This is a genomic window from Kitasatospora sp. NPDC048722, assembly GCF_040650235.1.
In the GTDB taxonomy this organism is placed as follows: Bacteria; Actinomycetota; Actinomycetes; order Streptomycetales; family Streptomycetaceae; genus Kitasatospora.
The window spans coordinates 1-56797 of the sequence record NZ_JBEZGX010000026.1 but is presented as its reverse complement, the minus strand read 5'-3'; the positions used below and the strand labels follow the sequence as shown (position 1 = coordinate 56797).

Annotated in this window: 47 protein-coding genes and 1 pseudogene (1 of these 48 cut by a window edge); 16 read left to right on the top strand and 32 right to left on the bottom strand. The window is 73.6% G+C overall.

Annotated elements, in window-relative coordinates; all coding sequences use genetic code 11:
* Both AB0C76_RS20395 and AB0C76_RS20390 read right to left on the bottom strand, forming a co-directional pair.
* On the bottom strand, positions 1-382 hold the 5' portion of the coding sequence (locus AB0C76_RS20395; protein ID WP_359967031.1) for a phosphatase PAP2 family protein. The gene continues 182 nt to the left of window position 1, outside the view; the window shows 382 of its 564 coding nt (coding positions 1-382); it begins with the start codon at positions 380-382; its stop codon lies off the left edge, out of view.
* Positions 379-1743 carry a diacylglycerol kinase family protein gene (locus AB0C76_RS20390; protein WP_359967191.1) on the bottom strand — a complete coding sequence of 455 codons (1365 nt, stop codon included), beginning with the start codon at positions 1741-1743 and terminating at the stop codon, positions 379-381. Before AB0C76_RS20390 ends, AB0C76_RS20395 begins: the two co-directional genes overlap by 4 nt.
* Positions 1744-2292: 549 nt before the next feature.
* Between AB0C76_RS20390 and AB0C76_RS20385 the strand changes: the two genes are divergently transcribed.
* Positions 2293-3189, top strand: coding sequence for a hypothetical protein (locus AB0C76_RS20385; RefSeq protein WP_359967028.1), 897 nt, complete (start codon positions 2293-2295; stop codon positions 3187-3189).
* A gap of 35 nt (positions 3190-3224) precedes the next feature.
* On the opposite strand, the gene AB0C76_RS20380 is transcribed toward AB0C76_RS20385, so the two are convergent.
* From AB0C76_RS20380 to AB0C76_RS20360, 5 genes are all read right to left on the bottom strand, one after another.
* A complete protein-coding gene (locus AB0C76_RS20380; RefSeq protein ID WP_359967025.1) occupies positions 3225-3794 on the bottom strand; it encodes a hypothetical protein in 570 nt (189 codons plus the stop codon).
* Positions 3795-3931: 137 nt separating this feature from the next.
* On the bottom strand, positions 3932-4549 hold the full coding sequence (locus AB0C76_RS20375; RefSeq protein WP_359967022.1) for a LysE family translocator: 618 nt from the start codon (positions 4547-4549) through the stop codon (positions 3932-3934).
* A complete protein-coding gene (locus AB0C76_RS20370; RefSeq protein WP_359967188.1) occupies positions 4543-5283 on the bottom strand; it encodes an alpha/beta fold hydrolase in 741 nt (246 codons plus the stop codon). The genes AB0C76_RS20375 and AB0C76_RS20370 overlap by 7 nt, the downstream gene beginning before the upstream one ends.
* A gap of 10 nt (positions 5284-5293) precedes the next feature.
* The gene (locus tag AB0C76_RS20365) at positions 5294-5572 is read right to left on the bottom strand and encodes an acyl carrier protein (RefSeq protein WP_359967019.1); all 279 of its coding nucleotides are present in this window, start codon (positions 5570-5572) and stop codon (positions 5294-5296) included.
* On the bottom strand, positions 5569-10017 hold the full coding sequence (locus tag AB0C76_RS20360; RefSeq protein WP_359967017.1) for an amino acid adenylation domain-containing protein: 4449 nt from the start codon (positions 10015-10017) through the stop codon (positions 5569-5571). Before AB0C76_RS20360 ends, AB0C76_RS20365 begins: the two co-directional genes overlap by 4 nt.
* A 511-nt stretch (positions 10018-10528) precedes the next feature.
* On the opposite strand from AB0C76_RS20360, the gene AB0C76_RS20355 reads away from it, so the two are divergent.
* From AB0C76_RS20355 to AB0C76_RS20345, 3 genes are all read left to right on the top strand, one after another.
* Positions 10529-13384 carry an SdrD B-like domain-containing protein gene (locus AB0C76_RS20355; protein ID WP_359967014.1) on the top strand — a complete coding sequence of 952 codons (2856 nt, stop codon included), beginning with the start codon at positions 10529-10531 and terminating at the stop codon, positions 13382-13384.
* Positions 13385-13488: 104 nt separating this feature from the next.
* Complete coding sequence (locus AB0C76_RS20350; protein WP_359967011.1) at positions 13489-14250, top strand: hypothetical protein; 762 nt, start codon at positions 13489-13491, stop codon at positions 14248-14250.
* A gap of 128 nt (positions 14251-14378) precedes the next feature.
* Complete coding sequence (locus tag AB0C76_RS20345; RefSeq protein WP_359967008.1) at positions 14379-15602, top strand: cytochrome P450; 1224 nt, start codon at positions 14379-14381, stop codon at positions 15600-15602.
* Between the two features lie 20 nt (positions 15603-15622).
* On the opposite strand, the gene AB0C76_RS20340 is transcribed toward AB0C76_RS20345, so the two are convergent.
* The gene (locus tag AB0C76_RS20340) at positions 15623-16951 is read right to left on the bottom strand and encodes a right-handed parallel beta-helix repeat-containing protein (RefSeq protein ID WP_359967005.1); all 1329 of its coding nucleotides are present in this window, start codon (positions 16949-16951) and stop codon (positions 15623-15625) included.
* A gap of 31 nt (positions 16952-16982) precedes the next feature.
* On the opposite strand from AB0C76_RS20340, the gene AB0C76_RS20335 reads away from it, so the two are divergent.
* Together AB0C76_RS20335 and AB0C76_RS20330 are read left to right on the top strand one after the other, a co-directional pair.
* Positions 16983-18185, top strand: coding sequence for a Dyp-type peroxidase (locus AB0C76_RS20335; RefSeq protein ID WP_359967002.1), 1203 nt, complete (start codon positions 16983-16985; stop codon positions 18183-18185).
* Between the two features lie 123 nt (positions 18186-18308).
* Positions 18309-19271 carry a quinone oxidoreductase gene (locus AB0C76_RS20330; RefSeq protein ID WP_359966999.1) on the top strand — a complete coding sequence of 321 codons (963 nt, stop codon included), beginning with the start codon at positions 18309-18311 and terminating at the stop codon, positions 19269-19271.
* Between the two features lie 11 nt (positions 19272-19282).
* On the opposite strand, the gene AB0C76_RS20325 is transcribed toward AB0C76_RS20330, so the two are convergent.
* On the bottom strand, positions 19283-19891 hold the full coding sequence (locus tag AB0C76_RS20325; RefSeq protein WP_359966996.1) for a helix-turn-helix domain-containing protein: 609 nt from the start codon (positions 19889-19891) through the stop codon (positions 19283-19285).
* A gap of 92 nt (positions 19892-19983) precedes the next feature.
* Positions 19984-20478: an SRPBCC family protein gene (locus AB0C76_RS20320; RefSeq protein ID WP_359966993.1), complete on the bottom strand. Its 495-nt coding sequence runs from the start codon at positions 20476-20478 to the stop codon at positions 19984-19986.
* Between AB0C76_RS20320 and AB0C76_RS20315 the strand changes: the two genes are divergently transcribed.
* Both AB0C76_RS20315 and pip read left to right on the top strand, forming a co-directional pair.
* Positions 20477-21127, top strand: a complete 651-nt coding sequence (locus tag AB0C76_RS20315; protein ID WP_359966991.1) for a TetR/AcrR family transcriptional regulator — start codon at positions 20477-20479, stop codon at positions 21125-21127. The genes AB0C76_RS20320 and AB0C76_RS20315 overlap by 2 nt on opposite strands.
* 64 nt (positions 21128-21191) lie before the next feature.
* The gene (pip, locus tag AB0C76_RS20310; RefSeq protein ID WP_359966988.1) at positions 21192-22169 is read left to right on the top strand and encodes a prolyl aminopeptidase; all 978 of its coding nucleotides are present in this window, start codon (positions 21192-21194) and stop codon (positions 22167-22169) included.
* Positions 22170-22364: 195 nt separating this feature from the next.
* On the opposite strand, the gene AB0C76_RS20305 is transcribed toward pip, so the two are convergent.
* Complete coding sequence (locus AB0C76_RS20305; protein WP_359966985.1) at positions 22365-23276, bottom strand: squalene/phytoene synthase family protein; 912 nt, start codon at positions 23274-23276, stop codon at positions 22365-22367.
* A gap of 77 nt (positions 23277-23353) precedes the next feature.
* On the opposite strand from AB0C76_RS20305, the gene AB0C76_RS20300 reads away from it, so the two are divergent.
* Positions 23354-23530, top strand: coding sequence for a hypothetical protein (locus AB0C76_RS20300; protein ID WP_359966983.1), 177 nt, complete (start codon positions 23354-23356; stop codon positions 23528-23530).
* 76 nt (positions 23531-23606) lie between these two features.
* Here the strand turns inward: AB0C76_RS20300 and AB0C76_RS20295 are convergent, their stop codons facing one another.
* Entirely contained in the window at positions 23607-25511 is a 1905-nt protein-coding gene (locus tag AB0C76_RS20295) for an Ig domain-containing protein (RefSeq protein WP_359966981.1), read from the bottom strand.
* Between the two features lie 484 nt (positions 25512-25995).
* On the opposite strand from AB0C76_RS20295, the gene AB0C76_RS20290 reads away from it, so the two are divergent.
* Complete coding sequence (locus AB0C76_RS20290) at positions 25996-28203, top strand: RICIN domain-containing protein (protein ID WP_359966978.1); 2208 nt, start codon at positions 25996-25998, stop codon at positions 28201-28203.
* Positions 28204-28426: 223 nt separating this feature from the next.
* On the opposite strand, the gene AB0C76_RS20285 is transcribed toward AB0C76_RS20290, so the two are convergent.
* Positions 28427-29728 (bottom strand): PQQ-binding-like beta-propeller repeat protein, encoded by a 1302-nt coding sequence (locus tag AB0C76_RS20285; RefSeq protein WP_359966975.1) that lies wholly within the window; start codon positions 29726-29728, stop codon positions 28427-28429.
* A gap of 252 nt (positions 29729-29980) precedes the next feature.
* On the opposite strand from AB0C76_RS20285, the gene AB0C76_RS20280 reads away from it, so the two are divergent.
* Positions 29981-31522 (top strand): alpha/beta fold hydrolase, encoded by a 1542-nt coding sequence (locus AB0C76_RS20280; RefSeq protein WP_359966972.1) that lies wholly within the window; start codon positions 29981-29983, stop codon positions 31520-31522.
* A 15-nt stretch (positions 31523-31537) separates the two neighbouring features.
* Entirely contained in the window at positions 31538-33136 is a 1599-nt protein-coding gene (locus AB0C76_RS20275; RefSeq protein WP_359966970.1) for an alpha/beta fold hydrolase, read from the top strand.
* A 458-nt stretch (positions 33137-33594) separates the two neighbouring features.
* Here the strand turns inward: AB0C76_RS20275 and AB0C76_RS20270 are convergent, their stop codons facing one another.
* Positions 33595-34332 carry a C39 family peptidase gene (locus tag AB0C76_RS20270; protein ID WP_359966968.1) on the bottom strand — a complete coding sequence of 246 codons (738 nt, stop codon included), beginning with the start codon at positions 34330-34332 and terminating at the stop codon, positions 33595-33597.
* Between the two features lie 546 nt (positions 34333-34878).
* Positions 34879-35232, bottom strand: a complete 354-nt coding sequence (locus AB0C76_RS20265; protein WP_359966965.1) for a hypothetical protein — start codon at positions 35230-35232, stop codon at positions 34879-34881.
* A gap of 134 nt (positions 35233-35366) precedes the next feature.
* Here AB0C76_RS20265 and AB0C76_RS20260 point away from each other — a divergent pair, with 134 nt between their 5' ends.
* Entirely contained in the window at positions 35367-35801 is a 435-nt protein-coding gene (locus AB0C76_RS20260) for a hypothetical protein (protein ID WP_359966962.1), read from the top strand.
* 19 nt (positions 35802-35820) lie between these two features.
* On the opposite strand, the gene AB0C76_RS20255 is transcribed toward AB0C76_RS20260, so the two are convergent.
* The 10 genes and pseudogenes from AB0C76_RS20255 to AB0C76_RS20210 form a co-directional block, all read right to left on the bottom strand.
* Entirely contained in the window at positions 35821-36267 is a 447-nt protein-coding gene (locus AB0C76_RS20255; RefSeq protein WP_359966959.1) for an NUDIX domain-containing protein, read from the bottom strand.
* Between the two features lie 410 nt (positions 36268-36677).
* Positions 36678-37628: a sulfotransferase gene (locus tag AB0C76_RS20250; RefSeq protein WP_359966956.1), complete on the bottom strand. Its 951-nt coding sequence runs from the start codon at positions 37626-37628 to the stop codon at positions 36678-36680.
* A 157-nt stretch (positions 37629-37785) separates the two neighbouring features.
* Positions 37786-38292 (bottom strand): SRPBCC family protein, encoded by a 507-nt coding sequence (locus tag AB0C76_RS20245; protein ID WP_359966953.1) that lies wholly within the window; start codon positions 38290-38292, stop codon positions 37786-37788.
* 188 nt (positions 38293-38480) lie between these two features.
* Positions 38481-38762, bottom strand: coding sequence for a hypothetical protein (locus AB0C76_RS20240; RefSeq protein ID WP_359966950.1), 282 nt, complete (start codon positions 38760-38762; stop codon positions 38481-38483).
* Positions 38763-38818: 56 nt separating this feature from the next.
* Positions 38819-39256, bottom strand: a complete 438-nt coding sequence (locus AB0C76_RS20235) for a hypothetical protein (protein WP_359966948.1) — start codon at positions 39254-39256, stop codon at positions 38819-38821.
* A gap of 139 nt (positions 39257-39395) precedes the next feature.
* Positions 39396-40910 (bottom strand): HAMP domain-containing sensor histidine kinase, encoded by a 1515-nt coding sequence (locus AB0C76_RS20230; RefSeq protein WP_359966946.1) that lies wholly within the window; start codon positions 40908-40910, stop codon positions 39396-39398.
* The gene (locus AB0C76_RS20225) at positions 40907-41638 is read right to left on the bottom strand and encodes a response regulator transcription factor (RefSeq protein WP_359967186.1); all 732 of its coding nucleotides are present in this window, start codon (positions 41636-41638) and stop codon (positions 40907-40909) included. Before AB0C76_RS20225 ends, AB0C76_RS20230 begins: the two co-directional genes overlap by 4 nt.
* Before the next feature lie 244 nt (positions 41639-41882).
* A complete protein-coding gene (locus tag AB0C76_RS20220; protein WP_359966943.1) occupies positions 41883-42545 on the bottom strand; it encodes a hypothetical protein in 663 nt (220 codons plus the stop codon).
* Positions 42546-42709: 164 nt separating this feature from the next.
* Positions 42710-43297 (bottom strand): annotated as a pseudogene (locus tag AB0C76_RS20215) (hypothetical protein); the annotation flags it as partial.
* 402 nt (positions 43298-43699) lie between these two features.
* The gene (locus AB0C76_RS20210) at positions 43700-44773 is read right to left on the bottom strand and encodes an alpha/beta hydrolase (RefSeq protein WP_359966940.1); all 1074 of its coding nucleotides are present in this window, start codon (positions 44771-44773) and stop codon (positions 43700-43702) included.
* Positions 44774-45005: 232 nt separating this feature from the next.
* On the opposite strand from AB0C76_RS20210, the gene AB0C76_RS20205 reads away from it, so the two are divergent.
* Complete coding sequence (locus AB0C76_RS20205; protein WP_359966937.1) at positions 45006-45557, top strand: ABATE domain-containing protein; 552 nt, start codon at positions 45006-45008, stop codon at positions 45555-45557.
* A 107-nt stretch (positions 45558-45664) separates the two neighbouring features.
* Here the strand turns inward: AB0C76_RS20205 and AB0C76_RS20200 are convergent, their stop codons facing one another.
* The 7 genes from AB0C76_RS20200 to AB0C76_RS20170 form a co-directional block, all read right to left on the bottom strand.
* Positions 45665-46096 carry an Ohr family peroxiredoxin gene (locus AB0C76_RS20200; protein ID WP_359966934.1) on the bottom strand — a complete coding sequence of 144 codons (432 nt, stop codon included), beginning with the start codon at positions 46094-46096 and terminating at the stop codon, positions 45665-45667.
* Positions 46097-46351: 255 nt separating this feature from the next.
* A complete protein-coding gene (locus AB0C76_RS20195) occupies positions 46352-46486 on the bottom strand; it encodes a hypothetical protein (RefSeq protein ID WP_359966932.1) in 135 nt (44 codons plus the stop codon).
* A gap of 486 nt (positions 46487-46972) precedes the next feature.
* Positions 46973-49726, bottom strand: a complete 2754-nt coding sequence (locus tag AB0C76_RS20190; RefSeq protein ID WP_359966929.1) for a bifunctional YncE family protein/alkaline phosphatase family protein — start codon at positions 49724-49726, stop codon at positions 46973-46975.
* Positions 49727-49796: 70 nt separating this feature from the next.
* Positions 49797-51155 (bottom strand): ABC transporter permease, encoded by a 1359-nt coding sequence (locus AB0C76_RS20185; protein ID WP_359966926.1) that lies wholly within the window; start codon positions 51153-51155, stop codon positions 49797-49799.
* Positions 51152-52096 carry an ABC transporter ATP-binding protein gene (locus AB0C76_RS20180; protein ID WP_359966923.1) on the bottom strand — a complete coding sequence of 315 codons (945 nt, stop codon included), beginning with the start codon at positions 52094-52096 and terminating at the stop codon, positions 51152-51154. Before AB0C76_RS20180 ends, AB0C76_RS20185 begins: the two co-directional genes overlap by 4 nt.
* Positions 52097-52655: 559 nt before the next feature.
* Entirely contained in the window at positions 52656-53129 is a 474-nt protein-coding gene (locus AB0C76_RS20175) for a nucleoside deaminase (protein WP_359966920.1), read from the bottom strand.
* A 33-nt stretch (positions 53130-53162) separates the two neighbouring features.
* Positions 53163-53921 (bottom strand): tetratricopeptide repeat protein, encoded by a 759-nt coding sequence (locus tag AB0C76_RS20170; RefSeq protein ID WP_359966917.1) that lies wholly within the window; start codon positions 53919-53921, stop codon positions 53163-53165.
* A 124-nt stretch (positions 53922-54045) separates the two neighbouring features.
* On the opposite strand from AB0C76_RS20170, the gene AB0C76_RS20165 reads away from it, so the two are divergent.
* Together AB0C76_RS20165 and AB0C76_RS20160 are read left to right on the top strand one after the other, a co-directional pair.
* Positions 54046-55506 carry a class I SAM-dependent methyltransferase gene (locus AB0C76_RS20165; protein ID WP_359966914.1) on the top strand — a complete coding sequence of 487 codons (1461 nt, stop codon included), beginning with the start codon at positions 54046-54048 and terminating at the stop codon, positions 55504-55506.
* A gap of 179 nt (positions 55507-55685) precedes the next feature.
* Positions 55686-56797: condensation domain-containing protein (locus AB0C76_RS20160; RefSeq protein ID WP_359966911.1), on the top strand; the 1112-nt coding region annotated here is incomplete at its 3' end.

The following is a 56797-nucleotide window of genomic DNA, read 5'->3' as shown; positions in this document are numbered from 1 at the left end:
TGGCCAGGGCGAAGGCCGAGGCGGTGTGTCCGGAGGGGAAGGACGCCGAGACCGGCATCCGGACGTGGCGGCCGGCGATCACCTTGGCGGCGTCGCGGTCCGGGCGCGGGCGGCGCACCAGTTCCTTGCCGAGGAGGTTCGCGGTGAAGGAGGCCAGGCCGACGGCCGCCGCGCCCGCGAGTCCCGCGCGGCGGTACCGGCCGGGGGCGAGGAGCAGGGCCGCCACGATCGACAGGTTGATCTTCGAGTGGTCGGCGGCGGCGGAGAGCCGCCGCAGGCCGGCGTCGAGCGCGGGCGTGTCGGTCGCGGCGACGGCGGCGTAGACGGCGCGGTCGACGGCCGTCAGGTCGTGCAGGACGGTGCCGGGGGGACGCGTGGTCATGCGCGGGCCTCCGTCCGGGCGAACGCGAGGCGGGTGACGTCGCGCCAGTCCAGGCGGGGGGCGTGCGGCTGTTGGGCCGGATCGGCGCCGGGGCGGTCGCGCGGGACGCGCACCCGCAGGGCGCCGCCGGCGAGCGAGCAGACGACCGGGGTCGGCAGGGTCAGCGCCTCGCCGTCGACGGCGACGGGGATCTCGGGCGCGTCCGCGTGCACGGTGACCCGCCGCGCCGACAGCACGGTCAGGCCGGTGGCCCGTTCACCGCGCAGGGCGAGCTCGGCGGCCTGGGCGGCGCTGTCGACACGGATGCCGAGGACGCCGAGGACGCCCTGGTCCAGGCGCGGGCGGCGGCCGAGGCCGACGGGGTCGGCCCTGGCGTAGGGGTTGTTGCTGACGAGCAGCGCCTGCGGCGCCTCGAGCCGCCGTCCGCCCGCGTCGGCGGTCAGGTGCGGGCCGTCGGCACCCATCAGGAGGTCCGGCAGGGCGTCCAGGGCGGTGGCGGTCTTGGCGTCGCGGTACTCCGGGCTCTGGACGATGGCCGCGTAGGCGCCGAAGGAGACGGTGTTGACGAAGGGCCGGTCACCGACCCGGCCCAGGTCCACGGTGAGCTCGACGCCGTCGCGCAGCGCGTCCAGGCAGGTGGCGGGGTCGTCGCGGTCGAGGCCGAGGTCCATCGCGAAGTGGTTGCGGGTGCCGGCGGAGACGACGAGGAACGGCAGCCCGTGCTCGACGGCGACCGCCGCGACCAGGGCCTGGGTGCCGTCGCCGCCCGCGACGCCGAGCAGGTCGGCGCCGTCGGCGACGGCCTGGCGGGCGAGGCCGGCGACGTCCTGCTCCGCGGAGGTGTCGAGCAGGATCACCTCGGCGCCCAGTTCCTCGGCCCGCTCCGCGAGCCGGAAGCGCTCGACCTTGCCGCCGCCGGACTTCGGGTTCATGATCAGCACCGGCCGCCGCGGCGGCGGGGTCTCCCGGACGGGCATCGGCTTCGGCGGCCGGGCCGCCCACAGCGCGGCGCGGGCGCAGGCGAGCGCGGCGAGCCACAGCAGCAGGACGATCACCGAGAGCAGCAGCGTGTGCGCGTGGAACGCCAGCACGACGACGGCGACCGGCGCCCCGACGGCCAGGACGACGCCGACGGCGCGCAGGACGCCGCGCCGGGCGATCGCCCACCACACGCCGATCGCCGTCACCGCCAGCCCGGCGAGCTCGGCGACCACCGTGAGCACCCCTTGCAGGCCGGTGAACGCGATCGCGACGACGGCCGCCACCGCGCACAGCAGCGCGGCCCGCGCGAGCAGGCGCGCAATGGGGTCCGGGCCGTCCGCTCCGCCCGCACGCTCCGCGCGTTCGACGACGTCCGTCATCCGCACCCCTTCGTCGGCCTTGTGCTCCTCGGCTCCGGACACGGTAACCGGCGCCGCCGCCGACGGCACGCTGAACGGGCCCAGGTGGTGGTTGTGGCGGCGGCTCGGCGACCGTGTCGCACGGAAGCGGCTCGCCCCCGTCGCCCGGCGGAGCACCGCTGCGCGGTGTTGTCCACAGGCGCGGGAATTGAGTCGCCGTCACGTGGTGCTTCGGCAAACCTGCGGGGCGGTCGACCTGCCGAGTCCGTGGAGCGTGCCGGTGCCGACCCAAGCCGAGACCGGGTCCTTCGTCGCGGACGGTTCCGTTCGCGTCCCGGGTGCCGTACCCCGGGCCACGGTGGGCGGGTGCCGCGCTCAGCTGTGGGCGGCGATCGGCTGTTCGCCCGACGACCCCGGGACGTGGACGGGACCTCGACGGTTGCGCTCCGTCCCCGGTCGGGCGGGCGGTGCCGGCGGGCCCGCGTCGCTCCTGAAGGCCTGACCGGTGCGGTGGCCGATCGCCCGACCGCCTACCATCGGCGGGTTGCCGATGGTGAGGACGGGGAGCTGATGGGTGGTCTGGGGCGGCTGATAGGTGTGGCGGCCGAGCGGGGCGAGGCCGGGTTGCAGGCCGGCTGGCAGGCCGCGCTGCGCGGCGGCCGGTCGGTGGCGGGCGGACGCTGGGCGCTCACGGCGCTCACGTCCGTCGCGCCGCCGCCCGTGCCCGCCACCGAGCCGTGGAAGCTTTCGGTCGGCACGCTGCTCGGGCGGCACCCCCGCACCCCCGCCGCGGTGCACAAGCTGCTCGGACTCCTCGACGGTGTCGGCGCCGTGCACCTGGGCCCGGTGAAGGCCGGGTTCGACGGCGAGGAGATCGAGTGGGACAAGGTCGTGGAGGTGCAGACCCGCAACGCCTTCGAGGTGCTGACCACCACCGCCCTGGAGCAGGAGGTCGACAAGGTCCGCGAGTTCCTGCCGCCGGTGCCCGGCCGCAAGTGGGCCGTCACCAGGATCGGCGAGGCGCTGGCCACGGTCGTCCTCGCGGCGCTGGAGCGCGGGTCGGTCGAGCAGCGCCTGGACGAACTGGCCGTGCCCGCCCGGATCGTGTACCGCGGCCTGCTCGGCCGGCAGCGCACCCTGGACGCGGGCTGCTTCGCCGTCGCCGCGCTCGTCGTGTCCGGCCAGGTCGGGGAGAGCCTGATCGCGTCCGCCCGCTGCCGCGGCATCCCCGTGCGGCCCGCGGAGGAGCCCGTCAAGCCGGCTCGGGCGGCTCACGTCGCGGCCCTGCGGGAGCGCACGGACGCCGTCGCGCGGCTGCTGAGCCGGATCGAGCAGCCGGGCGAGGGGACGGAGCCGGACCCGATCGGGGCTCCGGAGCCGGTGGCCGCGCTGGGGGCTTCGACGGTGTCGCTCGTCAAGGCCCCGGGCGCCCCGGCCGAAGGGCCGGCTCCTGTCCCCGAACGGTGAGGCGGTGGGCGTCCTCGCCGGCCTGAAGCAGCGGCTCAGTCCGTGAAGACGTACGCCACCAGGCTGGTCACGCCCGAGGCGGCCGTCAGAGCGAGCAGAACCACCACGCCCCACCCGGCGAAGCGCTCGGGCAACGCCCTGCGCCGGCCGGCCGTGCGGCGGGGCGCGACGATCCGGACGGCATGGCCGATGCCGAGGCCGCCGCCGATGACGGTGAACAGGCCGAAGCAGGTACCGAGGACGCGGACCGCGGTGTGGGCCACGCCCACGCGGTAGGTGGTGTCCTCGGAGGGGACGTACTGGACGGGGACGCGGGCGTGGGCCGGCAGGGACCCGTCGTAGGACGTCGGCACGGCGGCGGCGCCCGAGTCGGGGGTGAACGTGCCGAAGCAGGTGGTGTGGGCCTGTTTGCCGCTGCCCTCGGTGATGCAGCCCGAGACGGCCAGCAGGCCGGGCTCCCCGGCGAGCCGGAGCGGGTACTCGATGGTGAGCACGCACACGGTGGCCATCGCCGCGCCGGCCAGCATCATGACGAGCCCCGCCAGCGCGACGAGCGGCGCGACGGCCCACCGTCCCGCCCGGGTCCTGGGATCCTTCAGCTGCACCGTTCTCCCGTTCTCCACCCGAAACGATGTCGGAACCCGACATGATGTCGGATGGCCGGGCCGGGCGGAACCGGGCCCCGGCCACGGTCGGAGGACCCTGTGCGGGGGCGTCCGGTCGGGACGCCCCCGCAGCGGTGTCACTGCATCAGTGCCAGCCGCACGCCGAAGCCGATCAGCAGCACGCCCGTGACCTGCTCGATGCGGCTGCGGACCTTCGGGCGGCGCAGGAAGGCGCCGAAGCGGTCGACGGTGACGGTGTAGAGGCCGAACCACAGCAGGTACAGCACCACGAACTCCGCCGAGAGCACGAGCGCCCGGCCCAGCGTGTGACCGGTCGTGGGGAGGAACTGCGGCAGGAAGGTGACGAAGAACAGCGCCACCTTCGGGTTGAGCGCGTTCGACAGGAAGCCCTGCCGCACGTACGTCAGCCACGTGCTCCCGGCCGCGTCCGGTGCCGCCGCGTCGGCCGTCGCCCGTGCCGACTTCCGGGCGGCGCGCAGCGTGCCGATGCCCATCCACACCAGGTACAGCGTCCCGACGGTCTTCAGCACGGTGAACGCCACGGCGGACGCGATCAGGAGCGACGACACCCCCAGCGACGCGGCCGACACGTGCACGCTGAGCCCCAGCATGCCGCCGAGCGTGGTGTACAGGCCGGCGCCCCGGCCGCCGACCAGGGCGTTGCGGGTGATCAGTGCCTGGTCGGGGCCGGGGATCATGATGAGGACGAGCGCGGCGACGGCGAACGTCAGCATGCCGCCGCCCGGACGTTCCGCAGGACGGCCGCGTGCTGCCGTTCGCGGAAGTAGAAGTGGCCCCCGGGGAAGAGCCGGACCGGGACCGGCCCGGCGTCGGTGTGCCGATCCCAGGCGGTGAGCTGCTCCCTGGAGATGAGGTCGCGGTCGCCGCCGAGCACCGTGAACGGTACGGGCAGCGGCGGCCGCTCGTGCCACCGGTAGGTCTCCAGGATCCGGTAGTCCGCCCGCAGCCCGGCCGCCGAGAGCCGCGCCAGCTCGGGGTCGGCCAGGAGCTCTTCGGGGATGCCGCCGTGCCGCTCGTTCACGGCGCTGAGCAGCTCCGTGTCGGGCAGGAGGTGGAACCCCTGCTCGTGCCGGGCGAGTTCGGGTGCCGGGTAGCCGGAGAGGATCAGCCGCTCCGGCAGTGGACGGCCCAACTCGATGAGCCGGTGGGTGAGTTCGTAGCACACGAGGGCGCCGAAGCTGTGCCCGAAGAACACGAAGGGGGTGCTGAGCGGCAGCTCCTTCGCGAGCTGGTCGACGAGGTCGGCCATCGACGCGCACGGTTGCTCGTCGAGCCGGGAGCCCCGGCCGGGCAGCTGGACGGCCAGGACGTTCAGGCCTTCCAGCTGCCGGCCCCACCGGACGTACTCGGCGGCGGAACCGCCTCCGTGCGGGAAGCAGTACAGGGTGCGCGGCCCGGACGGGCCCGGTGCCCTGATGGTCCACTGGGGGGTGTGCGGTTCCGCCATGCCGGTCACGTCACTTCACCTCGGCCGTTCCGGCGGCGACGACGTCCGCCTCGGTGCCGGCCGACGCCAGGTACTCGGCCAGGCCCTCGATCGTCGGGTGCTCCAGGATCTCCTTGGGCCGCACCCGCCGGCGCAGCTTCGTCCCGAGGTCGGCCGCCAGCACCAGGGTGGTGGCCGAGTCGACGCCGAGCGCCGTCAGCGGGAGGTCGGTGCCGACCTCCTCGACCGCGATGTCCAGCAGTTCCGCGATGTAGTCGGCGAGCCACTCGACGAGCCTGTCGCGTGTCACACGTCCTCCTGGGGTGCGTCGGATGCGGTGGAAGCGGTCGCCGGCACGTCGAGCGGGTTCGCCGGGCCGAGCTGCGGTTCGAACCACGCGTCCACGTCGGCCACCGTCGAGTTCTGCAGGACGACGGCGACCGGCACCTCGATGCCGAAGGTGCGCTGCAGGGAGACGGCGATCCGGGCCGCGAGCAGCGAGTCGCCGCCCGCCTCCAGGAAGTCGTCGGCGAGGTCGATCTGGTTCACGCCGAGGATCGAGCGGTAGATCTCGACGAGCTTCGCCTGCCGGTCGGTGACCGGCGGACGCACCGGCCGTCCGCGCTGCACGCCCCGGGCGCCGGCCTTGGCGAGGACCGAGCGGTCGATCTTGCCGGTGGCGCTGAGCGGCATCCGCTCCAGCGGGCTGAGCCGCGCCGGGACCATGTGCTTGGGCAGGTGCGCGGCCGCGTGCGCCAGTAGCGCGTCGCGGTCGAAGCGCCGCTGCTCCGCGGGGCCTTCGGCGGCCAGGACGTCGAAGCCGACCGCGGCCGGTCCGTCGCCGTCGCGGGTGAGCACCGCCGTGTCGCCGTACCCGCACTCGGTGAGCAGCCCGGCCCACTGGGGGCAGTCGAGCAGCGGGTGGCCCCAGGTGCGGAACTCGGTGTCCGTCCAGCCGTCGAAGCCCTGCTGGAGACCCATGGTGAGGTCGAACCACGGGTGCATGGCGGTCTGTTCGACCATCAGCAGCAGGCCGCCGGGGGCGAGGACGGAGCGCAGGGTGCCGAGGCTGGTGGCGATGTCCCGGGTGTCGTGCAGGACGCTGGCGGCGATCACGAGGTCGGCCGACAGGCCGTCGTGGCCCTGGAGTTCGGGCTCCTGGTCGAGGTTGAACAGCCCGTAGCGGACGAACTCGTGCTCCCCGAAGTTCTCCTGGGCGCGGTCGGTGAAGTAGGTCGAGATGTCGGTGAACAGGTAGTCGGTGCGGTCGGCGGGCAGTAGCGGCAGCAGGTGCTGCGTGAGCGTGCCGTAGCCGCCGCCGACCTCGACGACGCGCAGCGGACGGTCCGCCGGCCAGTCGGCGACGAGCCGGGCCACCGCCTCGGTGGCGACGGCGTAGGCGGGGCCGAACAGGCGGGCGTACACCTCGGGCGTGCGGTCCGAGGCGTAGAGCTCGGCCGAGTGCAGGGACTGGGTGAGGATGGCGGCGACGTTGCCGGCCAGCGAGAGCATCCAGTCGATGAGGTCCGCGGGCACGTCCAGGGTGCCGCCGAGCGCGGTGCGGGCGGCCTCGGCGACGGCGCCGGGGACGGACGGCGGGAACTCGACGGCCACTTCGAGGCCGTCCTCGGTCGTGCGCAGGTCGCCGTGGCGCACGAGGGCGTCGGTGGCGCGGGCCAGCCAGCGTTCGTAGCGGGGGGCCACGCCGGCCGCGGTGGCGGCGGACGGGTCGAAGCGCTCGCCGGGCAGGTGGGGCAGGCCGAGGGTGCGGAACGCGACGGCTGCGGCCGCGGCGTGCAGGTCGTCGAGCGCGGACCAGGCGCCGAGCAGGGTGGCGGCGTCGGGGCCGGGGGCGGCGAAGGTCGCGGCCGAGGCGAGGGCCGCTCGGCGGCGGTCGGTCTCGGTGGCGTCCGCCGTCTCGGTGACCAGCAGGGAGCCGTCGGCGCGGTCCGGTACGACGTAGCCGAGCAGGCGCGCGTTGGTCGGGTCGTCGGCGGACTTGACGACGACGGCGTTCTCCACGCCGGGGTGGCGCTGGAGGACGGCCTCGACCTCGCCGCACTCGATGCGGTGGCCGCCGATCTTGACCTGGCCGTCCCGGCGGCCGAGGAACTGGAGCACCCCGTCCGGCAGGTAGCGGCCGAAGTCGCCGGTGCGGTAGAGCCGTTCGCCGGTGCGCGGGTGGTGGACGAAGCCGGCCGCGGTGCGCTCGGGGTCGCGGAAGTAGCCGCGGGCGAGGCCGGCGCCGGCGATGTACAGCTCGCCGGGCACCCACACCGGGCACGGCTCCATGCGCTCGTCGAGCACGTGGAAGGCCTGGTTGCGCAGCGGCCTGCCGTACGGGACGCTCGGGCAGCCCTCGGGGACCTCGTCGGCCGGGTGCCAGTTGGACCAGATGGACGCCTCGGTGGCACCGCCGAGGCTGATCACGCGGGCCTCGGGCCACAGCGCGAGGATGCGCTCGGGCAGGTCCAGCGGGATCCAGTCGCCGCTGAGCAGGACCAGGCGCAGGCCCTCGGGGACCTCGCCGGTGAGCTCGACGTGGTCGACGAGCATCTGCATCTGGGCCGGGACGGAGTTCCACACGGTGACGCCGTGCCGGGCCATCAGCTCGGCCCAGTGGCTCGGCTCGCGGCGCTTGTCCTCGTCGGGCAGCACGAGGGCGCCGCCGGCGAGGAAGGTGCCGAAGAGGTCGTAGACCGAGAGGTCGAAGCCGAGGTCGGCGAGGCCGAACACGCGGTCCCCCGGGCCGACGCCGAAGCGCTCGTTGATGTCGGCGACGGTGTTGAGCGCGGCCCGGTGCTCGATCATGACGCCCTTGGGGCGCCCGGTCGAGCCGGAGGTGTAGAGGACGTAGGCGAGGTCCTCGGGCCGGGCGGCGTCCGCCGGGACGGCCGGGTCGGCGGCGCCCTCGACGTCCAGCCTCGGCAGACCCTCGGGCCAGTCCGGCGCGTCCAGGTGCGCGGAGTCCGTCACGACGGCGAGCGCCTCGCCGTCGGTCAGCAGCGCCGACCGACGGGCGGGTGGCAGCGCGGGGCCGACGGGCAGGTAGGCGGCCGAGGCGAGCAGCACGCCGTGGGCGGCGGCGACCTGGTCCGGGCCCTTGGGCAGGGTGATGCCGACCAGGCGGTCGCGCAGCTCGGTGCCGTCGGCGGTGCGCCGGACCCGTTCGGCGACGGACGCGGCCTGCTCGGCGAGGCGGCCGTAGGTGACCGTCCCGGAGCCGTGGATCACGGCGGGCCGCTCCGGGTGCTCGGCGGCGCCCTTCAGCAGGCCCTGGTGCAGGAGGCCCCCGGGCAGCTCGCCGGCGGTGTCGTTCGCGCCCTCGCGCTCGGCGGCCTGGCCGGGGGGCAGGGCGAGGGCGGGGCCGGCCGTCCAGACCGCGTCGTCCTCGGCGAGCGCGCGGACGGCCGCCGTGTAGGTGGCGAACATGTCGTCCAGGAGGCCCTCGGGGAAGAGCTCCTCGACGGCGTCCCAGGTGAGGTCCAGCGAGCCGGTGAAGTCGACCACCTGGTGGTCCAGCCACACCTGCGGCGTCTGGCTCAGCCGGTAGGTGATGTCGCCGAAGTAGGCCATCGGCCCGGAGACGTCGGCGACGGTGCCGAGGCCGCTGGTGAAGACGACCGGCATGGTCTCGAAGTTGGTCTGCAGGCCGCGCCGGCGGCGTTCGCGCAGCGCGTGCAGGGCGCTGACGTAGCGGTGGCGCAGGTCCTGCTGGAGCTGGGTCTGGGTGCGGGCGACGCGGTCCTCGAAGGGGAGGTCGCCGGTGGTGTCCATCTCCAGGAGGCAGATCGAGGTGAAGTCGCCGATCAGGTTCTGCAGGTGGGGGTGGACGGTGCGGTGGCCCTTCGCGTTCTCGGCGAGGAGCAGCGGCAGGCGGTTGAACAGCGTGAGGTTCAGCGCGAACTTCGGCGTGCCGCTCCACATCCGCAGCGTCTCGGCGAAGACCGTCGCCAGCACGGCGGTCGGGGTCAGGCCCGCCTCCTCCGAGCGTTCCTGGAAGCGCTGCCACAGGGCGGGCGGGAGGTGGTACTCGCGGTGTGTGAAGCGCGGCTTGGGGATGCGCGCCGGAGGCTTGGCCAGCGGCAGCTCCGGCGGCGGGGCGAGCTCCTCGGCGCGGGAGACCCAGTACTCCATCGAGCGCTTGTGCCGGGGCGACTGGGTGCCGTTCTCCAGCGCGAGGACGTAGTCGCGGAAGGAGACGTCGACCGGCGGGAGTTCGGCCTGCTCGTCGCGGCAGAGCGCGCTCCACTCGCTGAACAGCCCGGCGATGCTGGCCAGGTCGACCATGAGCAGGTCGAGGCTCACGTGCAGCCGGTCGTGCTCGGGCAGGCGGGTCAGCCGGATGTCGAACAGCGGCCACACGGAGGGGTCGTAGACGCGCTCCGACAGGTCCAGGCGGACCTCGGCGAGACGGGCCCCGGCCTCGTCGGCCGGTACCTGGGACAGGTCCTCGAAGGCGATCTCGAACGGCGGGGCCTCGGCGAGGATCTGCTGCTCGCCGCCCTCGTGGACGACCGCCCGCAGCATGCCGTGGCGTTCCAGCAGGCGGCGCCAGGTGCGGTTCAACAGGTCCGGGTCGAGCCGGCGGCCCTCCAGCTCGAAGTACGCGTGGGGCGCGACGTTGCCGAGGACGAAATTGGGCCCGCGCCCGACCCAGTACGCGTACTGGATCTCGGTCAGCGGGAATGGTTCATTGGCTTCGGGCGACTCGGTGGGACAACAGCCACCGTCGGTGTTCTGTCCGCTCCCCATCTGGCTTCTCCCATTCCTGGTGGTATCGAGCGCAAACGTGCGGGATCTCGGTGGGACGTGATCTCGGTGCGGGGTGATCTCTGTGCGGGCGTCCGGCCGCCGGTGCGGCCGGGAAGATGTGGCTCCGGCAGAGGAGCGCTGTCAGTGAAACCGTCGTGACGGAGGGGTGTCAAGATCTTCCCAGCGGTCGCACCAGCCACTTTGCAAACATCTGACACTCGGTCAACTCTGCCCGTTTTGTCGCGTATTGGGGATGCTTTGGCGATCCCAAAGAAGTGCTTGGAGTCGTCATTCGGCGCGTGTGAACAAGTGCTGGGGGATATGTGTCTAATCGAGGAAGCGTTCGACGGGGGCTTCGGTCTTTGTCTGATGTGCCGTCAAAGTTCCTGTTCTTCATCCTGATTGCGTCAAGTCGCTTTAAGCTCCCGTTAAGGATGGCGGTTTCCCGCCACCCCGTGAACTCTCCAACGGGCGAGGACCGCAAGGCCCTTCTGGACGATGAGAGCAGGGGATGACGACGACAGACGAAGAGCCCAACGGCACCGCGCGCGGACCGGGCCGGGGCCGCGCGCGCAGAACCGCACGCCGCACGGCGGGCAGCGTCGCGGCGCTCGCCGTGGGGGTGGGCGGCTGCTCGCTGCTGGCGGCCCCGGCCGCGTTCCCGCAGACGGGTGACGGGTCCGTGACGGTCCGGGTGGTCCGGGCCGTGGACACGAGTGGCGTGTACAAGTCCGCGCTGGAGCCGGGCATCGCGGGCGTGAAGGTGACGTTGACGGACGACACGGGCGTCGGCGTCGAGGGCACCACCGCGGCCAACGGCCTGGTGACGCTCGCGCCGGCCACGAGCAAGGCGACCGGCGGCAGGTACCGCGTGCAGGTGGTGAATCCGAAGCCGGGCGTGCTGTTCCCGGCCTTCGCCTCCCGTCAGGGGCTGGACGGCGCGCCCGGCCGGCTGAGCAGCAACGAGGAGTTCGTCGACCTCTCCGGCGGCAGGAACGTGTCCTACACGACCGGGCTGTGGAACCCCGGTGACTACTGCCAGAAGAACGCACCGCTGGTGACGACCTGCCAGCCCATGCCCCGCGAGGGCGGCGCCCAGCGCACGCTGGTCTCCTTCCCGTACAGCGCGCGCGGCCAGGACGGCGACGGCGTGAACGCCACGACCATCGCCACCAACGCCGAGACCGGCACGCTGTTCGGCATCGCGTGGAACAGGGCCGACCGGCGGGTGTTCTCCTCGGCGGTCGCCAAGCGCACCACCGAGTACGGCCCGGGCGGCGCGGGCGCGATCTACGTCACCGACCTCGCGCAGAAGAGGACGACGCTGTTCACCACCGTCCCGGACGCGGGCACGAGCGTCCACGGCGGCGGCACGGACGACGCCTTCGTCGACGCGCCCGGCAAGGAGAGCCTCGGCGGCATCAAGATCACCGACGACGGCAAGGACCTGTTCGTCGTCAACCTCAACGACCGCAGGCTGTACCGCTACGACGCGACCGTCCCGAGTGCCGGGGCGCCGTCGGCCGCCTACCCCGTCCCCGACCCGGGCTGCCCGGCGGCGGGGGACTGGCGTCCCTTCGGCCTCGGACTCCAGGACGGCACCGGCTACCTCGGCGGGGTGTGCTCCGGCGAGTCCACCGGCAAGCTCACCGACGTGCGCGCGGTGGTCCTGCCGTTCGACCCCGGCACCGGGGTGTTCGGCAAGCCGGTGCTGGACCAGCCGCTGGACTACCCGCGCAAGTCCACCGTGGGCTCGGGCCCCTGCGACGGCGCGGGCTGGTTCCCGTGGACGAGCACCTACCCGACGGCGCAGGACGGCCGTCCTTGCGGTCTCGGCACCATGGCCAACCCCGAGCCGGAACTGGGCGAGATCGGCTTCGAGACCGACGGGTCGATGCTGCTGGCCTTCCGCGACCGCTTCGGCGACCGCGCGCCGGGCGCCCCCCGGAAGGACGCACCCGCCCGCGTCATGTCCGGTGGCGACCTGAACAAGGCCTGCCCGGTGCACGGCACCTACGTGATGGACACCAACGGCGGCTGCGGCCTCGCGCCCCGGGGCAACCGGTTCTTCGACACCGCCTGGGCCGGGGTGGGCCACCACAACACGGCGTTCGCCGGCATGGCGCTCTCCAAGGTCGAGGACACGATCGCGGTCTCCGCCTTCGACCCCAACCACACCGCCCTCGGGTACGGCACGTCGTTCCTCCAGCGGGCGGACGGCAAGCAGGACCCGAAGTTCGGCTTCCGGCTCAACCCGGCCCAGGACAACGCGCCGTTCGGCAAGGGCGCCTCCATGGGCGACCTGGAGGTCCTCTGCGACCGGGCGCCGCTGCAGATCGGCAACCGGGTCTGGTACGACCCCGAGCGCAAGGGCATCCAGAACCCGGGTCAGCGCCCGGTGCCGGGCGCCACCGTCAACCTCTACGACGAGTCGGGCAAGGTCGTCGGCACCACGAGGACGACGAAGCGGGGCGAGTACTACTTCGACGACTCCAACGTCACCGGCGGCCTCAAACCCCGGACGAAGTACACGATCCGGATCGACAACCCGGCGGACTACGCCAAGGGCGGCCCCCTCTACCAGTGGGTGCCCACCGCGGCCGACGTCGGGGACAACCACTTCATCGACTCCAAGGGCGTCGTCCCGGCCGGGGCGAAGTTCCCCGAACGGGCGCTGACCACCGGCGGACCGGGCGAGAACGACCACACGTACGACTTCGGCTACCGGCAGCAGGAGGGCGTCCTGCGGGTCGTCAAGAACGACCAGGACGGCAGACCGCTGGCCGGGGCCACGTTCCGCCTCTGGAAGGAGACCAACGGCACCGACGGCCTCCAGACCACGGGGGGCGAGCCGGACACGCCCGTCGGTGAGCCCTGCACGACCGGGGCGGACGGCGTGTGCCAGGGCAGCGGCACACCCGGGACGTACTACTGGCAGGAGGTGAGCCCGCCGGACGGCTACTCCGCGCCGGACCCGTCGGTGTCCGCACCGCTCGTGCTGACCGCGGACAACCTCGACGCCGGAGTCTCGGTGACGATGGTCAACCGGCTCATCCCGACGCCCACACCCACGCCCACGCCCACGCCCACACCCACGCCCACACCGACGCCGTCTCCGGTGCCGACCGGTACGCCGTCGCCGTCCTCGCCGCCGGGGCAGACCGGCCCGGCCGTGCCCGGTAACCCCGGTAGCCCCGGTAACCCGGACTACCCGCTGCCGCCGGCCGCACCCCGACCGGTGCCCGGCACGCTGCCCGGCACCGGTGCGAGCCGGGCGATCCCGCTGGCCCTGGCCGGCGCGGTGGTGCTCACCGCCCTCGGCGCCGCGCTGCTCGTGCTGACCCGCAGGCGCGGGTCCAGGCGCTGACGGACCGGAAGGGCCCGATCGGGCGGGTCTCCCGGACACCTCCGGGAGACCCGCCCGACGGTCGTGACTCCGGTCGTGACCCACCAAGGAGAGAAGGCGGTCGCATGTCCCGCAAACCACGCCTCGTCCGGCTCGGAACACTCGTCGTCGTCGTCGTGTGTGCCCTGGCCGTCGGCGGCCTCGTCATCCACCGGACCGTCTCCGACGAGACGGCCGAGCGGCCGGTCACCACGGACGAGGCGTCAAGGCTGGCCCTCTCGCGGCTGAACCTCTACCAGGCCAGCCCCGTGACCGTGGCCCTCACCGCGGCCGAGGGCGGGGGAGTGGAGATCCGCGTCGAGGGCGTCGTCGACTACCGGACCCGCCGAGGAGCCGGCCGCTACACGACCACCGGGCCCGGCACGCAGCCCGACCACGGCCTCATCGTCTGGGACACCGGCGGCCTCGGCCTCGCCCCCGAACCCGCCGGAGTCGACGGCACGCCCTGGGAGCAGGCCGAGCACGTCCCCCGCTCCGGCTGGTCGCCGCGCACCTACACGGCCGACCCGCTGGACTCCGGCCTCCAGCTGACGGTCCAGCTCGGCGCGGACCGGCCCGACAACCCGCTCCTGCTCGCCCAGTCCGGCGCCCGCTGGCTCGGCCGGGACCGCATCGACGGCCGCGGCTACGACCGCTTCGCGGGCCCCCGCGCCCAGGGCGCCGCCCCCGACGGCGGCCGCTCGCCCCTCACGTACTGGGTCGACGGTGACGGCACGCTGCGCCGCGTGACGATGCAGCTGGCGGGGCTGGGCACGCCCACCGCCGTCGAGTTCACGGGGCGCGACGGCGGGGCGAAGGTCCCCGAAGCGCCGTGGCTCACCGGCTGACGCACGCCTCGGCGCCGCTCCGCGGACCCCCATGCCCGCGGCCCGCGGGCCCGTGTCAGAGCCGTGTCAGCGCGGTGTCAGGCGTGCCGGGGAAGGTGGTCGCATCGACCACCACGAGAGGACGACCCATGAGCGACCAGGTCCCCGTCCCGCACGGCCTGCCCACCGACCGCGACGCCGGCCCCTTCGCCCCGCCCAGCGCCATCACCCGGCTGCGCGACGCCCGTCCGGTCAGCCCGATGCTCTTCCCCGACGGCCACGAGGGCTGGATCGTCACCGGCTACGACGAGGTCCGCAGCCTCATGGCCGACAACCGGTTCAGCTCCCGCCAGGACCTCGGCATCCTGCACGTGCCGCACGAGGTCCCCGGCATGCCCGAGATCACCGAGCCGTCCCCGCAGGTACCGGGCATGTTCATCGCCATGGACCCGCCGGACCACACCCGCCTGCGGCGCAAGCTCACCGGCGCCTTCACCGTCCGGCGCATGAAGCTGCTGGAGGAGCACATCACCGAGATCGTCGAGCGGCAGCTGGACCGACTGGCCCGGCTGACCCCGCCGGTCGACCTGGTCAAGGAGTTCGCACTGCCGGTGCCGTCGCTCGTCATCTGCGAACTGCTCGGCGTCCCCTACGCGGACCGGGAGAGCTTCCAGGTCAACACGGCCCGGTTCATGGACCGGGAACTGCCGTTCGGCGAGAAGATGGCCGCGTACGGCGCGATGAGCGCCTTCCTCGCCGAGCTGGTCACCGGCAAGCGCGCCGAGCCGGGCGACGACATCCTCTCCGACCTGGCCCGTGACGAGGACCTCGGCATCGACGAACTCACCGGCATCGCCTTTCTGTTGCTGCTCGCCGGCCACGAGACCACCGCCAACATGCTGGGGATCGGCACCTTCGCGCTCCTGGAACACCCCGAGCAGCTCGCCGAACTGCGCGCGGACCCCGGCCTGCTGCCCGGCGCCGTCGAGGAGCTCATGCGGTACCTGTCCGTCGTCGACGTCCTCTACCGCTACGCCACCGAGGACCTCGAACTCGGCGGCGAGACGATCCCCGGGGGCTCGACCGTCCTGGTCTCCCTGCTCGCCGCCAACCGCGACCCCCGGCGCTTCGCCGACCCCGACGCCCTGGACATCCACCGCGAGGCCCGCGGCCAGCTGTCCTTCGGCCACGGCGTCCACGCGTGCCTCGGCCAGATGCTGGCCCGCATCGAGATGCGCGCCGGGTTCGCCGGGCTGCTGCGCCGCTTTCCGGACCTCCGACTCGCCGTACCCGCCGGGGAGGTGCAGCTCAGGACGAACATGCAGATCTACGGCGTGCACGGGCTGCCCGTCACCTGGACGGCGACGGCGTGACGGCGCGGCGGCCGGCAGCCTCAGCTCGGCCGCTGCGGCAGGGCGGTGACGTCGGTCGGCAGCCGGTACGCGTCCGCGTCGACCGCCCCCGGCAGGTCGGTGGCAGGGCGGCCCGGCGCGGACGGATCCGGCAGCGACGGCTGCGCGGGCGGCGCGGCGACCTGGCTGAACGGTACGCCGGGCGGCGCCTGGACCGGGGCCGCCCGCCCGCCCGGCACGGGGCCGTGCCCCTGGGCACCGCACGCCGCCAGGCCCTCCAGCCCGTCCGGGCTCTGGACGGCAGGCTGGTTGCCGCCGAAGCAGTTGCCCGGGTCGGCCGAGGCCAGGACGAGGTCGACGCCGTTGCCGTCGGTGCGGTTGCCCTCGACGCGGTTGCCGCTCGCCGGGTGCCCGGCCGGGTCGGTGACGATCACGCCCGCGGCGCGGTTGCCCCGGACGAGGTTGCGTTGCACCAGGTTGGCCGTCCCGCCGCCGATCCCGATGCCGATGCCGAAGCCCCCGTCCGCCTGTTCGGGGGTGTCGGAGGCGTTGTTGTCGGCGACGACGTTCCCGGCGATCACCGCGCCGTGCTGCGGGGCGAGCGCCTCCAGGTCGTTGGAGTTGACGGTGACGCCGACCCGGTTGCCGACGACGCGGTTGCCGAGCACCGACAGGCCGTCCGAGGCGTTGGTCAGCTCGATGCCGACGGCGTTGCGCTCCACCGTGTTGCCGCGCACCAGCGTGTCGCACGGCTTGCACTGGCCGACGTAGATGCCCGAATCGGCCTGCCCGGAGGCGTACGAGTCCTCGATCACGCCGCCGCGCGCGTCGAACGCGTAGATCCCGTACAGCCCGTTGTCGTACGCCGTCACCCGGCTCGCGCGGAACCCCTGGACGACCGGGAAGCGGGCGGTGTCCAGGGGGTCGTACGCGGAGCCGCCGGCGCCGCGCTGCTGCAGCTTCTCGTCGGTGACGCCCGTGAACAACACGCCGTTGGCGAGGTAGCCGTGGACGGTGAGGTTCTCGACCACCGAGCCGGGCCCGGTCACGGTGACGCCGTTGACCAGCTTGAGGCCGCCGTCGAGGACGACGCCGTTGCGGTCGGTGCCCCGGAGGGTCAGGCGCGCCTTGGTGACGCGGACGCTCTCGCGGTAGACACCGGGGGAGACGAGGACGGTCTCGCCGTCGCGGGCGACGTCCACGGCCTTCTGGACGGTCGGGAAGTCCTGCGGAACCCGCAGCACGTTCCCGGGCCGGTGCTCGGCATCGCCGGAGCCGGAGCCGGAACCCGTGGAGGAACACCCGGTGGCCGCCAGCGCGACGGCTGTCAGCAATGCGGCGAACACACGTCCGGAGGAGAGGAGTTGCATAGTCAGTGTTCTATCGTCTCCAATAGCGCGCATGCCCACCGAACCGGAAAACGCGCAGCAACCGGACCGCGATGCCACCCCCGGGTTCGGCCGGCGCAGGGCGCTGTTCGCGGCCGGTGCGGTGCTCGCGGCGGGTGTCGGAGCGGCGGCCGGTCAACTGGCGGGCGGCGAGGCCGAGCCGGGCCATCCGGTGGCACGCCCGCCCGCCCCGACGCCCTTCCACGGCGTCCGGCAAGCAGGATTGACGTTCCCTCAACAGGGGGCCACGCAACTCCTCGCCTTCGACCTGCCCCGGAACGCCCAGGCCGCCGACCGGGAGGCCCTGCGCTCCCTCCTCGCCGAGCTCACCCGCGTCCTCTCCGAGGCCGCCTCCGACCCGCCGCCCGACCCGCGCCTGGACCGCGGCACCGGGAGCCGTCTCACGTCACTGGTGGGTGTGGGCCCCGCGATCGCCTCCCGGCTGGGCCTCGACGTCCCGCCCGCGCTCGGGGAGTTGCCGCCCTTCCCCGGCGACCACCTGGACCCGGCGCGAAGCGGCGGCGACCTGCTGCTGCAACTGTGCGCCGACGACCGCTGGACCCTGGCCGTCACCGCCGAGCTCGTCAGCACGGCCGCGCACGCGGCGGGCGCCACGCCCCGCTGGGCGCAGTCCGGCTTCCTGCCGCCCACATCCTCCGGCGTCACCCCGCGCAACCTCTTCGGCTTCAAGGACGGCACGGCCAACCCCGACGACGAGGCCGCCCGCCAGTGGGTCTGGGGCCCGCCCGGCCCGCACGAGAACGGCACCGTCCTCGTCTACCGCCGCATCCGGATGGACACCGCCGCCTTCGCCGCCCTGCCCGGGGACCGCCGCGACCGGGCGATGGGCCGCCGCGCGACCGACGGCGCCCCGCTCACCGGTACCACCGAGCACGAGGACCCGGACATCTACGCCAAGAACCCCGACGGCTCCTACGTCATCCCCGCCACCGCCCACGTCCGCCTCTCCAGCCCCCGGCTCGACGGCGGCGCCCGCATGCTGCGCCGCGGCTACAGCTACGACGACGGCCCCACCGACCGCGGCCTGCTCTTCTGCGCCTTCATGCGCGACCCCGCCCAGTTCACCCGCGTCCAGACGCGCCTCGCCGCGCGCGACGCCCTCAACCCGTTCCTGGACCACACGGCCTCCGCCGTCGCCTACGTCCTGCCCGGCGCCCAGGAGGGCTCCGTCCTGGGGGAACACCTCTGGGTGTGACGCCCGCGGCGGCCCGGTCGGGTCTCTTTGGACTTGCCGGTCCATTTTTCCCTCCCTAGGTTCGTCGATGACCGGTGCTCCACCGTCGCCGGTCCTCAACCCACTAGTGAGGGAAGGCCTTTCATGCACGCGATCGTCATCGACACCCACGGCGGCCCCGAGGTCATGCAGTGGACCGAGCTCCCGGACCCGACCCCCGGTCCCGGTGAGGCCCTCGTGCGGCTCACCGCGGCGGGCGTCAACTTCATGGACGTCGGCGTCCGGACCACCCCGGTCCCCGGCTGGCCGCTCCCGACGGCCCTCGGCGCCGAGGGCGCGGGCCGGGTCGTCGGACTCGGCGACGGCGTCCGCGACCTGTCGGTGGGCGACCGCGTCGCCTGGTACTACCACAAGGGCAGCTACGCCGAGCTGCTCGCGATCCCCGCGGACGCCCTGGTCAGGATCCCCGACGGCATCTCCGACGAGACGGCGGCGTCCGTGATGATGCAGGGGCTGACCGCGAACCACTTCACCACGGAGTCCCACCCGATCCGGCCCGGCGACGTCGCCGTCGTGCACGCCGCCGCCGGCGGGGTCGGCCGGCTTCTCACACAGATGATCAAGGCGCGCGGCGGAAGCGTCGTCGGGCTGGTCTCCCGGCAGGAGAAGGTCGCCGCGGCCGAGGACGCCGGAGCCGACCACGTCCTCGTCTCCAGCGGCGGCGGCTTCGAACACCGGGTCCGCGAACTCACCGGCGGCGTCGGGGCCGACGTGGTGTACGACGGCGGCGGCGCCCCGACCTTCCGCTCCTCGCAGCTGTCGCTGCGCCGCCACGGGGTGCACGCCTACTACGGCCCGTTCATGGGAATCCCGTCGCTCACCCCCATGGACCTGCCCAACAGCATCCTGCTGACGTACCCGAACGTCCTCGACCACGTGCCCGACCGCGGCACCCTGGTCCGGCGCACGGGCGAGGTCTTCGACCTCGTCGCCACGGGCGGCATCGTGCCGCGGACCGGCGGCCGCTACGCGCTCGCGGACGCGGCTAAGGCGCACGAGGACCTCGAATCCCGCCGCACCACGGGCAAGTTGCTGCTCCTGCCCTGAACCCTTCCGGCTCAGGCGGCGAACTGCCCGGCGGCCCGGAGCTGCACGATCCCCCAGTCGAGCGCGGCCCGCAGGTGCGCGGAACTCCCGGTGGACAGCATGATCGACACCCCGCCCTGCACGGCCGCGAGCATCGCGGCGGCGGCCCGGTCCACGTCGAGCGACGTCGGCAGCAGCCCGTTCCCCTGCAGCGCCCGGATGCCGACGGCGAGTCGCTCCTGCCACTTCCGCAGCAGTTCGACCACCAGCGCCCGTGCGCCCGGCTCCTGGCGGCCGATCTGCAGGAACAGGGTGCTCAGCGGGCAGTGGTCGCCCTGCGCCTCGTACCGCTCCACGACGACGTCCCGCCAGCGGTGCCACGCCTCCCACGAGTCCAGGCAGCCGAGTTCGGGCATCTGGTCGTCCAGGACCCGGTCGGCCTCGTACTGGGCGACGGCGAGGAGCAGGGCGTCCTTCCCGGCGGGGAAGTAGTGGAAGAGCTGGCTCTTGCTGGTGCCCGTGTGCAGGCGGATGTCATCCAGCGTCGTGAGGGCGACGCCCCTGTCCCGCAGGACCTCCGCCGCACCCTCGACGATGCGGGCCCGCGTGGCGCGCCCCTTCGGCGTCAGCTCGCCCGGCATGTCTGCGCCCCCGAACAGAAGTGGACCTTCGGGTCCAATCTAGCGCAACCCCGGTCCGGGCGGACGCAGTTCGCCGCCCGGACCGGGGGCGCTCAGTGGTCCTGCGCCTCGGCCGCCGCCTTGAGGTCGTGCAGCCAGGCATCGAGCCCGGCCCGGAGGATGGCCGTCGCGGCGGGCACGTTCGCGTCGACCTGGGCGCCGGTGTGGGTCTCCTCCGTGCTCACCAGGACCCCGCCGTCGACCTTCGCGAAGTTCCACACGTGCACCCCGTCGATCCGCAGCCCGTCGGCGACGGCGGGTCCGGTCCAGCGGATGCAGGCGCCGGGCCGGATCTGCCGGACGGTCGAGGTGATGTCCAGGCCGGCGGCGGTGGTCGCGGGGTTCGGCGGAATCGGCGTCGTCCAGTGGAAGGCCGATCCCCGCCGCAGCGCCCCGCCGTCGAGCCGCTCCGCCGAACTGACGGCGGCTTGCCAGGAGGGCCAGTCCTCGACGTCGGTCTGCAGCCCCCAGACGGTGCCGAGCGCCCAGTGGGCGTGATAGCTTCTAGCGAAACCTTCAGCGTGTAGCGACGGGAGCGGGGCGGCCATGGCGACGACCGGTGCGGACACCCCGCGGGAGCGGTACCGGGCGCAGGTGCGGGCGGAGGTCAAGCAGCACGCCTGGGAGCAGATCGCCACGGCCGGGGCCTCGGCGCTCTCGCTCAACGCGATCGCCAAGCGGATGGGCGTGAGCGGGCCGGCGCTCTACCGGTACTTCGCCAGCCGGGACGACCTCATCACCGAGCTCGTCCGGGACGCCTACCGCGGCCTCGCCGACACCCTCGGGGCGGCTGCCGCGGAGGGTGCCGACCTGCCGGGGCTGGCGCACGTGCTGCGCGCGTGGGCGCTGGAGGATCCGCACCGGTACTTCCTCCTCTACGGCACCCCCGTGCCCGGCTACCACGCGCCGGACGACACCACCGCCGTCTCGGGCGAGATCATGGCGGTCCTCCTCGACGCCTGGACGGCCTTCGCACCGGAGGGGCCCACCACGGCGTTCGACGCCCACCTCGCCGACCACCGCGCCTGGGACGGCGGGCACCCGGCCCCGCCCGGGGTGCTGCACCGGGCGCTGTCCTTCTGGACCCGACTGCACGGCGTCCTCTCCCTGGAGCTCGCCGGGCACTTCACCGGGATGGGCTTCGATCCCGCGCTGCTCTTCGCCGCCGAGCTGGACGACCTGCTGGATCGCTCCTGAGTCACCGTCAAGTCGGAAACAAATCGGATGAGTTCGGCCGCCGTCGGCCGTAGGCTCGACGGTCATGGTTGATCTCTATCCTCCGACCGAGCCCTACGACACCGGATTCCTCGACACCGGGGACGGCAACCGCGTCTACTACGAACAGCTCGGCAACCCCGAGGGCAAGCCCGCCCTCAACGTCCACGGCGGGCCCGGAGCGGGCGCGATGCGCAGGCCCGCGCGTTCCTGGGACCCGGAGTGCTACCGCCTCATCCGCTTCGACCAGCGCAACTGCGGCCGCAGCACCCCGCACGCCAGCGACCCGGCCGCCGACATGAGCCTCAACACCACGCAGCACCTGATCGACGACATGGAACGCCTGCGCGAACACCTCGGCATCGACCGCTGGTTGCTCAACGGCGCCTCCTGGGGCTCGACCCTCCTCCTCGCCTACGCGCAGCAACACCCCGAACGCGTCACCCAGATCGTCGTCGCGGCCATCACGACGACCCGGCCCGCCGAGACCGAATGGCTCTACCACGGCGCCCGGCGCTTCCAGCCCGAGGCCTGGGACCGCTTCCGCGACGGCGTCCCCGAGGACGAGCGCGCCGCCCTCGGCGACGACTGGCGCAACCTGCTCGCCGCCTACTCCCGCCTCATGGAGAACCCCGACCGGGCCGTCCGGGAGAAGGCCGCCGCGGACTGGCTCGCCTGGGAGGACGCCGTCATCTCGGGCGAGCCCAACAACAGCCCCGGCATGTACAGCAACCGCGAGGTCGACGACCGGATCGCGTTCGTCCGCATCTGCGCCCACTTCTTCGGCAACGGCGCCTGGCTGGAACCCGACCAACTGCTGCGCGACGCCCACAAGCTCGCCGGCATCCCGGGCGTCCTGGTCCACGGGCGGCACGACATGGGCGGGCCGCCGGACACGGCGTGGGAACTGGCCAAGGCGTGGCCGGACGCCCGCCTCCACATCATCGAGGACTCCGGGCACGCCGGCAGCGACGAGCTGAACCAGGTGGTCCGGACGGCCATCGAGGACTTCAAGCACCTCTGACGGCCGACGGCGCCGCACGGGTGACGGGCGGCGCGGTGCGGACCTGGCCTCCCGGGCGACGGCCCGGCGCGGTGTCACCGTCCGGGGGCATCCCGCACGATGGCGCCTGTCCGGCCGTGATGCTGAAGGCGTCGCGTCAACCGGGCACGGGAACGCCGCCCGCTCGTGCGGGGGCCGGGCGTCGAGCCCCCTTCGTCAGCGCGCCACGCGGCGGGCCCGCAGGTACTCGCGGGCCAGGAGGCGCAGGGCGCCGAGCTTGGACGGGCCGGCCGAGCGGCGGAGCAGAGCGGCGACGTCGGCGCGGGCGGTGGCGCTGGTGAGGGCCTCCAGACCGACCATGCAGCGGACCATCGGACGGTGGGCCGGCGGGGTCAGGTCGATCACCGTGCGGGCGGCGGCGAGGGTGCGGTCGACCTGGTCGAGCTGCTCGGCGATCAGGGCGCGGAAGGCCGGTGTGTCGCGGCCCTGGTCGAGGTCGGCGCGGGTGACGCCGTGCCGGTCGAGGGTCTCGGCCGGGATCGTCAGGCGGCCGTCGGCGAGGTCCTCGGCGAGGTCGCTGACGAAGTCGAGGCGCTGGCTCGCGTCGATGAAGACGCGGCAGGCGGCCTCGTAGGCGCTCTGGTCGCCGTCGGGGCCGAGCAGCGCGGCGACCACCATGAACGCGGGCAGCGCGTAGCCGTCGAGGTAGGCCTGGTAGTCGGACTCGGTCGCGAACCCGGTGAAGTCGAGGTCCGCGAGGGCTCCGGCGAGGTGGCCGGGAACGCGGTCGCGCAGGACGGGACGCGCGGCGGCGGAGGCCAGCAGCGGGCGCAGTTCGGGGTTGTCCGTCAGGCCGGTGGCGAGGCCTTCGACGACCTCCTGCTCCCAGCGTGCGTAGGCGTGCCTCCGCCCTTCGACAGGGCCGCTGTCGAGGAGGGTGTCGGTGCGGTGCATGAAGGCGGTGGCGGCGATCACGTGCGGCACGAGCCGGGGCGGCAGCAGCAGTCCGGCGGCGAGGGCGGCCTCGCGGCGGTAGGCGGTGACCTGTGCGCGCTGCCGGCCGTAGTCGCCGCGCAGTCCGGGGTCGTCGATCCCCGCCGCGTCCAGCGCGCGCTCCCAGCCGCCCACGTGCTTCCCCTCGGTCCGTCGGTTCGATTCCTGCCGAGCCTAGACGGTGGGCGTGGGGATGGTGTCACGAAGGTCGGGTGCGGGCGGTCGTGCTGGACGCGCCGGACCGCGGGGAGGACGGCTTCGCGGAGCTGCTGGCCGGGGGGTCGGGCGCGTTCCGGACGGGCGTCCTCGGGCCGCACCGGGTGGGGCTCTCCGCGCGGCTGGAGCACGACAGCGCCCGCCGGCGGGATCCGGCGGGTCGGTTGCGGTGACGCGCAAGACCCTTGCCGGGGCGGGCCCTCGGGGCCTGCCCCGGCAAGGGCGGTGATGGTGACGGTCAGACCGGCGTCAGGAGACGGTCACGTCGTCGTAGTAGGTGAAGGTCGGGTCACCCGGGTAGTTGTCGTCGCGGTTCGTCAGGGTGAGGGTGTAGCTGTGGCCCGGGGTCACGGACGCGGTCTTGTTGACCCAGGCGGAGGTGGCGGCGCAGGTCTTGGCGAGGACCGTGGTGGTGGTGCCGGTGGTGTTGTCCTTCAGGGTGGCGGTGGCCCAGTCGTAGGTCACGGTGTCCGGGCAGGTGTTGCTGTACCAGAAGGAGAGCTTGCTGGAGCCGGCCGGGGCGGTGAACGTCTGGGCGATCGAGGAGGTGGCGCTCGGGTTGGCCGAGCCGACCATCGCGCCGTACCCGCCGCTGTGCGCAGCGGAGGTGGAGGCGGACGTGGAGCCGGCCGAGGTCCAGCCGGACAGGTTGCCCGTCTCGAAGCCGCCGTTGGTGATGGGGTTGCCGCCACCGCCGGTGCTCTCGGTCCAGCTGAAGGAGGCGCTGCCGGAGGCGTTGGTGCCGTCGGTCGCGGTGACCGTCACGCTGGAGGTGCCGGCGGCGGTCGGGGTGCCGGAGATCAGGCCGGTCGAGGAGTTGATCGACAGGCCGGCGGGCAGGCCGGTGGCGGAGTAGGTGAGTGCCTGGCCGGAGGCCGAGTCGGTGGCGTGGATCTGCAGGCTCGCCGCCGTGCCGACGGTGCCGCTCTGGCTGCCCGGGTTGGTCACGGTCACCGTGTTCTGACCGGTGCCTCCGCCCACGATCGGGTGCGAGATGGCGCAGGAGTTGGTGTCGTTGGACCAGCTGGCCTGCTCGGCGAAGGAGCCGGTGCCCATGGTGACCATGGCCGCGCCGCCCGTGGTGCCGGGGGAGAGCCAGGCACACTCGTCGGAGTTCTCCTGCCCGTTGTAGCTGCTGCCGGAGACGTGGTTGGTCCAGCCGCCGGCCGGGAACTGGTCGGACATCATCTCGTGCCACTCGTGGCCGAGTGTCATCGTCCAGCCGTCGAGGGTGCCGGGCGAGTTGACGAATCCGACCCCGCAGCCGGCGCCGGAGTCCATGTTGTACGGCTGGTTGGAGAACGCGAGGTCGCCGTAGGGCGAGTTGACCGCGCCGCCGGTGAGCGTGGTGTCACCCGTGTAGTCGTGCCAGGCGCAGTACTGGTTCTGGTAGTTGTCCGGGTTGGTGCCGGTGGGCGAGAGGATCACGTAGTACGCGTCGCGGTTGGACGCGGACGTGGTGTTGCCGAAGTGACCGGCCGCCTTCACGGCCTCCTGGCCGAGCTGGTTGCCGCTGGCGGCGCTCGGCGAGGCGCCCGAGTTGTCGTACCAGACGCCGGACAGGACGCCGCCGCTCTGGTAGGGGACGAAGCTGGCGTTGGACGGGCAGCTGACCGCGCCGGAGGCGACGTTGGGGCCGTCGCACCACTGGGTGAGGTCGGCCGACCAGAGCTCGCCGCCGGTGCCGATGCCCTTGAACATCTCCTGGGTGACGGGGGCCGCGCCGTCCGGGTCGCCGGAGAAGGTCGCGTCCCCGCTGCCGTTGGTGCCCTGGCTGCCCCACTGGCTGCCGTAGAAGACCAGGTAGACCTTGGCGTGGCCGTCGAGGACGCCGACGCCGTTGGTGCCGCCGCCGTACGACAGCGTCTCCGGGCCGGTCGCCGCGGTACCGGCGTGGGTGTCCGCCCAGGCCTTCATCTTGGCGTTCTGCGCGATGGTCGGGACGGCACCGTGCCGGTACGGGTGCTGGTACTGGGGGCTGAACGGGTTCGCCGCCGACGCGCTCGGCTGGTTCGTCGCCTCGGGCTGGGCCTGGGCGACCGTGGAGGCGAATCCGGCGGCCGCGAGGGCCAGCGCCGCGACGCCGGACAGCACCGACGTTCTCGCCTTGCGGGTCGGTCTGCCCGCCTTGTGGGGCGTGCGGGAAATACCCATGGTGGGGGAAGCCTCTCTCATGCCGACCACCCGCGTGCCTGTTGGCAGCGGGGCTGTGCGGGGTGAGGACGGAGGAGAACAGGCCGTACCGGTCCGTGACCTGGCGAATCACCGGTCACGATCTACGAGGGGGATGGGGGCGGTGCAGCCTGCCACGCCACAGCAAAGCAGGTCCCGGAAATGGGGGTCAACGGCTCGGTGAGTAAAGGGATTTGAGCTGAACACAACGTTTTCGAAAAATCCGCACGCGGGCGTGCGGTTGGGATCTCGGATTTCCCGCATCAACAGATTACGGGCTGCTTATTCAGTGATGGCCGGACTTATCCAGTGAAGACGAGGTGCGGGAGTGTGCCGGCAGTCTTGACCGGGCTGACACTCCCTGTCACTGTCATGCTCGAAGTTGCTTGAACTGAAGCAGAGTTGAGCAAGAGTGAGCCAGGGAGTGCCCGTGTTCCCCCACCCGTCCCGTAGACTCGCCACCCTGTTGACGGCCGCGGCCCTGCTCGCGGCCACGGTCACCGCCTCCGCGCTGCCGTCCGCGGCCTCGGCCGACGAGCCCGACGGCCCGGTGTCCTACACCGTCACGGTCGGGGCGCCGACGCCCTTCACCCACCCCACCGACACCCCCGCCGTCCCGTACGTCGACAGGGACGGCACCTTCTACTTCCAGCAGTCCGCCGCGCTCTACGGCAAGAACGACCCGCGCTACTGGGACTTCTTCACCGGCACCGACTTCGACGCCGCCACCCGGTCCGCCGCGATCAGCGGCGCCGTCAACCCGGCCGATCCCGCCGACCGGAACGACGACACGACCTCGCGCTGCAACGACAGCCCGACCGGGCGCGGGGCGACGTTCGCCGGCGGCACCAGCGGGTACGCGCAGAAGAACTACTGCGACCTGTCCGGCGTGTGGATCGACCCCGACACCGGCGACTGGTACGGGCTGGTGCACAACGAGTTCACCCCGCAGCCCTTCGGCGACGGGCTCCACTTCGACGCCGTCGACTACGCCGTCTCCACCGACCAGGGCCGCACCTGGACGATCAGGGACCACGTCATCACCTCGCCGTACAGCACGAGCCGGGGTGACACCGCGCAGTTCCCCAACGAGACCTACTCCTACGGTGACGGCGACCAACGGCTGCTCGTCGACACCGCCTCCGGGTACTTCTACGTCTTCTACGGCTCGCGGATCGTCGACAAGAGCGGTGGCTGGAAGGCGTTCTACTCCCACGTCGCCCGTGCGCCGATCGCCTCCAAGATGGCGCCCGGCTCCTGGCGGAAGTGGTACGACGGCGCCTGGACCGAGCCCGGCACCGGCGGTCGCGAGAGCAACATGGTGCCCGTCGACGCGAACAGCTCCACCGGGTACACGGCGGCGGCCGACGAGTACGACCCGGCCGAACCCGGGACCTCGGCCCAGCAGATCGCCGCCGGGACGATGCCCCCGACCTCGCCGCTGTTCGTCATGGACGTCACCTACGACGCCTACCTCGGCCTCTACGTCGGCGAACCGCAGGCCGTCGACCAGAGCGGCAACGCTCCCCAGCGCTACTACGCCACCGCCGACCTCTCGACCCAGAAGTGGGTGCCGATCGGCGACACCGGGGGCTACCACACGGCCTCCTGGTACCGCTGGTTCCTCGACGGCGCCAACCGGACGAGCTCGGCGATCGTCGGGCGGACCTTCCGCGACTACTGCGCCTTCGGCTGCTCCGGTGGGGCGGACGGCGAGTACGTGCCGGTCACGATCGACCCGTCGGCGCCCGCCGCGTCGCCGGTCGACCCCGGCCGGGCGTACCGGATCGCGAACGCCGACGGGCGGGTCCTCGCGCAGGTCGCGGGCGGCCCGGACTCCACCTCGCTGGCGGCGCCGACCGGTTCGCCGCTGGAGTCCTGGACGTTCGCGGCGAACGGCGACGGCTCGTACCGCATCGCCAACGGCGCGACCGGGCAGCTGCTCGGGGTCGACCCGGGCTCGGTGAGCGGGCGTTCGTGGGGAGCCAGGCCCGTCCTCGGCGCGGCTCCGGCGGGCGGGCCGACGGTGGGGCAGCAGTGGTGGCTCGTGCCCGGTACGGCGGCGGACGGCACCGCGACCGGCGCGCTGCGGATCGTGAACCGCTACAGCGGCCTCGTCCTCGGACTCTCGGCGACCGCCAACCGGCTCACCGAGACGACCCCGAACCGGAGTTGGACGGACAGCAGCGGCAGCGCGGTCGGCGGCGCGCGGACGGCGGCGGAGCAGACCCTGGCGCTCACCGCCCTCGGCCCGGCCGGCCCCGGGCTCGACGGCACCCGCACGGTGGTGGCCTCGGGCAAGGCGCTGGACGACCCGGCCCACTCCACCAGCCAGGGCACCCGGCTCATCACCTGGACGCCCAACGGCGGCCGGAACCAGAACTGGGTCTTCACCCGGCAGGCGGACGGCAGTTACCAGCTCGCGAACGGCGAGTCGAGGCTGTGCGCCGACGTCAGCGGCGGCTCGACGGCGGCCGGTGCCCCGGTGATCCAGTGGCCCTGCACCGGCGCGGCCAACCAGCGCTGGATCGCGACGCCGGTGGCGGGCGGCGGGTACGCGCTCGCGTCGCAGAAGAGCGGCCTCCTGCTGACCACCGCCTCGACGGGTGACGGCGCACTCGTCACGCAGCAGCCGGACACCGGCTCCGCGCTCCAGCGGTGGGTGATCGGCTGACCTGCGGGCCCGGGGGCGCCGGGCCGTGACCGTGTGAGCGGGGTGATCGGGGCGGTCGGGGTGATCCGTGGCGGTCACCGGGCACACCGCGTGGCCGGCGGCACGGCCGACCGGTGTGCACCGTCCAGGTCGGCTCGAGCGACCGGCCCTCGGGCAGCCAGGTGGCCTCGCTCCCCTCCGACGACCCGTCGATCCGCACCGACGTGGGCCTTCTCCGCCCGAGCTAGCTCGCGCCGAGCGGCAGTGCGTGCAGGGCGTCGTCGTGGCCCGCGAAGAGGTGGGTGTCGTCGGCGGCCAGTGACCAGACGTCCTTGCCGGGGACCGCGTCGCGGAAGGTCCAGAGCTGCCGCCCCGTCGCGGCGTCGATCGCCCACACGCCACCGGCGGCCGGCCCGGGGACGTACAGCACGCCCTTGGACACCAGGGGCCGGCTGCGGTCGTCCAGCGGGAACGGCAGTCGGCAGGACCACACCTGGCGGCCCGTCGGTGCGTCGTGGCCGGTGAGCAGGCCGTTGTCACGCGGGACGTAGACCCGGGTGTCGTCCGCGACCGGCGGCAGCGCCCGCCACTGCTCTCCCGTGGCCGCACCGGCCGTCCAGCGCGACTCGCCGTTCGGCCCCAGCGCGCGGACGCCCCCGGTGCCGTCGGGGACGTAGACGTTCTCCGGTCCGGGGGCGTACCAGCGCAGGTTCTCGTCCACGGGGGCCTTCCAGAGCTCCCGGACGTCGGCGGCGTCCCGGACGACCACCTCGGTGCGCTCGCCGACTCTGCGCCTGCACAGCAGGAGGCCGCGGGCGGCCCCCACGGGGGCCAGCAGGTTCTCACCGGCCCCGAAGGGCACCGACCAGAGCACCGACCGGTCCGAGACCCGGATCGCGAACACCTTGGTCTCGGGTGACGTGGTCTTCGCCGAACCGTAGTCCAGGACCGAGCCGTACAGCGTGCCGCCGTCGCAACCGGCCAGCTGGACGCTGCCGCGGCCCGACTCCTGCGGCAGCGGCAGGCTCCAGTCGCCACCGGGGTCGGTGAGATGACGGGATTCGATGCGGCCCTGGACGGTGGTGAACAGGCGGTCCGGCCCGAACACCACGCTCCCCACGGAGTCCGGGCCGTTCGGCACGTCCGGGCGCGGCGGGTCGAAGGTGATCAGCCGCGCCGGGGCGCCGCTCGCGGGATCCAGGACCACGAGCCCGGTGCGGGAGGGGAAGAGCGGCCGGTCCGGCCGGTTCGCCAGCCGCTCCGGCGTCATCGCCTCCGCCCCCCGGTACGTCCAGGCCGGCGCGGGCCCCTCCGGCGCGGCCGGCCGGGGCTTCGGCGGCGCCGCCCCGTCCGAGCGCCCGAAGGCCCACAGCGCCGCGCCACCCGCGAGCACCCCGGCTCCGACGAGCAGCCCCCGCCGGCCGAGCCGCGGCCCCTCCCCGCCCCCGCCGACCACGTCCCCGGGCGCCGCGCCGGCACCGCCCGCATCGTCCCACTGCCACGAACCCTGCTCCGCCGAACGCTGCCCGGCCGAAGGCGATTGCATCTACCGGCTCCCTCGTCCCCCGGGGCAGCGCTCACCGCTGCCGATCAACGGAGACTATCGAACATCCGTCCCCGATCCATCGCGGCGGTTCCGGTGCCCCGTCGCCGCCATCCGGCGTAGCGCTTCGCGCACGACAGCCGCCGGGCGGGCAGGCTCGGGAGAACGCACACCGTGTCCGGCGCTGCCGGCCGGAGGGTTCGGCTGACGAAGGGCATCCGCATGGGAAAGCAGGGCATACGCACGCCGGGACGGGTGGTCCCCCGTCCTGTGGTCAAGGCGGCCGCAGGCGTCGTGGCGGGCTGGCTGGTCCTCACGGCCGGCGCCCCCGTCGGCGAGGCGGCAGCAGCGCCGACCGGCAGTGCCCGGTCGTCGGGCTCGCCGCAGTTCGTGCCCGGCGCGTGCCCGAGGACCCCGAAGCCGATTCCCGCACTGGCCGACGCGCGCTGCGGGGTTCTGGTGGTGCCTGAGAACCGCGGCCGACCCGGCGGCCCGACGATCCGCCTCACGGTGGCGGTCATCCCGGCCAGGTCCTCGTCGCCGGCTCCGGACCCCGTCGTCCACATGACCGGCGGGCCCGGGAGCGACGCGATCGATGACGCGCAGTTCCTCGTCGACGCCGGAGTGAACCGGGACCGGGACCTGATCATCATGACCCAACGGGGGACGCTGTACGCCGAGCCGAGCCTCGCGTGTCCGGAGGTGGACCGGTTCTACGCACACGCGGTGGGGCTGCGCTACGACGCGGTGCCGACGAAGCGGCTCCTGGTCGGCGCGATGGGCGAGTGCCGGGACCGACTCACGGGCAGCGGCATCGACCTCGGGGCCTACAACACCTCCGAGAACGCCGCCGACTTCGCCGACCTGCGCACGGCGCTCGGGATCGCCCGCTGGAACGTGTACGGGTACTCCTACGGCACCGATCTCGCGCTCACCTTCCTGCGCGAGCACCCGGAGGGCATCCGGACCGTGACGATCGATTCGGTGGTCCCCCCGCAGATCGTCAGCCTCCCGTGGACCTGGAGCAGTGCAGGGGAGGGGATCAACGCGATCCTCCGGGCCTGCCGCGACCAGCCGGCCTGCGACGACCGGTACCCGCGTCTCGCCAGGACGCTGACGCGGCAGGTGAGGAAGCTGGAGGCCGATCCGCTGACACTGCGCGCGACGCCGCCGGGCGGCGGGCAGGAGGTCGAGGTCGTCCTCGACGGTGGCGCCCTGGTCAACCTCCTCGTCGGCAACTCCGTCCCCTCGGCCGACGTTCCCGCCGCGATCGACGAGCTCGCCCACGGCGATCCGCACCGCTTCGCCTCCGCCCGCGCGGCCGGCTCGACGCCCGTCATCGGCGACTTCGCCTACGGCCTGACCGAGAGCGTGGCGTGCGGCGAGTGGGTGCCGGGCAGATCGGCCGACGACCTGCTGGAAGCGGGACGCCGGGCGTTCCCGGGATATCCGGACTCGGTACTCGCCCAGGCTCCGCAACTTCCCTACCAGAGTGAGGTGTGCCGCACGTGGGACGTTCCGGACCGCACGTCCTCCCAGCGCGTGGCGACCCGGAGCACGGTGCCGACGCTGATCCTCTCGGGAACGTTCGACGCCAAGACGGGGGCGCGGTGGGGACGGTTCGCGGCCCGGACGCTTCCCGACGCGACCGTCGTGCGCGTTCCCGGAATCGGCCACTGGGTGACTCCGCAGTCTCCCTGCGCCCAGAGCGTCCTGGCTTCCTTCCTCGCCGACCCGGCCGCCGTCGACACCGAGTGCGTCGGCGGCCTCAAGCCCAAGCCGTTCACGATCACCTGACCAGGAGACCGAACCATGCTCAACACGCCAGTCCCTCGACGTCGCACCGCTACGGGGTTACCGAACCGGTTCGCCGGTGCGGCGGTCGGCGGCGCGGTCCTCGTCGGCCTGCTGGGAGCGCCCGCGCAGGCGAGTCCGCCGGGGGCGGTCGCGGCACTCGGGACCCTCGCCCGGACCGCCGGGTCGGCCGCGTTCACGCCGGGTGCCTGCCCCAGGACGCCGGAGCCGATACCCGCACTGAGGAACGCGCGCTGCGGAACGCTCACCGTGCCCGAGAACCGCGCCGATCCCGACGGGCGGACCATCACCCTCGGGGTCGCGATCGTGCCGGCGCTCTCGCGCACACCGGCGCCCGATCCGATCGTGTGGTTCGCCGGCGGTCCCGGCGACGACGCCGTCGGGGAGGCGCAGTTGGCGATCGACGGCGGCCTGAACCGCGACCGTGACGTGATCTTCATGTCCCAGCGCAGCACCTACTCGGCCGATCCGGAACTCACCTGCCCGGTGGTGGACCGCTTCGCGGCCCGCGCCGTCGGCCTCGTATACGACGCGCGGTCCACCGGGCGCGAGCACGTCGAGGCCACCCGGGCCTGCCGGGACGAACTGGCGGCTCGCGGAGTGGACCTGAGCGCCTACAACAGCACCGAGAGCGCCGCCGACTACGCGGACCTGCGGGTCGCACTGGGCATTCGGCAGTGGAACGTGTTCGGGATCTCCTACGGCACCGACCTCGCGCTCATCTACCTGCGGGAACACCCGGAAGGGATCCGTTCGGTCGGCGTGGACGGGGTCCTCCCGCCGTCCCTGGCCGGTGCCGCGCTGACCTGGAGCAGCGCGAAGCAGGGCTTCGACGGACTGTTCCGGGCGTGCGCCGAGCAGCCCTCGTGCGCCGACCGCTACCCGGACCTGGAGGACACGTTCACCGAGCTCGTCCGGGAGCTGGAGGCCGATCCGGTCACCACCCACGTCACGGTGCCGTCGAGCAGTGAGCCGGTCAAGGTGGTGATCGACGGCGGGACCCTGGTGAACTGGCTGACCTCCGCCACGCACGTGGCCGCGGGCGTTCCCCGCTCCATCGACGAGCTGGCCCACGGCAACCCGCAGCGGGTCGCCGAGCAGTGGGCCGGAGGCAAGGTCAGCCCGCAGGCGATCGGGCGGATCAGTCAGGGGCTGGCCTACGGGGTGTTCTGCGGGGAGTGGGTGCCGTACGAGGACCCGTACGACGTGATCCGGGCGGGAAAGCGTGCGTTCCCGTCGTTCCCGCGCTCGGTGCTCGCCCAGGGCCCGCAGCTGCCCTTCCTGCGGGGCGACTGCCGGGCCTGGGACGTTCCGGCGCAACCGCGCTCGGTCCGGGACGTGACGCGCAGCGACATCCCGACGCTGGTCCTGTCGGGAGGGTTCGACGCCCAGACCGGCGCGTCGAACGGGGCCTACGTCGCGCGCACGCTGCCCAACGCGACCACCGTCACGGTCCCCTACACCGCCCACGTCGTGTTCGCGGGCTCGCCGTGCGCCCGGAGCATCGTCACCTCGTTCTTCGACGCCCCCGACGACCCGGCGACCGGCTGCACCGCCCACGTCCAGCCGCCGCAGTTCGAGATCGGGCCGAGATGAAACGAGCTCACCGGTTTCACTGATCGCTTCGGAGGCAGGAGAAGGGGCGCCATGCCGAGCAGTCCGTCGGCGACGGCGAGGACCGTCCAGGCGGGACCGGCGATGTGCAGGCGCCGGTGCGGCGGCGGTCGCGGTGCTGGCCGGCCCGGTGAGCCTCGCCCGCCGACGAGGGCGCGGACGAGCGGTGGCCCGACGGACACCGGGTCGGAGTACGGATCGACCCCGTGCACCCGCAGCGGGCTCCCGTCACCGGCGGCGGATACCGGCCGCTGTGGGTCGTGGTCGCGGTGGGTGGGCTCGGCACCCCGTTCGTCCGGTGCGCTGGTGGCTCCTGGAGGAGCCCGCGGAGTAGGTGCCGTCGGTCGGTTCCCGCCGGGTGCCAGGCGCCGGGCATCCCACGAGGACGCACCGGCGTGGCGGGCGCCGACCGTCTCGTGGGATCGAACGGCGGTGCGGTGTCACCGGACGATGACCGCCATGTCCTGGTACGTCGCGTACCCGGCGTCGAAGGCGGCCTCGCTGATCCAGGACTCCCCGCGGTTCGGGTCGTCGACCAGGAGCTGGCCGTCACGGACCGCGGAGACGACCACGGAGTGCTCGGACGGTCCGGCGTAGAGCACCCGGCGGCCGTCGTAGGCGGTGTACGAGCCGGCTGTCACGTAGCTCCAGCCGTAGTCGGCCCAGACGATCGCCGGGTGTCCGGCGGCGACCTGCGCACGCAGCTGGGACGGGCTGATGCCCTGCCCCGCCTGCATGACCGAAAGGCCGTAGGACCGCGCGGCCTGGGCGACCGGCGGGTAGTACACGCCGAAGCCGGTGCCGGCCGCCTCCGAGCCGTCGGGGTCGCCCACGAAGGCGCGGTACGGATCGCCGGACAGCGGACCGGAGACGCCCACCTGGTAGTGCACCCGGTCGACGCCGATCCGCGCGAGCACGTCCTGGTCCCCGACGTGGACGCCGCGGGCGGCCAGCACCATGCGCAGCGACGCCGCCTCGCAGTCGTTGGCCAGCTGCTGGGAGGAGAACGAGACCCCGGTCGCGGCGGCGCCGGAGGGCGTGGCACAGACCAGCGTGGCCGCAGCGGCCAGGGCGGCGGCCAGTGCCGTCAGCCGTCCGCCGCGCGGTAACCGCCTGAACCGGTGATGCGGGGGCTGCGGGTTCCCAGGGTGGTCGCGGATGTGCTCGCCCTTCGTCATGGGGCTCCTCCTTCGCTGTCTTCCCCCGTTCCATGGCACCTCGTTCTCACCCGTCCCGCAGCTGGGGAGGTCAGGCGGTTGCAGGCTCCGCCGGCCGGCGGGCCGGGGCGTCGGACGCCCTCGCGGTTGTACAGGGAGACGGCCGGCGCGATGGTGAGGGCGGCGCCGCCGGCGAAGACGGTGCCGGAGGAGACGGCCTTCGGGCTGCCGGCCTCGGTGCGGGCCGAGCCGGCGACGAACGGCATCACGGCGAGCACGGCGACGCCGAGGACGACCTCGCCCCGGACGACCTCGCCCCGGACGACCTCGGGAAGTGCCGGAGCGTCAGGCGCAGGAGTGGGGTGGTGTCGTCCACGGCACGCGCCCGCACGATCCGGGGCATCAGCCGGAACTGGTTGAAGGCCCCCGCGACGACCGGCCCGACGACCAGGAGGATCTCGACGAGCAGGGCGATGCCGTACCCGGTGGTCCACAGCTGCGAGATGCCGCCGACGTGCTCCGGGCCGGCGGCTGTTCGGTGCGGGGCGCTGTGCGTCTCGGCGCGTGCTACGCCCCGGGGTTGAGGCTGAGGACCGCGAGCAGGAACACCAGGAGTGCCGCCGACGGGGCGAGCGCGATCGCCACCCGCGCCTTGGGCAGCAGGTAGGCGGCGGCCCACTGGAGGGCGAGGAGGACGAGGGCCGCGAAGAGCGAGTAGGTCGCGAAGTGCAGCTGCGCGTAGGTGGTTCGGCAGTCGTGCGGTCCGTTGCACGGGTCGGTCGCCATCTCCGCGAGGCCCCGGAAGAAGGTGGCCGGCAGCAGGAGCGCCCCGTTCACGAGGGTGGAGATCAGCGGGGCCTTCGTCCAGTCCTCGCGGGAGGAACTGGCCGGACGGTGCACGGCGGGCATCGATTCGCTCATGCCGACCATGCTGCCGACGGGGCCGGGGGCCCGGCAGCGACCGGGTACTCAGGTCGGGGGAGGTACGTACTCGGGTAGGTGCGCCTGCCGATACCGCGTTGCGCGGGCGGGGGAGTCCGGACGAGGATCGGGGGATGTTCGAGCTGCTGCCGTCGACCGGTCTCGTGTTGCCCCATGGGGCGGGTGTGCTGCGGTTCGGCATGTCCGAGCGTGACGCGCAGTGGGCCGTCGCGACTCTGGCGGACGTGCGCGAGTACTGGGCCTGCCAGGCCGGTTGGGCCTTCTCGGCCCGCTACGAGGGCTTGGAGCTTCTCGTCTTCGGGGACGTCGTCGACCGGTTGGGCCGCACCGAGCGGGACGTGGACGGGCTGGCGTCCGTCCGCGTCCTCCGGCACGACCGCGCGCCGACCGGGCCGTCCGCCGTCCCGGTGGTCCTCCAGGACGTCGACCTGTTCGGCTACCCGGCGGCCGAGGTGCTGGCCGCCCTGGAGACCGACCGGCACCCCGCGGTGAGGTTCCGGTCGGCCCCGACCGGCTTCCTGCTGGAAGCGGGGCTCTTGGCGATGTGAGCACGCCCCGGGCCGGGAGTCACAGCGGCCGGCCGGCGACGGACAGGGGGCTGCCGCGGCGGATCTCGTCGAGGGCCTGGACGGTGTAGTCGACGGTGTTCCCGGGCAGCCGGCCGAGCGGCCACCAGGCGAGGCGGTCGCACTTCTCGGGCTCCCGGTTGTCGGCGTCGCCCTCGTAGCGGACCGGGCGGAAGAAGAGCTGGAGACGGTCGGCGCCGTCGTCGGGGTCCAGGTGGTGGAGCGTGTGGACCAGTCGGAGGTCATCCGGGGCGATGGTGATGCCCAGTTCCTCGTCCGCCTCGCGCGTCATCGCGTGGGTCACCGTCTCGCCGGCTTCCAGGTGACCGGCCGGCACGTGCCACAGGCCGGCGGCGTAGGGGGTGTTCCGTCGGAGGCCGAGCAGGACGTGGTCCTCCTCGATGAGCACGAGGTGGACTCCGACGACGAGGGTCAGTGGGTTTGCCATGGCGGCCTCCGGAAGGGTGCGATTCGAACAACGCGGGGTTTCGTCGGATGTGGGCTGGTCCTGCAAGTCCGGCTGGAGGAAGCTGATTTGCCCCGGACGACGGGCTCGCCGTCAGTGATGATGGTGCTGTTCGAATCAGGTGTTCAAGTCGGTCGTGCGTACCCGGGGTGGGAATCACTCGTTCGGACGGCCGGTGGCGGTGGGAGGTTTGCAGCGGACCCAGATCGTGCCCCGGTCGACGAGTTGGTCCGGGTGGACCTCCACACCCGGACCAGCGTCGCGCAGCCCGGGGGCAGCAGCTGGAGCACGGCTGCGGCCCACTCTCCGGCCTCGCGCTGCGCCAGGACCGCGCGACCTGCGGGACGTCGCCAGGGTCCCGGCCGACGTCGACGCCGCGCCGAGCCTCCGGTTCAGTCCGCGCGAAGCCCCAGGGACAGCTCGCCTTCGGCGCAGCTGTCCCTGAGCTCGTGCTGCTCCACTGGGGACAGCCGCCCGGACGCGCCCCGGCGGCCGCCGTCGAGCACGCTCCGCGCGGTGGTCAGCCAGTCGGCGACCGGTTCCACCCCGATGAACTCGGCCAGGCGGGACAACTCCCGGTCGGGGGCGTCGAGCAGGTCCTCGTAGACCAGGGTGGTCCGCATGCCCGGGGGCACGGCCGCCAGATGGGCGACGCCCTCCGTGACCAGGCGGGACCACAGCTCGCCGAACGCGGTGAGCGGGATGGCGCGGTCCCACACCAGTGCCGGATCGAACCGTTCGTCGAGCAGAGGGGCGAGGTCGGGCGGCAGCGCCCGGACGTGTTCCTCGGTGAGCTCGACGAACCGGGTGACACCGGAGCGTCGGAGGATCTCGCGCAGGAGCAGGATCGTCCGGTAACCGGGGTGCCGGCTCATGGACAGGGCGCAGTCGGGGCCGGAGCGGACCAGGTGGACGAACCGGGCCTCGGGGAAGAGCGTACGCAGGCGCGGGATCCACTCCGTCGAGAAGCCCGACCGTTCCACCACGGCCGTACGGCCGAAACGGTCGCCGAGCTCACCGAACAACGCCCGGTACTGGTCGGCCGCGGAGCGCGAGGGCCACTGCCGGACCGTTCGCCCGAGGTCGTCGAACAGGTCGTCCGGACGGTCCGTCACGTGCGGCAGCACCATGAGCAGGATCGCCGGGACACCCGGAGCCCCGGCCGAGTACCGCCCGGGCCGCCGCGTGTAGAGGAACTCCGGCAGCGGGATGCCCGAGCGGATCATCTTCTCGAAGACCGGGTTCGGGTCCGCGAGCAGCCGCCAGAACTCCGGCCCCGACAGCGGTCGTTCCGGAATCCCCTCGGCACCCACGGACGCGAGCAGCTCGTTGAGGCTGAGCACGTCAGGGTGAACATTGAGAACCCGCGACAGCGCGGTCGACCCGCTGCGCCCTGTTCCGACGACGAAGGTCAACGGGCGCACGCTCTCCCCTTCCGGTGAAGTGGTCCAACCGTAGCGGTACTTGAGGCGAAAGGTGCTGTCGGCTCAGCTGGTGGCCTCAGCGCTCCCTTCCGCTTGCCGCAGTGTCGGCCTCCAGCGAGCGCTTCAGTGCGGCGAGCGTCACCGTCATGTTCCGGCGGTTCCATTCCGCGCGGCCACCGGTGCGCAGCACGGTCTCCGTCGTCCAGGTGCTGACCCGGTTGCGGCGGTCCTGCCAGAACTGCTCCACCACCGTCACGCCGCCGTCCGCCTCGCTCAGGGTGAGGCGGAAGCCCCAGCGGGCGACCGCGATCGGCCCGAAGCTGACGTCCCAGGCGAAGACGCGCCCCGGCTCGGCCTCGACGACCCGGCAGACGGTGTTCCAGCGGATGCCGCCCTTGCGGTTGTGTCCCTGGAAGCGCGCGCCCGGCACCGGAGCGGCAGGGCTGCCGCGCCACGCGGCACCGGTGCACTCGGGACTCCACTCGCCCATGCGCGTCACATCGGCGACCGCGGCCCAGACGGCGTCCGGCGGGGCGGCGATCTCCGTCCGGACGGAGACGGATTCACGGCCGGCACTGGTCATGCGAACCTCCTCCAACGGGTGTCCCGGCATCGCACCGCGCGCGGGCTCCCCGCGTCAACGTGCGCCCGGTCACAGCGCCGGCCAGGAGCCGGCGGCGGTCGCTCGGGTGGGGCCGCGGGTCATGTGGCCGGAGCCGTGGCTCCGGCTGTTCCCCGTGCTTCGACGGGGAACAGCCGAGCGCTCGCGGGTCAGGGGGACGCCGTGTCCTGGGTGTCCTTGGCGGCGTCCGATTCGGCAGCGGCGGCGGCGCTGTCGGCGGCGTCCACCTTCTGCCGCATCTGGCTGAGCTGGTCGCCGCTCACGGCCGATCCGCTCGCGCCCGCGGACGGTGCGCCCGCGGCGGGTTCGCCGCCCTTCCCCGCACCGCTCCCGTTCGCGCCGCACGCCGTCAGGGCGAGCGCGGCGAGCAGGGCGGCCGTCAGGGCGGCGGCCCGCCGGGACAGCCGGCCGACCGCTACCGGTGCGGCCACCGGCCTGCCCCCGACCGGGGCGGACGCCGTGCCGCGCACGGCCACTGCGCGGGCGGTCACTGCGCGTTCGGGGTGCCGAGGCCCTGCGAGGAGCACCAGCCGGCCACGGCGTTCAGGTCGCTCTGGCGCTGGGTCAGCGTGGGAACCAGGCCCTTGCGGTACGTCAGCCGGTCGTTGAGGTCGTTGTAGATCGCGGTGTGGCCGGCGGCCTTGGCGTTGTTCACCCGCTGCGTCAGGCGGGCGATCGAGCCGGCCTCGGTGACCGGGCCGTTCAGGCGGTCCAGCGCGTTCTTGACCCGCTGCTCGGCCTTCGGCAGCCGCTTGCAGACGCCCTTCGCGCCGTCGCCCTCGGGGGTCGGCAGCACCTTCGGCGTCGAGGAGGCCACCGGGGTGGCACCGGCGGTGTCGGCCTGGGCCGGTCCGGCGAGGGCGATGAGGGTGGTGCCGAGAGCGAGAGCGCCGATCGCTGCGGCCGCCTTACGGTGGGAGTGCATGGCGAAGTCCTCCAGTTGCCACGGGTGGCAGGTCCGGCCGGAGCGTCGGGCGCTCCGGCTGAGCAGGACGGTAGAGGGCCTCTTTGTGGATTCCTTGTGAGCCGGCCGGCCGCTCTGTGGGTCCGGCACCCCGGGAGCTTCAGGCGCTCGCACCCGTGGAGCGGATCCAGTCGCGGCGGGCCGGCAGGGGTGGCGTCGGGGCGTCCGGGTCGACCAGGGGCAGCCGGACCTCGACGCGGCAGCCGGTACCGCTCGGCGGCTCGGTGACCGTGATGGTGCCCCGGTGCAGGGCCACCTGCTGGGCGACCAGGGTCAGCCCCAGTCCCGAACCGGGGCTGTCCCGCCGCCGGCGGAAGCGGTCGAAGACCGCCGCCCGGTCCTCCACCGGGATGCCCGGCCCGTCGTCGTCCACGGTCAGCAACGCCTGCCCGGCCTCCCGGCGCAGGCCGACCACGATCCGGGCCGGCTCCCCGGGCCGGTGCCCGTGCACGGCCGCGTTGGCCAGCAGGTTGTCGCAGACGATCCGCAGCCCGGCCTCCCACCCGTGCACCCGCAACCCGCCGCCGTCCGGCCCGGTGAGGCCGGGGCCGGTCACGCCGACGGTCACCTCCGGCCGCCGTCGGCGCAGCTCGGCGACGGCGGCGGCGGCCGGATCGGCCGGGTCGATCACCGCGAACGCCTCCTCCTCTACCAGGTCGCCACGGGCCAGCGTGCGCAGCGCGGTGAGCAGGTCGAGCAGTCGCCGGTGGTCGTCGCGGAGGTCGGAGAGGATCTCGGCGCGGTCCGCCGCCGGCAGGTCCGGGTGCGCGCCGAGCACGTCCAGGTTGGTCTGCAGGCTCATCAGCGGTGTGCGCAGTTCGTGCGAGGCGGCGGCGGAGAACGAGCGGGCGGTTTCCAGCGCCTGGCCGGTCCGGGCGACCTGGTGGTCATACCGGGCCAGCGCGCTCTCCAGCGCGAGCGCGAGCTCGTCCACCTCGCGGATCCCACTGTGCCGGTGGGTGAAGCCGCCGGCGCCGGCGCGCGGGTCGAGCGCGCCGGCCCGCCGGCCCAGGCGGCTGAGCGGTGCGGTGGCGCGCCGTGCGAGCGCGTATGCGAGCAGGCCGGAGAGCGGCGCGGCCAGCACAGCGGCCCACAGGATCCGCCCGCGCACCGCGTCCACCTGCGGGTTCGTCGCCGACACCGGTGCGGTGACCCAGAGCGTGCCGGGGTTGGCGCCGCTCACCTGCCGGGCCAGCACCCGCCAGGCACGGCCCTGCGCCCGCACGGTGACCAGGACGCCGGTGCCCGTGGGGGCGGGCTGCGGGAGCACTGCGGCCGGGCCCGGCACCGGGCCGCCCTCCGTGATCTGCTCGCCGTTCGCGTCCGCCACCCGGATGCCGACGTCCAGCGCGTCGTCGAGCAGGTTGCGGCGCTGGTTCTGCTCGATCCGGGGCCGGTCCTGCTGGGTGGCGGTCAGCAGCGCCCTGGCGGCGGGCAGCACGGCGGCGGCGCGGTCGCGCAACCTGGTGTCCTGCTGGGAGCGCAGATCGTGGGTGACCAGGCCGAGCAGCAGCGCGCCGGTGCCCAGCACGAGCAGCGGGACGAGCAGGGCCGCGCCGGTCGCGATCCGGGTGGCCAGGCTCATCGAGCGCCGGGCGGGGACGGGGCCGCTCACCGGTGTGCCTCCGGTATCCGCAGCACGAAGCCGACGCCCCGCACCGTGTGGATCAACCGCGGCCGGCCGCCCTCCTCCAGTTTGCGGCGCAGGTAGCTGACGAACGTGTCGACGGCATCGGTGCGGACCTCGAAGTCGTACCCCCAGACCCGTTCGAGCAACTGGTCGCGGGACAGCACCAGTCCGGCGTTGCGGGCCAGGTACTCCAGCAACTCGAACTCGCGGCGGGTCAGCCGCAGCGGCTGGCCGTCCCGGCGGACCTCGCGGGCGGCGGGCTCGATCTCCAGCGGCCCGACCCGGAGCACCTCACCGCCCGGTACGGCGGGCCCGCCGTACAGTCCGGCCTGCGGGCGGCGGCGCAGCAGGGCGTGCAGGCGCAGCACCAGCTCCTCCAGCGCGAACGGCTTGACCAGGTAGTCGTCGGCGCCCGCCTGCAGGCCGGCCACCCGGTCGGCGAGCTCGTCCAGTGCGGAGAGCATCAGCACGGGTGTGTCGATGCCCTGGTCCCGCAGTCGGCGGCAGACCTCGGTGCCGTCCACGTCGGGCATCGAGACGTCGAGGACCAGCACGTCCGGTGGCTCGGTGGCCACCAGGCGCAGAGCCGCCCGTCCGCCGTCCGCCGTCCGCACCGTGAACCCGCTGAGCCGCAGGCCGCGTTCCAGCGACCTGCGGATCGTGTCGTCGTCGTCCACCACCAGCACCGTCCCGGTGCCGTCACCGACCGCCATCGGGTTCTCCTCGCTCCCTTCCGGCCGCAGCCGGGGCGTCCACAGTGCCACGGGCTGATGAGAGCTTTCTCATCGAAGTCCCGGGGCCCACGGACGAACGCCGGAGGCCGTCGAGAACACGAGCCGGCACGGTCGATCCGCCGCACGGCCGAGGGCGGGCCCGCGGTCCGGAAGACGGCGGGCGGCCCGGGAGGCCGACAGTGGTCGGTTCCCGGGCCGCCCCGCTGGTGTTTCCCCGAGGGGGTCAGCCGGCCGGAGTGCCGCCGTCCTCGACGAGGCTGTACATGACCGACCGCTGGTCCTTGCGGCGTTCGACGCGGCCCTTCGCGACGAGCGCGCCGAGGGCGTTGCGCACGACCTGCGGGGTGGGCTCGCGGTCCGGGTGCGCCAGCAGGAACTCGTCGCGCAGTTCCTTGGCGGTGCGGGGCTCGCCGTGGCCGGCGAGCAGGTGCGTCAGGACGTCGCCCAGCAGCGGGCGCTGCGACGGGACCTTGGCGACGCGGCGGGACTTGGCGGCCGCCTTCACCGTGGAGGCGGCCGTGGAGCCGGCTCGCGGTGACGGGGTGCGGGGCGCCCGCTTGCGGCGCGGCGCCTTCGCGGCGGGCGCTTCGGCGGGTGCTTCGGTGGGTGTGTCGGCGGACGCGTCGGCGGGGGCCGGCTCGTCCTGGGGGCGGGCCTGCTCCGGGCCGGGCGTCGAGTCCGGGGCCTGCTCCTGGACGGGAGCGGGCCCGGTGTCGTCGCTGTAGCGCTCGGCGACCGACATGATGTCGACGAGGAGCGCCTCCTCCTGCCGGAGCTTGGTGAGTTCGTCGGCGAGCTCCTGCTGCCGGCGGCGGTTCCCCGCGAGATCCGACGCGGCCTGTACGGCGTACCGCGATCGGAGCGAGGCGGCTGATTGGCTGGTCACGACCGGTCACTCCTGCCTGTGGACGTTGTTGCGCATGGTACCCGTGTCGAGGGCCCGCGCACGGCGTCGAAAGCGAAATAACCCTTCGGCCAGGTGACGTTCGCGCACGTGGTGGCGCGCAGGGAGAACACACCTGTCAGTCCACGGATGTCCTTGACGGATCGTCAGCTCGCGAGGGGGCTCGACTCCTCCAGGGTCCCGTCCGCCAGCCGCAGCCGGCGGTCGACCCCGATCCGGGCGAGGAACCGCTCGTCGTGGCTCGCCACCAGGAACGCTCCCTGGTAGGAGTCGAGCGCGCCTTCGAGCTGCCCGACGCTGACCAGGTCGAGGTTGTTCGTCGGTTCGTCGAGCAGCAGCAGGTGCGGCGCGGGCTCGGCGCACAACACGCAGGCCAGGGTGGCGCGCAGGCGCTCGCCGCCGGAGAGCGCGCGCACGGACAGGTGGGCTCGGGCGCCCCGGAAGAGGAAGCGGGCGAGGAGGTTCATCCGCTCGATGCCGCGGACGTTCCTCTCCGCGACCTCGCGCCCGGCCGGCACCGCCTCGTCGTAGGCGGTGAAATCGCCGCCGTACAGGCGGAGTTCGTGCGAGTCGAGTTCGGCGATGCGGTCCATCCGATCGAGCGGGGCGCGGTCGTGGCCGACCAGCGGCAGGCAGCCGGAGAAGTACTCCAGCATGTCGTGGAGGCGCTGCCGGGCGCCGAGGTCGAGGTTGTACGTCGGTTCGTCGAGCAGCAACACGTCCGGGCGGTGCAGTGGGGACGTCTTGACGGTGCGTCGGATAGCCGCCGGAATAATGTCCGTTCGGAACGGTTACGTTCTGTCTCGATGGGCCAAGGCTCACACCCAGGGACGGGACACCCCGTGAACGCCGCGAGCAGGTCGAGCGGGAGAGGGGCGGGACTGACGAGGTCCACGGCTTCTACCGGCTCTTCCTCGCCCCGACACGGCCCGCTGCGCCCCCAACGGCAGCACCGACGGCCTCGGGGCCCTGACCGCCTGGGTCGAGCAGGGCAGGGCCCCGCGGACGCTCCCGGCGACCCGGCCGACGCGACCGGCTTCCGCGGCACCCCGGCGACCCGCGACCGACCCCGGCCCCGGGCACCCCGGCCCGCACCCACCGATCGGGTGCGGGCCGGGGTGCCCGGTGCCCGGTCGTCAGAAGTGGTCGACGTCCACGACGGCCTGGGCGAAGCGGGTGGGGGCCTCCTGGGGGAGGTTGTGGCCCACGTCCGTCAGGGTGCGGTGCTCGTAGGGGCCGGTGAACATGTTCCGGTACGTGGAGCCGTCGGCGGGGGTGGCGGTGAACGGGTCCAGGACCGGGTCCATGGTGATGGTCGGCACGGCGATGGTGGGCCTGCGGGCCAGCAGGTGTTCGTCGTGGTCGTAGCGGTGCTCGCCCTCGACGATGCTCAGGCGCCAGCGGTAGTTGTGGATGACGATCGCGGCGTAGTCGGGGTTGTCGAAGGCGGCCGCGGTGCGGTCGAAGGCGGCGTCGTCGAAGCGCCAGGTCGGGGAGAGCGTCTCCCAGACGAACCGGGTCAGGTCGCGCCGGTGGGTGCGGTCCTGCATGGCGGCCCTGCCGCGTTCGGTCGCGAAGTAGAACTGGTACCACCAGGTGCGCTCGGCGCCCGGCGCGAGCGGCTTCGTCTGCGCCTCGCGGTTGGTGATGAGGTAGCCGCTCACCGGGACCAGGGCCTTGACCCGCTCGGGCCACAGGGCCGCCATGACGGCGCCGGTGCGCGAGCCCCAGTCGAAGCCGGCGACGACCGCGCGGTCGATCCGCAGGGCGTCCATGAAGGCGACGATGTCGTGGGCGATGGCTGCCTGCTGGCCGTTCCGGGGGGTGCGGGGCGACAGGAAGCGGGTCGTGCCGTGGCCGCGGAGGTAGGGGACGAGCACGCGGTAGCCGAGGTCGGCGAGGAGCGGCGCCGCGTCGACGTAGCTGTGGATGTCGTACGGCCAGCCGTGCAGCAACAGGACCACCGGCCCCTGCGCGGGCCCGAGTTCGGCGTAGCCGACGTCGAGCGCGCCGGCGGTGACCTGCTTCAGGACGGGGAAGGAGGTGTGCGTGCCGGGGGCGATGTCCGGTACGACGGGGGCCGGGCCGCAGCCGCCGGAGCGTCCTGAGGCGGGAGCGGCGGCGGCGACGCCTCGCAGGCCGGTGAGCGAGGCGGTGGCTGCCCCTGCGCCGAGGCCGACGGCCTTGGTGAAGCTGCGCCTGTCGATCATGTGATTCCTTTCGGGAGATGCGGACGCGACCCGTGGCGGGGAGGCGGGTGTTCGGAGCGAAGGTCACTTTTCCGCTCCGCTTCGTCGGTCACATCGGTCACATGACGGTCGGTGTCGAGGGGCAGGCGTACGTCGTGACCGGTCTGGGTGGTGATGAAGGTGCGGCACGGGCGGCGGCCGCAGCCAGGGCCCGGACATTGCGTATCCGTCGGTCACTGGTCAGTATGGTGACGTGATGCATGCCTTCCCCTGTGGGACCCTGCCCCTCGACTTCGTCGGCACCTGCCGCGCGCGGCGCAACGAGGTGCCGGTGGAGAAGCTGGCCGCGCCCGGTCAACTCGACGCCTGGTTCGTCGAGTCGGGGATGTTCGACACCGTGCCCGGCGCCGACGCGACGGACCTCGACGTCGCCGTGGACCTGCGCGAGGCGATCTACGCGCTCGTCGCCTCCCGGCTCGACGGGCAGCCGATGCCGACCCGGGCGATCGCCGAGGTGAACCGGCACGCGGCGGGGCTGCCGGTGACGCTGCGCCTGCACCCCTCCGGCGCCACCAGGACCGGGTCCGTGGCACAGGGGCTGGCCGCGCTCGCCCGCGAGGCCGTCGAGATCCTCGGCGGCGACGACGCGGCGCTGCTGCGCGAGTGCGCCCGGCCGGAGTGCACCCAGGTCTACCTCGACCGCTCGCGCGGATACCGGCGCGAGTGGTGCGCCATGCGGACGTGCGGGAACCGGGTCAAGGCCGCGACCTACCGGGCGCGCCAGCACGGCGGCGCCGGGAGCTGACGGCCGCTTCGTGGCAGCACCCCCGCGAGCGTGTCGCTGCCGCTCGGGCAAGGGCGTCCGCCCGGGCCCGTCGGGGGAGTCGGGCCCGGGCGGGGTCCGCGGTGGCGTCAGCCGGTGACGGCGGTCGCGTTGACGGTGACCGGTATGTTGCCGCGCGTCGCCTTGGAGTAGGGGCACAGCCGGTGGGCCGCGGCGGCCGGTTCGACGGCCGTCTCCTGGTCCACGCCGCCGAGTTCGAGGTCCAGGACCGCGCCGAGGCCGAACCCGCCGTCGTCGCCGTGGGTCAGGGTCGCCTCGACCCTGATGGCGGTGCTCGTCAGCCGGATCCTGCGCTCGCCGGCCGCGCGGCGGACGGCGCCCAGGAAGCACGCGCCCCAGCCGGCCGCGAACAGCTGCTCCGGGTTGGTGGCGCCGCCGGCGCCGCCGAACTCCTTCGGCACGGCGAGCGCCGTGGTGAGGTTGCCGTCGTCGGCGACGACCTGTCCGCCGTTGCGGCCCTCGCCGGTCACGGTGACCACACCGGTGTAGATGACTGCCATGGCCCTGTCTCCCTCGTGCTCTTCTCTCGCTCTTCCGTCCGGCGGACCGCCCTTGCGGTAACCCGTCTGACTGGTGATGACTATTGGCGCCGGGCGGGGGGCTGTCAAGGAACCCGTCCGCTGATGTGGCCTGAATGCTGCACATTTGCGTGTTGTGCGGCTGGAAACCGGCGTGTGCGGATGCTGCTTGCGGCTTCCTTGATAACTGCTTTGACGGGTTACCGATTACCTGTCGGGCCAGCCCCGGCGCGGTGGTCAGCGGGTCGCGCGGGCGGCTTCCTCGATCACGTGGGTCACGATCTCCGGGTGGGACGCCGCGACTGTCGTGGGGCCGGGGACGTGGTCGAGCACGCCGCGCTGTGCGGTGGCGTCGGCGGCCGGGCCGCGCAACGGGTACCCGGCTGCCGGAGCCGTTTGATCACCGCGTTCCAGCCGGACGCGTCGGCGAAGGCGCCGTGTTCCGGGACGATCGTCGGCTTCGGACCGGCCGCGTCGGGCGAGGTCGCCGTCGCGCTCGCGGCGCCGCCGACCACCGCCGTGCCGAGCGCGAGGCTCCCGCACGCGGCCCACGCCGTGGCTTTCGCGAGCCGGCGCCTGCGGGTGGTCGTGCCTTCTGCCATCGGTCGAGTCCCTTCGCGGATCCATGGGCGGGGCGGCCGACGCGCACGGCGGGCAGCGGTGTCGGCGCACTCCCGACTCTCGCGGGGCGGTCGCCGGGGCGGATCCGTCAGATGACGCTCGACCGCTCGCCCTGTCAGGGCAGTACGGGTGTCTTCGCGGGCGCTCGGGTGGGGCAGTCAAATGACCGAGGGCGTGTGCAGGCGGACGCGAACGGGCCCCGAGGCGCCCCGGGGCCCGTTCGCGTCCGCAAGGGGATCAGCCGTCGTTCTCGGCCGACGGGATGTACGCGCCGGGGACGTCGTCCGGGGCGTGGATCTCGGACTCGCCCGGGTACGGAGTGGTCCAGTTGTGCGTCTGGTACCAGGTCAGGTGGTTCATCTGGGCAGGGTTCGCACGGTCCGGCGCGGCGTTCGGGCCGGTGAGGCGCTGCTTCGACTTCCAGGCGTTCCACTGAGCAGCGACGCCCTGCTCCGCCGCCGGCGGGGCGACCGTGGTCGGGGCCGGGGCCGCCGCGCGGTCCTGGGCCGCGCCGGGCACGTCGACGCCGCACGACGGCGGCGTCTTCAGGCCGTCGGTCAGCGACGTCCGGTTGGGCACCGCGGTGAACGGCGTGAAGTCCGGCTCGTCGGTGAACGCCGTGGTCATCGGGCTGGCCGCGCTGTCCTTCTGGTTCATCGGGTGGATCCCGAGGATCTGCTCGATGGTGCGGACCATGGTGATCTGCGAGTAGTAGCGGCTGTCGACGGTCCCGTGCTGCGCCCAGGGGCTGATGACCTGGATCGGGGCACGGTGGCCGTCGACGTGGTCGAGGCCGGCCTGGGAGTCGTCCTCGACCACGAAGATCGCGGAGTCCTTCCAGTACTCGCTGTGCGAGATCTCGTCGACGATCTTCCCCACCGCGAGGTCGTTGTCGGCGACCTGAGCGGCCGGGCTCGCCGGGCCGCCGGTGTGGTCGCTGGACAGCCACAGCATGTTGAGGCCGGCCGGCCCGTTCTGCTCGAAGTCCCGCTTCCAGATCTGGTACCGGTACTGGTCCGGCACGTCGAGGTCGAACTTCGGGAAGCCGGGCACCGACACGTCGTTGAGCGAGGGGATCGGCGACGAGGAGTTGAGCGGGTAGGCGGTGTCCTGCCCGGTCGCGTCCATCGTCCTCGCGTCGCAGTACAGGTTCTGCCAGCTCGCGCCGTCGGGCTTGGTCAGGAACTGGTGGAACTCGCCGAAGTCGCGCACGTCCTGGCCGGCGGCCTGCGCGCCGGTCCACAGGAAGCCCGAGCGCTGGTGGCCGAGGGCGTCGTCCTCGGTGTCGTAGCTGCGCTGGTACTCGCCGGCCGAGGACTCGGTGTACTCCGGGTTGTCGGCCTGCATCAGCCAGTTGTGGCCCTCGGCGGAGTTGGTGCCGATGTCGTAGGTGTTGTCGTAGAGCCCGAACTGCTGGGCCAGCGCGTGCTGGTTCGGGGTGACGTTCGCGCCGAACTGCGCGAGCTTCGGGTCGCCGTCGCCCTTCGCGATGTCGCCGAAGAGCTGGTCGTAGGTGCGGTTCTCCTTGACGATCATGAAGACGTGCTTGATCGGCGACGGGTCGCCGATCCGCGCGGGCACCGGCACCGGCCTGGCCTTCTTGTGGTCGGCCGTCCGGACCGCGCCGTTGGTCCAGCCGTTCTGCTGGAAGACCTTGGCGGTCTGCTCTTGGATCTCGCGGTCTCCGGGCAGTGTGAACTGCGTGATGCTCGACGTGGTGTCGTGGGTGTTGTGCGCGCCGGTGGAGTTGGGGCGGCGGGCGTCGATGCCGCGGGTGTTGGAGACGACGACCTTCGAACCGGCGGTGGTGATCTCGGCCGGGAAGTAGTCGGTCGGCAGCAGACCGACGTAACCGACCGGCTCCTGGGCGCTGGTGAACCGGTAGACGGCCACCGCGTTGGCACGGCCCAGGGTGACCAGTAGGCGGCCGTCGTCGGTGAGCGTCACCGCGGTGGGCTCGTAGCCGACCGAGGCCTCCGGCCACGGCTTGGTGGAGACGGTCTGCACGACCCGGTCCCGCGCGGTGTCGACGACCGACACCGTGTCCGAGCCGGTGTCGGCGACGAACAGGACGCCGTTCCTGGCGTACAGCGCCGTCGGGTGCAGCCCGACGTCGATGGAGCCGACGGCGGCGGAGGCGTCCCCGAGGTCGATCACGCTGACGGTGCCGGAGGTCGTGGCGCCGGTGTCCTGGTCGGCCGGCACCTGCGTGCCGTAGGAGTTGAGCGTGTCGTCGTCCTCGGTGGCCGGGCGGCCACCCTCGTTGCCGACGTACAGCTTGTGGCCGACCTGGGCGATGCCGCGCGGGGCGTTGCCCACCGTCCAGCTGCGCTCGACCGTGCCGCTCGCCGCGTCGATCGCGACCACCCGGTTCTGGCCGTTGACCGCCGCGTAGACCGTCGAGCCGTCGGCGGAGAACACCGCGCCGGAGGCGAGCGCGTGCTTGGCGCCGTCGGCCGGGATCGCGACCTTCACCGGGTTGGCCAGGGTGCCGTCGGCGTTCACGGTGAAGCGGGTGTAGCCGTCGAGCCGGCCCAGCCACAGCTGCTTGCCGTCCGGCGAGTAGACCGGGGCCTCCTGGCCGACCGAGCCGTCGGTCAGGTGCAGGTCGTCCGCCTTCGCGGTGCCGACGCGCTGCTGCACCTGCCCGGTCCTGAGGTCGACGATGACCAGCGACGCGCCTCCGTCGGCGAGCGACGCGGCCAGGTGGACGCCGTCCGGGCTGACCCGGGAGCCCATGATCTTGCCGTCGTTGACGACCGACCGGGCGCCGTAGGGGGCGATGTACTGGTCGCTGGAGATCACCTGGCCGTCGACCGTGACCTGGCCGACCTGGTCGGTGCCGAACTGGTGGGTGGTCGCGAAAGCCGTGCCCGTGGCCACGGCCACCGCCGTGATGCACGCCGTGGCGAGCGTGGCGCGGCGGCCCGTGCGTCGGCCGGGAAGGGCGGGGTGTTCTCTCGGGACGCGACGACGACGCGTTACCTGCATGGCGTCATTCCTTCGTGGAGTGGGGCGGGTTGGGTGGTGCCTGGCGGGTGCGGTGCGCTCGGGCGGCCTCTCAGCCGGCCGAGGAGGAGAGCAGCGGGAGCTGCCCGTCGAACTGCCACAGCGGGTTCGGCGCGTCCCCGTTCGAGGTCTTCACCAGGAAGTAGCCGTTGACCTCCTTCGGCCCGTCGCCGTCGGCCGTCAGTCGGCCGTCGGAGGCGACGTCGAGCTGGTAGACCGCCGTGCCCGGCGCGGGCACGCCCGGCAGGTGCCAGGTGACGACGCAGCGCCAGTCGTTGCCGGGGCCCTCCGGGTCGACGTGGCCGTCCCCGCGGTCGCACGCCGCCGTGACCCGCAGCTGCTCCTCGGTGACGGCGGGGCGGTGCAACTGCTGGGTCTGCAGCCGGTACAGGTGCGCGAACGCGGTGGACACCGACTTCTCCACCTTCGTCCGGGTGATTCCCGAGCCTGTCGACGGCGTGGCCACGGCCACCGCGCCGAAGGTCAGCGCGAGCAGCCCGGCCAGTGGCAGGACACCGGACGCGAGCGCGCGGCGTTCCGCGCCGTCCTCGCTGCCGTTGGTGAAGTCCCGCCGCACGAACAGCCGGTAGGCCGCGGCGGTCGCCACCACCGCCCACACCAGGCTCACCGTGACCGAGACCAGCAGCTCGTCGAGCTGCGCCGGGTCGGCGAACAACCCGTTCCACGAGACGAAGGCGTAACCGGGCAGCGCGAGGCGCAGCGCCACCGGTAGCGGCAGCATCTGCGCGAGCTGCACCGCGACCGCGGTCAGTGCGGGGACGAGCAGGCCCATCGGGGAGCGGCCGAGGAGGACGGAGCCGAGCAGCCCGATCGCGGCCAGCGCCAGCGTCGGTGCCAGTGCGCAGGTCCACGCGAGCAGGACGCCGCCGGCCGCGTCGGACGGCGGCAGCAGGTGCCCGTCGACGCCGACCAGCGGCCGGTTCCCCACCGCGGCCAGCCCGCCGGCCGTCCCGGAGGCCGCCGACCCGGCCACCAGCAGCACGATCACGGTGCCGCTCGCCAGCGCCTTCGCCGCGAAGATCCGCCGCGGCGAGCGGATCGCGACCAGCAGGTGGCGCCAGGTGCCGAGGCGGTCCTCGGCGGCGAAGACGTCGCCCGCGACCACGGAGGTGAGGAGGGGAAGGGCCCACGAGCCGGCGAAGCCCAGTACGACCAGGGGCCCGGCCCAGCCGGTGGCGTGCATCCAGCGGCCGAACAGTGTGTCGGACGGCAGCGTGTCCTGCTGGGCCACGGCGGCGACGAACAGGCCGGGCAGCGTCCAGCATGCCAGCACCAGCAGGCGGATCCGCCACTGGGAGACGAGCTTGACGACTTCGAACCGGTACACGCGGGCCACCGGCACCGGGTGCGTCCCGGGGGCCGCCTCGGGGGATGCGAGAGCGGTGCTCATGCCGTGCCCTCCTGCTGGTCGGTCAGGGCGAGGAACGCGGCCTCCAGTGGCGGGACCACGGGGGCGACCTCCCGCACCCCCACACCCGCGTGCACCAGGGCGCCGACGAACCGCTCGACGGCCGGCGCCGACGCGCGCACGACGAGCGTCCCGGTCGCGCGCCGGTGTCCGGTCCCGGTGACGGTCCTGATGCCCGGGGTCCCGGCGGCCACGGCCCGAGCGGCCTGCGGATCGGAGGTGAGCAGGCGGTAGTCGAGCTCGGGGCTGTCGGCCGCGAGCTTCTCCAGCGGGCCGGAGAAGCGGACCCGGCCGGTCGCGAGGATCGTGACCTCGTCGCAGAGCGCCTCCAGGTCGTCCATGCGGTGGCTGGAGAGCACGACGGTCACGCCGTCGTCGGCGAGCCGCCGCAGGGCCCGGTGCACGTGGTGCTTGCCCGCCGGGTCCAGGCCGTTGGACGGTTCGTCGAGCACCAGCAGTCGCGGGTTCGTGAGCATCGCGGCGGCCAGGCCGAGGCGCTGGCGCATGCCGAGGGAGAACCCGCGCACGCGGTCGTGCGCGACGTCGGTCAGCCCGACCTCGGCCAGGGCTCCGTCGATGCGGCCGGTGCGGGCGTCCTGGCCGGTCAGGGCCGCGAGGGCGGCCAGGTTCCGGCGGGCGGTGAGGGACGGGTACAGTCCGGGGCCGTCCACGAACCCGGCGACGGCGGGCGGTGCGGCCAGCGCCCTGCCGACGGGTCTGCCCAGCACCTCCAACGCGCCCCCGTCGGCGACGGCCAGGCCCAGCAGCAGCCGGAGCAGCGTCGTCTTCCCGGCCCCGTTCGGCCCGGCCAGCCCGTGGATCCGTCCGGCCGCCAGGTCGAGCCCGACTCCGTCGAGCGCCACGACGTCACCGAAGTGCTTCGTCAATCCGCGTGCCCGCACGGCAAGTTGTCTGTCGTTCATGGCCCCTTCTCGCAGTCCCCCACGGAAGGTAGGGGGTGCGCGGGGCGGCGTCAGGAGCGCGCGGTTGAACGTCGATGGAACAGCAGTCGGTAGGGCCGTGCGCGGCCGGTCGCTCCGGCCGAAGGGTCGGATTCCGAACGGAGCCGCGTACCGGACCGTGCCGGCCGGCAGCGGGTGCCCCGGGCCCGGGCTCAGTGCCGTCAGCGCCTCGTCCGGCACCTCGACGGTGAGCCCGATCCCGTGGGCGAAGGCCCGGCCGGAGCCGGAGCGCGGGTAGTGGTCCGGGTGTCCGAGGACGGTGAAGAAGCGCTCGCCCGGACTGCGCGCCTCGTCGAGCGCGGCGCGGTGCGGAGCGGATCGCGGCGGAGCCGGCGCCGGTCAGGCCGACGCCCGGGACGTGAGGGTGACCCGGGCGCCGCACACGGCGACGGCCTTGAGCGCGGTCATCGACCCCACCTCCCCACGTCCTCGGTCCGGTCGAACACGAACCCGCTCCACGGTGGCACCGACCCGATCGGGAGGTCACGTCGTTCGTCGGCCGCGGATCCGTTCCGACCGGCTATCCCCAGTAGCCCGTGTGGACGGCGGCGGCCTCGTCGTACAGGTGGGGGCCAGAGACGGTGACGGTGTTGCCGCCGGCGGCGAAGACGTCGCGGCAGGGGAGGGCGAGGACGGGCTCGTCCGGGTCCACGCCGGCGATGGCGTTCAGCTCGGGGGCGGCCAGGGCGTAGACGACCCGGCGGATGCCGCTCCAGTAGATCGCTCCGGCGCACATGGCGCACGGTTCGGTGCTGGAGTACAGGGTGGCGCCGGTGAGCTGGGCCGGGGCGAGGTGGCGGGAGGCCCGGCGGACGAGGTTGGTCTCGGCGTGGGCGGTGACGTCGTGGTCCGTGAGGACGGTGTTCTCGGCCGTGAGCAGGACGCCGCCGGAGTCGTCGGTCAGCAGGGCGCCGAAGGGGTGGTTGCCGTGGGCCCGGGCGGAGGCCGAGAGCTCGATGGCCGTCAGCAGGTGGGCGCGGGTCTGGTCGGCCATGGCTGTTCTCCTCGGGGCGGCGCGGACGACGGGTCAAACGTATAGCGCGCGAGCCCGTCGGGGGCGGCGCCGAGCCCTACGGGTTCGACCGGAGCCGCAGGAGGCACTGGCGCAGGCCGGCCCTATGCCCTGAGCTCCCCGTCGAGCTCCCACCGGCGCCCGCAGGTCCGCGCTGACCTCGATCGTGCAGTCGGGTGTGATCCAGGAGGGGAAGCGGGCCCGCCACGGCACCTGCCGGCGAGTGTCGGCGGGTGTGCCGTCGCCGTGGGGCGGCGGCGCTCCGGCCGAGGCGGGGTCGCCGCGCTCCAGGTGGACCAGGGCGGCGAACCGGTCGGCCTCCCCGGGATCGGCGAGGTCCTGGCGGAGCGCCTCGATCTCGGCCGGCAGGCCCTCGTCGGTCAGGGCGCCCGCGCGCCAGCGCAGCAGGCCGGCGTTGAACGTCGCCTGCGGGTGCCGGGGGTCGGCGGTCAGCGCCTCGGCAAGGGCCTGCGCGGCGTCCTCCGTCCGTCCGAGGCCGAGGAGGGCGAGGGCGCGGTCGTTGAGGTCGTCGGCCCGGGGGGCCGATGATCGCGTCGTCCTCCCGCCCCGGCTCCGTCGGGGCCGCCGGGCCCTCAGGATCTGCCATGCTGCGCCTCCCCTGATGTTTACGGGAAACCTAACAGCTCGCCGTCGGGGCGGAAGGTGACGGGGGACCCGGTGCGCGGGGGTGCCACGCCGGGAGGGTAGCAGCGCGGGGCGGGCGTCCGCGGACGGGCGGCGGGTGTTCAACCGCGGGCGTGTGCGGTTGGACACCCGGGGGCCGGTGGTCGATTGACAGACCGTTCACGGCTCCAGGTAAATGGCGCAGCAGTGGCCCGCCGTTCGCGGGCGGACCAACAGTTTCCGGCACCCCGATCCCGGAGTTGATGCTGTGTCAGTGCGAGAGCGTGAGCACGAGAACGAGGCCCTGCCGGACCTGTCCGGCGTGGTCGCCGCCGCGCTGGCCCCGTTGGTGCCGGTGCGGGCGGTGATCGTGCGGGCCGACGGGGCCGGGGCACGGCGGCTGGTCGTCGAGGTGCTGCCCGAATCCGGACCGGCGGGTGACGAGGACGACGAGGCCGTCGTGGTCGAGTCCTGGCAGGCCGTGTTCGAGGACGCGTACGGGCTGGTCGCGGACGACGACGGTCCGGAGGCGGGTCGGCTGGCGGGGTGGACGGACAGCTTCACCGGCCGCCCGATCGGCGCCGCGCACATGGCCGAGTGGGTGGAAACCACGGTGGAGCGGCTCGCCCGGCTCGGGCCCCGCGCCGTCCTGGAGATCGGCGCCGGCACCGGGCTGCTCGCGCGGCCGCTGGTCGAGCGGCTCGGCGTCCGCGAGTACACCGCGACGGACTTCTCCGCCGAGGCGGTGCGGCTGCTGCGCCGACTGGGCGACGACCTGCGCCGGGGCCGGCCGGAGGCCGTGATCACGGTGGCGGAGGCGGCCGCCGACGTGCCCGCCCCGCCGGCCGCGGCGCCGGGCGGGTACGACACCGCCGTGGTCAACTCGGTGGTCCAGTACTTCCCTTCGGTGACGTACCTGGAGTCGGTGATCGCCGCGACGCTGCCGCGGATGGCGCCCGGCGGGCACGTGTTCCTCGGTGACCTGCGGGACTCCCGCCTGCTGGAGCACTTCGCGGTGCTCAAGCACGAGCTGCGGCGGGAGCCGGGACCGGTCAGCGGCCTGCGGCTGGACCACGTGGCGGTCGAACTCGCCGGTGACGTCGAGCTGAGCGTCGATCCCGGCTACCTGGCGGACCTGCCGAGGCGCTTCCCGGCGATCACGGCGGTGGAGCTCGCGCCGCGCCTGGGCGCTGCGCCCACCGAGATGACGCTGTTCCGCTACGACGCCGTCCTGCACGTGGGCTGCCCGGCCCCGGCGGAGGCCGGCCCGTGGCGGCCCGCCGCCCGGATCGGCCTCGACGAGCTCGACTGGCTGCTGGCGGGCGACGCCGCGGGGTTCGGCGTCAGCGGGATCGCCAACGCCCGCCTGGGCGAGGCCCGTCGGCTGCACGCGGCGCGCCGGGCGGAGCCGGTCGACGGGCCGTGCGCGCCCGGTCTCGACCCGGAGGCCGTCCACCGGCTGGCCGAACGGCACGGGCGGCCCGTCCGGCTGCGCTGGAGCCTGGACGGCCGGCCGGGGGACTACGACGCGTGGTTCCCCGGCCTGGACGCTGACGAGCAGGCGCACTACCGCGTCGCGGTGCCCGCCGCGGCGCCGGGCGCGGGGTGCCGTCAGCAACTGGTGCCGCCCGCCGTCTCGGAGGAGTGGCGACGGGCGGTGCGCGAGGCGCTCGCCCGGCACGCCCCGGACGCCGGTGAGCCGCCGGAGGTCGAGTTCGTGCTGGCGCTCGGCTGATCGCCGACCGCGGCACTGGTGGACGCCCGGCCCTTCGGGTCATGATGCGCCGCGACGGCCTCGGCGGTGTCCGGCCGTCCGTCCGCGCACGCCGTGCCGCGTGCCGCTTCCCCTTGTGACGCCCCTGCGCTCGCCTGCCAGGGAGCCCCCAAGCCCCACGATCCCGATGAGGTGACGCCATGCCGACCAACCCCGACCAGCCCTTCGCCGGTGAGCCCCGAGCGCCTCGGACGGCACGCGAGGAGGTGCTGTGCGGGCTGTTCGAGCAGGTGCTGGAACGGCGGCGGGTCGGGGTGGAGGACGACTTCTTCGACCTCGGCGGGCACTCGCTGCTGGCCACCTGGCTGCTCGGGCGGATCCGGGCGGTCTTCGGGGTGGAGATCGGCATCCGGGACTTCTTCGACGCCTCGACCGTCGCGGGCGTGGCCGAACTGCTCGACAGCGGCGCGGCCGAGAAGCGGGCGCCGCTGCAGGCGATGGCGCGCCCCGAGCTGACCCCGCTCTCGTACGCGCAGCAACGTCTGTGGTTCCTCCGGGAGTTGGAGGAGGGTGCGGCCGTGTACAACGAGGTCGTCGCGGTACGGCTGCGGGGCGCGCTGGACGTGACGGCGCTGCGGGCGGCGCTGGAGGACGTGGTGGGCCGGCACGAGAGCCTGCGGACGGTCTTCCCCGCGGTGGACGGCGTGCCGTGGCAGCAGGTCGTGCCCGTCACGGGCGAGCCTCTGGTGCCGCTGGAGGTGCGGGAGTGTGCCGAGCGGGAGCTGATCGGGCTGGTCGACGCGACCGTGGCCCGGGCCTTCGACCTGGCGCGCGAACTGCCGCTGCGGGCTTCGCTGTTCCGGACGGCGCCGCAGGAGCAGGTGTTCCTGCTCGTGGTGCACCACATCGCGTGCGACGGCTGGTCGATGGGGCCGCTGCTGCGCGACCTGGCCGCCGCGTACGCCGCGCGTGGCGCGACGGGTGAGGCGCCCGCCTGGTCCTCTCGACTCCCGGTGCAGTACGGGGACTACGCGCTCTGGCAGCGGGAAGTGCTGGGCGAGGAGGGCGATTCCGAATCGCTGATGGAGCGTCAGCTCGATTTCTGGCGCGAGCGGCTGGCCGGACTGCCGGAGGAGCTGGCGCTGCCGTCGGACCGTCCGAGGCCCGCGGTCGCGACCTTCGCGGGTGACACCGTGGACCTCGCGATACCCGCCGACGTGCACGCCGGGTTGGTGGCGCTGGCGCGGGAGTGCGGTGCGACGCTGTTCATGGTGCTGCGGGCGGGGTGGGCGCTGCTGCTGTCGCGGCTGGG

Excerpts from the sequence above, each read along its gene's own strand:
- AB0C76_RS20285 (WP_359966975.1), bottom strand. The coding sequence starts at position 29,728 with ATGCAATCGCCTTCGGCCGGGCAGCGTTCGGCGGAGCAGGGTTCGTGG.
- AB0C76_RS20320 (WP_359966993.1), bottom strand. The coding sequence starts at position 20,478 with ATGGCCGCCCCGCTCCCGTCGCTACACGCTGAAGGTTTCGCTAGAAGC.
- AB0C76_RS20335 (WP_359967002.1), top strand. The coding sequence starts at position 16,983 with ATGCCCACCGAACCGGAAAACGCGCAGCAACCGGACCGCGATGCCACC.
- AB0C76_RS20370 (WP_359967188.1), bottom strand. The coding sequence starts at position 5,283 with ATGGCGGAACCGCACACCCCCCAGTGGACCATCAGGGCACCGGGCCCG.
- AB0C76_RS20385 (WP_359967028.1), top strand. The coding sequence starts at position 2,293 with ATGGGTGGTCTGGGGCGGCTGATAGGTGTGGCGGCCGAGCGGGGCGAG.
- AB0C76_RS20390 (WP_359967191.1), bottom strand. The coding sequence starts at position 1,743 with ATGACGGACGTCGTCGAACGCGCGGAGCGTGCGGGCGGAGCGGACGGC.
- AB0C76_RS20330 (WP_359966999.1), top strand. The coding sequence starts at position 18,309 with ATGCACGCGATCGTCATCGACACCCACGGCGGCCCCGAGGTCATGCAG.
- AB0C76_RS20360 (WP_359967017.1), bottom strand. The coding sequence starts at position 10,017 with ATGGGGAGCGGACAGAACACCGACGGTGGCTGTTGTCCCACCGAGTCG.
- AB0C76_RS20210 (WP_359966940.1), bottom strand. The coding sequence starts at position 44,773 with ATGATCGACAGGCGCAGCTTCACCAAGGCCGTCGGCCTCGGCGCAGGG.
- pip (WP_359966988.1), top strand. The coding sequence starts at position 21,192 with ATGGTTGATCTCTATCCTCCGACCGAGCCCTACGACACCGGATTCCTC.
- AB0C76_RS20245 (WP_359966953.1), bottom strand. The coding sequence starts at position 38,292 with ATGACCAGTGCCGGCCGTGAATCCGTCTCCGTCCGGACGGAGATCGCC.
- AB0C76_RS20375 (WP_359967022.1), bottom strand. The coding sequence starts at position 4,549 with ATGCTGACGTTCGCCGTCGCCGCGCTCGTCCTCATCATGATCCCCGGC.
- AB0C76_RS20190 (WP_359966929.1), bottom strand. The coding sequence starts at position 49,726 with ATGCAGGTAACGCGTCGTCGTCGCGTCCCGAGAGAACACCCCGCCCTT.
- AB0C76_RS20270 (WP_359966968.1), bottom strand. The coding sequence starts at position 34,332 with ATGACGAAGGGCGAGCACATCCGCGACCACCCTGGGAACCCGCAGCCC.
- AB0C76_RS20175 (WP_359966920.1), bottom strand. The coding sequence starts at position 53,129 with ATGGCCGACCAGACCCGCGCCCACCTGCTGACGGCCATCGAGCTCTCG.
- AB0C76_RS20355 (WP_359967014.1), top strand. The coding sequence starts at position 10,529 with ATGACGACGACAGACGAAGAGCCCAACGGCACCGCGCGCGGACCGGGC.
- AB0C76_RS20200 (WP_359966934.1), bottom strand. The coding sequence starts at position 46,096 with ATGGCAGTCATCTACACCGGTGTGGTCACCGTGACCGGCGAGGGCCGC.
- AB0C76_RS20180 (WP_359966923.1), bottom strand. The coding sequence starts at position 52,096 with ATGAACGACAGACAACTTGCCGTGCGGGCACGCGGATTGACGAAGCAC.
- AB0C76_RS20350 (WP_359967011.1), top strand. The coding sequence starts at position 13,489 with ATGTCCCGCAAACCACGCCTCGTCCGGCTCGGAACACTCGTCGTCGTC.
- AB0C76_RS20185 (WP_359966926.1), bottom strand. The coding sequence starts at position 51,155 with ATGAGCACCGCTCTCGCATCCCCCGAGGCGGCCCCCGGGACGCACCCG.
- AB0C76_RS20225 (WP_359967186.1), bottom strand. The coding sequence starts at position 41,638 with ATGGCGGTCGGTGACGGCACCGGGACGGTGCTGGTGGTGGACGACGAC.
- AB0C76_RS20315 (WP_359966991.1), top strand. The coding sequence starts at position 20,477 with ATGGCGACGACCGGTGCGGACACCCCGCGGGAGCGGTACCGGGCGCAG.
- AB0C76_RS20235 (WP_359966948.1), bottom strand. The coding sequence starts at position 39,256 with ATGCACTCCCACCGTAAGGCGGCCGCAGCGATCGGCGCTCTCGCTCTC.
- AB0C76_RS20345 (WP_359967008.1), top strand. The coding sequence starts at position 14,379 with ATGAGCGACCAGGTCCCCGTCCCGCACGGCCTGCCCACCGACCGCGAC.
- AB0C76_RS20340 (WP_359967005.1), bottom strand. The coding sequence starts at position 16,951 with ATGCAACTCCTCTCCTCCGGACGTGTGTTCGCCGCATTGCTGACAGCC.
- AB0C76_RS20255 (WP_359966959.1), bottom strand. The coding sequence starts at position 36,267 with ATGGCAAACCCACTGACCCTCGTCGTCGGAGTCCACCTCGTGCTCATC.
- AB0C76_RS20295 (WP_359966981.1), bottom strand. The coding sequence starts at position 25,511 with ATGGGTATTTCCCGCACGCCCCACAAGGCGGGCAGACCGACCCGCAAG.
- AB0C76_RS20275 (WP_359966970.1), top strand. The coding sequence starts at position 31,538 with ATGCTCAACACGCCAGTCCCTCGACGTCGCACCGCTACGGGGTTACCG.
- AB0C76_RS20325 (WP_359966996.1), bottom strand. The coding sequence starts at position 19,891 with ATGCCGGGCGAGCTGACGCCGAAGGGGCGCGCCACGCGGGCCCGCATC.
- AB0C76_RS20260 (WP_359966962.1), top strand. The coding sequence starts at position 35,367 with ATGTTCGAGCTGCTGCCGTCGACCGGTCTCGTGTTGCCCCATGGGGCG.
- AB0C76_RS20265 (WP_359966965.1), bottom strand. The coding sequence starts at position 35,232 with ATGAGCGAATCGATGCCCGCCGTGCACCGTCCGGCCAGTTCCTCCCGC.